The organism is Hahella sp. CR1 (assembly GCF_029813005.1).
Taxonomy (GTDB): Bacteria; Pseudomonadota; Gammaproteobacteria; order Pseudomonadales; family Oleiphilaceae; genus Hahella.
Genome location: NZ_JAPELK010000012.1, coordinates 173,015 through 226,672, shown reverse-complemented (window position 1 = coordinate 226,672; position 53,658 = coordinate 173,015). Strand labels below are relative to the sequence as shown.

General features: G+C 55.2%; 38 protein-coding genes (1 of these 38 running past the window's edge). 10 read left to right on the top strand and 28 right to left on the bottom strand.

Going from position 1 to position 53,658, the window contains the following annotated elements; translation table 11 throughout:
• Positions 1-124: 124 nt before the first annotated feature.
• The 13 genes from ONV78_RS25315 to ONV78_RS25255 form a co-directional block, all read right to left on the bottom strand.
• Complete coding sequence (locus ONV78_RS25315; RefSeq protein WP_279507209.1) at positions 125-991, bottom strand: RHS repeat-associated core domain-containing protein; 867 nt, start codon at positions 989-991, stop codon at positions 125-127.
• Positions 992-1,003: 12 nt separating this feature from the next.
• A complete protein-coding gene (locus tag ONV78_RS25310) occupies positions 1,004-3,610 on the bottom strand; it encodes a hypothetical protein (protein WP_279507208.1) in 2,607 nt (868 codons plus the stop codon).
• 1,800 nt (positions 3,611-5,410) lie between these two features.
• Entirely contained in the window at positions 5,411-8,647 is a 3,237-nt protein-coding gene (locus tag ONV78_RS25305) for an EAL domain-containing protein (RefSeq protein WP_279507207.1), read from the bottom strand.
• Positions 8,648-8,696: 49 nt separating this feature from the next.
• Positions 8,697-9,749: a chemotaxis-specific protein-glutamate methyltransferase CheB gene (gene cheB / locus ONV78_RS25300; RefSeq protein ID WP_279507206.1), complete on the bottom strand. Its 1,053-nt coding sequence runs from the start codon at positions 9,747-9,749 to the stop codon at positions 8,697-8,699.
• Positions 9,750-9,802: 53 nt separating this feature from the next.
• A complete protein-coding gene (locus ONV78_RS25295) occupies positions 9,803-12,229 on the bottom strand; it encodes a response regulator (RefSeq protein ID WP_279507205.1) in 2,427 nt (808 codons plus the stop codon).
• Positions 12,230-12,342: 113 nt separating this feature from the next.
• Positions 12,343-14,088 (bottom strand): methyl-accepting chemotaxis protein, encoded by a 1,746-nt coding sequence (locus ONV78_RS25290; RefSeq protein ID WP_279507204.1) that lies wholly within the window; start codon positions 14,086-14,088, stop codon positions 12,343-12,345.
• Between the two features lie 3 nt (positions 14,089-14,091).
• Positions 14,092-14,694, bottom strand: a complete 603-nt coding sequence (locus ONV78_RS25285; protein WP_216738387.1) for a chemotaxis protein CheW — start codon at positions 14,692-14,694, stop codon at positions 14,092-14,094.
• Positions 14,695-14,735: 41 nt separating this feature from the next.
• Positions 14,736-16,331: a CheR family methyltransferase gene (locus tag ONV78_RS25280; RefSeq protein WP_279507203.1), complete on the bottom strand. Its 1,596-nt coding sequence runs from the start codon at positions 16,329-16,331 to the stop codon at positions 14,736-14,738.
• Positions 16,306-16,776: a chemotaxis protein CheW gene (locus tag ONV78_RS25275; protein ID WP_216738385.1), complete on the bottom strand. Its 471-nt coding sequence runs from the start codon at positions 16,774-16,776 to the stop codon at positions 16,306-16,308. Before ONV78_RS25275 ends, ONV78_RS25280 begins: the two co-directional genes overlap by 26 nt.
• Positions 16,777-17,044: 268 nt before the next feature.
• Complete coding sequence (locus tag ONV78_RS25270; protein WP_279507202.1) at positions 17,045-17,626, bottom strand: HAD family hydrolase; 582 nt, start codon at positions 17,624-17,626, stop codon at positions 17,045-17,047.
• Positions 17,627-17,704: 78 nt separating this feature from the next.
• Entirely contained in the window at positions 17,705-18,025 is a 321-nt protein-coding gene (locus ONV78_RS25265; RefSeq protein ID WP_164887258.1) for a DUF4156 domain-containing protein, read from the bottom strand.
• A gap of 50 nt (positions 18,026-18,075) precedes the next feature.
• On the bottom strand, positions 18,076-19,491 hold the full coding sequence (locus tag ONV78_RS25260) for a GTPase/DUF3482 domain-containing protein (RefSeq protein ID WP_279507201.1): 1,416 nt from the start codon (positions 19,489-19,491) through the stop codon (positions 18,076-18,078).
• Entirely contained in the window at positions 19,484-20,926 is a 1,443-nt protein-coding gene (locus ONV78_RS25255; protein ID WP_279507200.1) for a DUF2868 domain-containing protein, read from the bottom strand. Before ONV78_RS25255 ends, ONV78_RS25260 begins: the two co-directional genes overlap by 8 nt.
• A gap of 401 nt (positions 20,927-21,327) precedes the next feature.
• Between ONV78_RS25255 and ONV78_RS25250 the strand changes: the two genes are divergently transcribed.
• On the top strand, positions 21,328-22,209 hold the full coding sequence (locus tag ONV78_RS25250; protein WP_279507199.1) for a transporter substrate-binding domain-containing protein: 882 nt from the start codon (positions 21,328-21,330) through the stop codon (positions 22,207-22,209).
• Here ONV78_RS25250 and gcvT read toward each other — a convergent pair.
• The 5 genes from gcvT to gcvH all read right to left on the bottom strand — a co-directional run bounded on the left by gcvT (position 22,197) and on the right by gcvH (position 29,485).
• The gene (gene gcvT, locus ONV78_RS25245; RefSeq protein ID WP_279507198.1) at positions 22,197-23,327 is read right to left on the bottom strand and encodes a glycine cleavage system aminomethyltransferase GcvT; all 1,131 of its coding nucleotides are present in this window, start codon (positions 23,325-23,327) and stop codon (positions 22,197-22,199) included. The two genes, ONV78_RS25250 and gcvT, sit on opposite strands and share 13 nt — an antisense overlap.
• An 89-nt stretch (positions 23,328-23,416) precedes the next feature.
• A complete protein-coding gene (locus ONV78_RS25240; RefSeq protein ID WP_279507197.1) occupies positions 23,417-24,796 on the bottom strand; it encodes an L-serine ammonia-lyase in 1,380 nt (459 codons plus the stop codon).
• 74 nt (positions 24,797-24,870) lie between these two features.
• On the bottom strand, positions 24,871-26,151 hold the full coding sequence (glyA, locus tag ONV78_RS25235) for a serine hydroxymethyltransferase (protein ID WP_279507196.1): 1,281 nt from the start codon (positions 26,149-26,151) through the stop codon (positions 24,871-24,873).
• 72 nt (positions 26,152-26,223) lie between these two features.
• A complete protein-coding gene (gcvP, locus tag ONV78_RS25230; protein WP_279507195.1) occupies positions 26,224-29,106 on the bottom strand; it encodes an aminomethyl-transferring glycine dehydrogenase in 2,883 nt (960 codons plus the stop codon).
• Positions 29,107-29,110: 4 nt separating this feature from the next.
• Complete coding sequence (gcvH, locus tag ONV78_RS25225) at positions 29,111-29,485, bottom strand: glycine cleavage system protein GcvH (RefSeq protein ID WP_347815430.1); 375 nt, start codon at positions 29,483-29,485, stop codon at positions 29,111-29,113.
• 200 nt (positions 29,486-29,685) lie between these two features.
• Between gcvH and ONV78_RS25220 the strand changes: the two genes are divergently transcribed.
• Both ONV78_RS25220 and ONV78_RS25215 read left to right on the top strand, forming a co-directional pair.
• Positions 29,686-30,576: a LysR substrate-binding domain-containing protein gene (locus tag ONV78_RS25220; RefSeq protein ID WP_279507194.1), complete on the top strand. Its 891-nt coding sequence runs from the start codon at positions 29,686-29,688 to the stop codon at positions 30,574-30,576.
• Between the two features lie 132 nt (positions 30,577-30,708).
• Complete coding sequence (locus ONV78_RS25215; RefSeq protein WP_279507193.1) at positions 30,709-31,278, top strand: hypothetical protein; 570 nt, start codon at positions 30,709-30,711, stop codon at positions 31,276-31,278.
• Positions 31,279-31,299: 21 nt separating this feature from the next.
• On the opposite strand, the gene ONV78_RS25210 is transcribed toward ONV78_RS25215, so the two are convergent.
• Entirely contained in the window at positions 31,300-33,924 is a 2,625-nt protein-coding gene (locus tag ONV78_RS25210; RefSeq protein WP_279507192.1) for an EAL domain-containing protein, read from the bottom strand.
• Between the two features lie 393 nt (positions 33,925-34,317).
• Here ONV78_RS25210 and ONV78_RS25205 point away from each other — a divergent pair, with 393 nt between their 5' ends.
• Positions 34,318-34,953 (top strand): Spy/CpxP family protein refolding chaperone, encoded by a 636-nt coding sequence (locus ONV78_RS25205; RefSeq protein WP_279507191.1) that lies wholly within the window; start codon positions 34,318-34,320, stop codon positions 34,951-34,953.
• A gap of 24 nt (positions 34,954-34,977) precedes the next feature.
• Here ONV78_RS25205 and ONV78_RS25200 read toward each other — a convergent pair whose 3' ends face one another.
• A complete protein-coding gene (locus ONV78_RS25200; protein WP_279507190.1) occupies positions 34,978-37,203 on the bottom strand; it encodes a tetratricopeptide repeat protein in 2,226 nt (741 codons plus the stop codon).
• Between the two features lie 412 nt (positions 37,204-37,615).
• Here ONV78_RS25200 and ONV78_RS25195 point away from each other — a divergent pair, with 412 nt between their 5' ends.
• Both ONV78_RS25195 and ONV78_RS25190 read left to right on the top strand, forming a co-directional pair.
• Entirely contained in the window at positions 37,616-39,088 is a 1,473-nt protein-coding gene (locus ONV78_RS25195; RefSeq protein ID WP_279507189.1) for a parallel beta-helix domain-containing protein, read from the top strand.
• Between the two features lie 40 nt (positions 39,089-39,128).
• Positions 39,129-40,328, top strand: coding sequence for an SO2930 family diheme c-type cytochrome (locus tag ONV78_RS25190; protein ID WP_279507188.1), 1,200 nt, complete (start codon positions 39,129-39,131; stop codon positions 40,326-40,328).
• A gap of 118 nt (positions 40,329-40,446) precedes the next feature.
• On the opposite strand, the gene ONV78_RS25185 is transcribed toward ONV78_RS25190, so the two are convergent.
• The 3 genes from ONV78_RS25185 to ONV78_RS25175 form a co-directional block, all read right to left on the bottom strand.
• On the bottom strand, positions 40,447-41,496 hold the full coding sequence (locus ONV78_RS25185; RefSeq protein WP_279507187.1) for an AraC family transcriptional regulator: 1,050 nt from the start codon (positions 41,494-41,496) through the stop codon (positions 40,447-40,449).
• A 310-nt stretch (positions 41,497-41,806) separates the two neighbouring features.
• Positions 41,807-43,264 carry a DUF6531 domain-containing protein gene (locus ONV78_RS25180; RefSeq protein WP_279507186.1) on the bottom strand — a complete coding sequence of 486 codons (1,458 nt, stop codon included), beginning with the start codon at positions 43,262-43,264 and terminating at the stop codon, positions 41,807-41,809.
• 66 nt (positions 43,265-43,330) lie between these two features.
• Complete coding sequence (locus ONV78_RS25175; RefSeq protein ID WP_279507185.1) at positions 43,331-44,845, bottom strand: hypothetical protein; 1,515 nt, start codon at positions 44,843-44,845, stop codon at positions 43,331-43,333.
• Between the two features lie 560 nt (positions 44,846-45,405).
• On the opposite strand from ONV78_RS25175, the gene ONV78_RS25170 reads away from it, so the two are divergent.
• Complete coding sequence (locus tag ONV78_RS25170; protein ID WP_279507184.1) at positions 45,406-47,001, top strand: ABC-F family ATPase; 1,596 nt, start codon at positions 45,406-45,408, stop codon at positions 46,999-47,001.
• A gap of 53 nt (positions 47,002-47,054) precedes the next feature.
• Here ONV78_RS25170 and ONV78_RS25165 read toward each other — a convergent pair whose 3' ends face one another.
• Positions 47,055-47,834 (bottom strand): class I SAM-dependent methyltransferase, encoded by a 780-nt coding sequence (locus tag ONV78_RS25165; protein ID WP_279507183.1) that lies wholly within the window; start codon positions 47,832-47,834, stop codon positions 47,055-47,057.
• A gap of 73 nt (positions 47,835-47,907) precedes the next feature.
• Between ONV78_RS25165 and ONV78_RS25160 the strand changes: the two genes are divergently transcribed.
• The 3 genes from ONV78_RS25160 (at position 47,908) to ONV78_RS25150 (ending at position 50,913) form a co-directional block, all read left to right on the top strand.
• Positions 47,908-48,288 (top strand): hypothetical protein, encoded by a 381-nt coding sequence (locus ONV78_RS25160; RefSeq protein WP_279507182.1) that lies wholly within the window; start codon positions 47,908-47,910, stop codon positions 48,286-48,288.
• A 206-nt stretch (positions 48,289-48,494) separates the two neighbouring features.
• A complete protein-coding gene (locus ONV78_RS25155; protein ID WP_279507180.1) occupies positions 48,495-49,958 on the top strand; it encodes a hypothetical protein in 1,464 nt (487 codons plus the stop codon).
• 370 nt (positions 49,959-50,328) lie between these two features.
• Positions 50,329-50,913, top strand: a complete 585-nt coding sequence (locus ONV78_RS25150) for a hypothetical protein (protein ID WP_216738364.1) — start codon at positions 50,329-50,331, stop codon at positions 50,911-50,913.
• 163 nt (positions 50,914-51,076) lie between these two features.
• On the opposite strand, the gene ONV78_RS25145 is transcribed toward ONV78_RS25150, so the two are convergent.
• The 4 genes from ONV78_RS25145 to ONV78_RS25130 form a co-directional block, all read right to left on the bottom strand.
• A complete protein-coding gene (locus ONV78_RS25145; RefSeq protein WP_279507179.1) occupies positions 51,077-51,577 on the bottom strand; it encodes a hypothetical protein in 501 nt (166 codons plus the stop codon).
• A 76-nt stretch (positions 51,578-51,653) separates the two neighbouring features.
• Positions 51,654-52,208 (bottom strand): sugar O-acetyltransferase, encoded by a 555-nt coding sequence (locus tag ONV78_RS25140; protein ID WP_279507178.1) that lies wholly within the window; start codon positions 52,206-52,208, stop codon positions 51,654-51,656.
• 183 nt (positions 52,209-52,391) lie between these two features.
• On the bottom strand, positions 52,392-52,874 hold the full coding sequence (locus ONV78_RS25135; protein ID WP_279507177.1) for a hypothetical protein: 483 nt from the start codon (positions 52,872-52,874) through the stop codon (positions 52,392-52,394).
• A gap of 33 nt (positions 52,875-52,907) precedes the next feature.
• Positions 52,908-53,658, bottom strand: partial view of a papain-like cysteine protease family protein gene (locus tag ONV78_RS25130; protein WP_216738360.1) — the 3' portion only. It continues 1,052 nt past the right edge of the window; 751 of the gene's 1,803 nt are visible here — the last part of the coding sequence; the start codon falls outside the window, past its right edge — the gene reads right to left on this strand; the stop codon is at positions 52,908-52,910.

The window sequence follows — 53,658 nt, the reverse complement described above, 5'->3', positions numbered from 1 at the left end:
TTCCTTCAAACCACCAAAACCATAGTTATTTTTTCCCAGATTGACGGTGTTGGCTGGATAAACAGCCAACACCTGCCTACGCCCATTCCGTTAAATAGAGTAAATTAACGTTCCTATGCAGGACTCACTGACTCTCCATTTCCTTCTTGTCACCACCTTCTGCAGCTTCAGTGTCAGCTTCATTATCTTTCTCTAGCTGTTTTTCCGTACTATCACCTGCTAGCTTGCCAGCCACCGCTTTTGCCCCTTCTATAAAACCGTCGACTTTCTTAAACTTAACCTCAAGCGCCTTTTCAACCACTTCCGAAGCCACCTCCCCGGCAGCCATACCACCAACCTGACTCTCAGCTGATTCTTCGTTCAAAATTTTATCAGCTACCTCAACTACGTCCTTCACTGTTCCAACAGCTGTATAAGAGGCCGCCTCATCAACAATTCCTAACTGAGTCTCCGCCACCGTCGTCATCGCCTTACCACCCTCTTCATTAGTTTTCCCACTAAGACGCATGCCCAAATAAGTCCCCAGACTATGAGAGCCAAAAGGCTGCATTCCTGTTGGATCTATATACCTATACGGGTTGTTATAGGCATACCCATATCTATTGATATGCTCCCTCCCCCCAGTCAAAGGCCCAACAGGATCCACCCCCATAAATCGTCCTACCAGCGGGTCGTAATACCGGGCGTTCATGTACGTCAGCCCGGTTTTCCCCTCGTCTGGCTTGCCGGTGTAGCCTATGTGCGTGTCATAGGCTTCTTTGGGATTGTCGATCTTCTGCCCGTAGGGCGCATAGTTCTCCCGCCACAACAGGTTTCCATCCTGGTCCGTCGCCGCCACCGGCGAGCCCAGCGCGTCGTTGTGGTAGTAGGTAATCAGGGTTTGCGCGCTGGCGCTCACCGCCAGCAGCGCCGTGACGAACAGCGTCGCCACTTGCAGTAGTACATGGCGCATCGTCGCGCTGGCTATCTTGAACATGGATTTACGTCTCATTACTTGCCTTCCTTAATCCATCAGCAGATAGAACACAGGGACCAGCTTCGCCGCCAAAGGCACATTCAAAGGGTCCTTGGGATCGGTGTCGTTCTGGTATTCCTGCAGGTTGTTGAACCCATCGCCATCAATATCGGCGGCGGCGTCGTTCGCCAACGGGTTCAAACCAAAGCGCAGCTCCCAACCGTCCGGGATGCCGTCATTATCCGTATCCGCGTTTCTCGGACTGGTTCCCGCCTTGACTTCCGCCAGGTTGCTAACGCCGTCGCCGTCGTCATCCGCATAGGCGTCCGCCGGGGTGAATACGTCAAACCCCAGCTGCTGCTCCTGGCAGTCAGTGATCCCGTCGTTGTCAGTGTCTTTCAAAAGACAGGTATCCATCTTGGCGATGGTCTGGCTGTTAAAGCGCACGTAGACTGATTCTTTGTTGCTGATGAAGTCCTGCTCGTACAACAGGTCTCCCGCCTTGTCATGCATCTGATAAATGGCTTTATCGTCATGCACTTCCAACACGCGAATGCCGTCGCCGTCATACAGGTAGTCAATGTTGACCTCGCCATTCTTGATGTTGGTCATCTCATTGGCGTGGTTGTAGGTCATGTTGAAACGGCCGTTGTTTCTGACGTTGCCGTACGCGTCGTAAGAGAAGCTGAAGGCGTTGGCGCCGGTGGTGTTCGCCAGACGATTGTTGCCGTCGTAGTGATACGTCATGGCCCCCAAATTACCCAGGTTTTTGCTCAGCAAGTTGCCTTTAGCGTCATAGCTGAAGCTTCCCGCTCCCCAACGTCCGTTCGCCGACGTCAGTCGATCCAGGCCGTCATAGCCCAGCGCCGTGATGCTGTTCAGGCTATTAACGTTATCAGTAATGGAGGTCACGTTAGCGTTTCCGTCAAAGGTATAGGACAGGTCCATCGCCGTGGTCCTGGCGCCGACGCTTTTAATCCGCTCCACAAACTTACGCGCGTTCAGGGCATAGCTCACCTGTTGGCCATTGCCATAGGTATAGCCTGACATTTGCCCAGTCGGGTAGTAACGAATATTGGAGATAAACTGGCCTACCTGGGTAGGGCGGCCCCAGTCATCCAGGCTGTAGGTCAATGTAGTGTTGTTCGGGTACGTCAACTGATACAGCTGTCCCTGCTGGTTATAGGCGTAATCCAGATTGAACGTAACGTCGTTGACTTTCAGCGTTTCTCTGTCCAGCGCGCCCCATGGCGTGTACGCATAGCTGCGCGTCGACGCGCCTTTAGCCATACTGGTGACACGGCCATTACGATCATAGTCGTAAGCGACGCTGGGCGTGGTCGCCATGCCGCCATTGCCTGCGGGATAACCAATATTAGTAAGGCGGTTCATGGCGTCGTAAGTGAAGGTGATCAGACCTTCTGCGCCCACTTGCTTGCTGCGCGTGTTGCCTGCCGCATCGTAGGAAAACACCACTTTGCCGCGCTCCGGCTCCATCACGCTGCTCATGCGACGAGTTCCCGGTTGGTAGACGTATGTGCGCGTTACGCCGTCCTGAGTGACGGAGGTAATATCGCCGATCTTGTTACGATTGATGCTGGTCACCTGCCGCACCGCGCCAGCGATATCCGCCACGATATACCGATTCTGCAGGTCATCCCACGAGCCGTAGCCCTGCTGCAGATACGCCGTTTTATGGCCGCGCGCATTGGTGATCGTATAAGCGTCGTCAAAACTGTAGCCGCTCAAATAGTTCACGCAGGGGACACCATAGCAGTAGGCCGCCGTGCTATTGTCCGCATTGTTTTTGACCGACGTCACCCGATTCAGCGCATCGTAGGTTTTCACCACGCCCAATGGCTCCGCACTGTTAGCGGACGCATAGGATACAAAGGTTTCGCGCCCGCCTGCGTCGTACTCAGTACGCACATACACTGGATCAATACCTGCGCCGCTTTCTTTCGACAATACCGCGCGGCCCAGTCCGTCCAGCGTGATTTCCTTACGATAGCCTGAACCATCCCGCGTAACAGTGATTCTGTTCGGCTCATACTGATAGTTGCTCGCCGCCAGGCCTGGCGGATCAACCCGCGTAACCCGATTCAGCGCATCGTAACTATAAGAGGTGCGCTGGCCTTCCGCGTCATCCTCCCAAGCAATGGTGCCGGTGGGATTAACAGAGCGAGATATGGATGAGCCGTCTGGATACAGCTCGCTTCCCGCCACACCGCGGAAGTAATTGTTGTAAGAGACCGTTTGTGGGCCGTTGTGGTTGGTGTAGGACTTCGTCGCCAGTTCGCCCGTATTATGGTGGGTAAACGACTCCGTGACGCCATTCGCTGTACGAGACGTGGGCTGACCGTTAGTGTCATAAACAATGGAAGTGACCCAGTTCTCGCCGTTATCGCCTTCCACCTTCTCTTCAGTCAACAAGCCGATCAGTTGCGGCTGGGAGCTGGACCATGTCTGGTGTTTGTACGTATAACGGGTCGTTCGGGTTTTGCCGTTGGTGGTTTCGCTTTTGGTGCGTGGAAAGTAATACTCGTCAAAATCGCTGTACGCAGTAATGAACTTGTTATCCACGGTAGTTTTTACAAGCCTGACAGGAATTGTCTGCGGGTATGCCGCCGCCTTATTACCGTTAGAATCCGCCAAGTAAAATTCGCCTCTTGAAGGCCACTCTTTATAGTCGTATCGGCTTGACTTAAGGAGGGCGCCACTCTTTGAGTCATAAACGTCTTCTTTACTCAGCTTGCCAATAAAAGGGTCCGCTTTTTCCTCTCGACCAAAGTAAGTCCTATCTTTAGATCTATATATATACTGAGACTCTACCCTATAGATATTATTGGAAGAAATTTTCGTAACCAAGCTTGGAGTACTATTAGGATCTAACTTAAAAGTAAAATCCGTTACGAATGGCTCATAACCAGGTATAGATACACTGCGCTCCTTAACCCCCCTGTGCTGCCCCCCCTCAGGGTCTTTCGCTGTGTATATCAGTGTGTAACCGTACCCTATTTCTGCACCAGCGGGCAGAACAATTTTACTTAACTTCCACTTATTATCGTATGTTTGATATTCATATTTCCAACCGAACCCATCAGGTCTAACAACTCTTTCAAGTTGCTCAGGAAGACTACCTCGCCTATAGTTGCTATATTCGTACAACCAAGACTTTTCCTCTCCCCCATAATTCGCTAATATCTTTGACAACCAAAGACTTTTTATACCAAGGGAATTAGAAACCTCTTTATAATCAAATGTAACAACCCTACCATCATTTGATGATATTTTCGTTGGAATTACGAGAGTCCCGTATGATACAGGGTTATTGGGGAAGTTCCCCCTATACTCATATTCAAGATAGTTCCCAAATGCGTCATCTACTCTAGTCGCATACACAGCAACTCGACCAAGTGAGCCTACGAAACCATCGCTATTTTTATTCCTCAGAGCGAAGTCAAACCGATATTTCAGACCATCAGGAGAGTGAGCAATTATTTCTATTTTCGATTTATTAACCGTTGACTCCAACTGCCATCCGCTGTCCCTGTTTATAGAGACCCACTTCCCACTACTTTTATCATTAATAATAGGCTGCTGCTTATAGCCTGGTATCTCAACTATAATCCCATGAACACCAACAAGCTCACTTTTACAACTTCTGTCACAATTATATTCTCTATATTTCAGTGAGACTAACGCTCTAGGAGACTGAATAGTCCATAGCCCCATATTTCCAGGCTGGGATAAAATCTCGTACCTCCGGTAGATATCAATATTGATACCAGCACCAGGCATATGGACATCCTTTACTTGCCAGGACAAGTCTCCAGATATGTTATTTATATTTTCACCTTCGAGGTAATCATACTCACTCTTCGCCAGCTTTAAGTAGTCATACGCTAACGTGTCTTCACCTAGAGCTACAGGTGAAAAAAAGAGAGCATAGAAAAATAAATACAGTCTCTTTTTGATGAGGATCTCTACAAATAAGTACAAATTCATCTTATCGGCCTCACAGTACACTCTCTTAAATCAATTTATTCAAAAACCTACCTGACACCCAATAAAACTCACTATTCTTAGGCAGTTCCACCAAAATAGAACATATCGAAAATTCAACAATCTATTCACTTTCAACTCGGCTACTTTAAAGAGTTATTATTGAATAAAATGCAAACATCGATATTGCGACAAAGTACTTGTCTTTTGATACACAGACCTTAAAAGAAAGGGAGGTAAGGGGCTCGAGACCTACATCCTTATAGCCATTTCCATTCTTATTCGGCAGATATTAGACGAAAAATAACGTTTTGCATAGCCGGAGATTACATAACGTTAACAATCGCGTTTATTTTTTAGACAAAACAGCATTCAAAAAAGAACAGCAACGCCAATACCTTCACACACGCAGTGCATTTCGTTGTTTATAGTTACATAGCTTGAAGCCCATCAACTCCCACTTCGCAATATATCCAACTGCTCTCTCAGCATCTGGTTTTCCCGCGCCAGGTCGCTTTCGCGGAAGGCTTGTTTTACGTTTTCGCGCAGGTGTTCCGAGTTCCAGGGTTTGGTGATGAAGCGGAAGACGGCGCCTTCGTTGATGGCTTCGAGGACTTCTTTAAAGCCACTGTAGCCGCTGAGCACCATGCGGACGGTTCCGGGGTGGATGGCTTTGACTTTGCGCAGCAGGTCTACGCCTTTAATTTCCTTCATGCATTGGTCGGTCACGATGACGTGCATTTCGTGGGCGGCGAGAAGGCGCAGGGCTTCCGCCGTGGTGCGGGCTTCAAAGATGTCGTAGCCTTCGTGGCCAAGTTCGCCACAAACCGCGCGTAATATGGTTTCGTCGTCGTTGACGATCAGTATTCTTCTGGCTTGCGGGCCGTCTTCAATTTCCTTGCGTTTTTTCCCCCATAGATGATCTTCCTGCAGGAAGTGCATGCAGGCGGCGACAGGCAATGGCGGCGAGTAGAAGTAGCCCTGGATGAGGTCACAGCCGGCGCGCACCAGGAAGCTGTATTGCTCGACGGTTTCCACGCCTTCCGCCACGATTTTGATGCCCAGGGTTTTGCCCAGGCCAATGATGGCGCGGATGATGGCGGCTTCCTGCGGATCATCGGTGACATTACGCACAAAACTCTTATCGATCTTGAGCTGATCGAAAGGAAACATCTTGAGGTAACTCAGGGACGAGTATCCGGTGCCGAAGTCGTCCATAGACAATTGCACGCCCATGGCCTTGAGTTGGGTCATGGTGCGCAGCGCCTCTTCCGTGTTGTGCATGACCATGCTTTCCGTCACCTCAATCTTGAGGCAACCGGGCTCAACACCGGATTCCTGTAACACTCTGCGGACCAGTTCAACACAATTAGCGTCCTGGAACTGCCGTGATGACAGGTTGACCGAAACGGGAACGAGCTGCTGTTTCTGATCCCGCCACAGCTTCAGTTGCAGACAGGCGGCGCGCAGCACCCAGGCGTCCACACTGGTGATCAGGCCGGTTTCTTCCGCGATGGGAATAAACTCCAGAGGCGGCACCATGCGGTCGCCCTTGCGCCAGCGCACCAGCGCTTCCAGTCCGACCGCGCCGCCGCCATGAGGGTCCAGTTGCGGCTGGTAGTACAGCTCCAACTCGCCATTTTCGATACCGCGCCGCAGATCCTGCTCCATCTGCACCCGTTTCTGGATCGACTCATTCATTTCCTGGGTGTAGCTGCAAATACGATTGCGCCCCCGCTCCTTGGCCTTGTACATGGCCGTGTCGGCGTTCTTGAGCAAAGTGGAGGCATCTTCGCCGTCTTCCGGATACTGGCAGACGCCAATGCTGGGTGTGACCAATATGTCTTTATCTTTCAGACGACGGGGTTGCGACACCAGTTGTTGTATGCGGTTCAACATCAGTCCTAGAGGATGATCGTGATCCTCCTTGTTCATCAGAATGACAAACTCATCGCCGCCCAGCCGCGCCAGCGTATCGCCCTCCCGCAGACAGCTGCGCAGGGATTCCGCCACCTCTTTCAGCAATTGATCGCCAGTCTCATGGCCCATGCTGTCGTTAATGTACTTAAAGTTATCCAGGTCGAACACCGCCAGAGCGAAGCCCTTGTCGCGCCTCGCCGCAAAAGCGATAGCCTGCTGAATACGGTCATCGAGCAGGTTGCGGTTGGGCAGCCCGGTGAGGTTGTCGTAGTTCGTCTTGTATTCCAGTTGCTCCTGGTACTGAATGGACTCCGTCACATCGTTCATAATGGCGACAAAGTGAGTGACCTCGCCTTTAACATCCGTGACCGGCGCGACTTTCAGCTCATTCCAAAACAACGTGCCGTCCTTGCGGAAGTTCTTCAACAAGGCATAGCCTTCGGTATTGGATTTGAGCGCGCGTTTGATATTCGCGACGCCCATTTGACTGGTTTCTTTGCCGAGCAGGAACAGAAAGTTCCGACCTGTGACGTCTTCCAGGCCGTAGCCTGTGATGCGCTCAAAAGCCGGGTTAGCGTATACGATGGGATGTGCGGGATCGCTTTTGTCAGCGATGATAATGGCGTTCACGCTCGCCTCTATCGCACGATTGCGCAGCTTAAGTTGCTCCTGCGCCCTCTCTTTTTCCAGCATTTCTTCTTTCAAGGCGGATGTGCGCTGCTCCACCAGACTTTCCAGGCTGTCAAACAACCTTGCCCGGCCCAGGGCGACCGAAAACTGATGCCCCAGAGACTGCAACGCCCGCAGAGGCTCCTCCGCCCAGCGCTCACCGCGGGTGCGGGCGACGTTGAGCAAACCAATCAGCTCTCCGCCCAACAACAGCGGAATCGTAGCATGATGATTACCGACGAAACTCCCCTTCATGGCCGGACAATCGGCGATGTCCACCGCGCTGGTCAGCCCATCGTTGAGGACCCCGTGCCGGCAGGGACATTCGCGACTGCATGTATCCAACTGGTCTGCGTTGATGGAGCTACTGCGAAAGCCCGCTAACTTCCAGCCACCCTCGCCTGAATCCGGGTCCACCAGCAATAGCCACGAGGCGACCACATTCGGGAACGACAGCACCTGCCCCAGCCCTTGCTCAATGGTGTCACTTTCCGTGCTGGCCGCGCTCAAACCCGCTGTGAAATGGAACAGGCTGTTGATCAGCGAGTGAGTATGACTCAGCTCTTCATGCTTGGCTTTCAGTTCCCGGTTGAGACGAATGCCCTCTTCGTAGGTGGAAATCAGCAGGTCGAGAATCTGCTGGCGGGCGGAGTTAATGAAGTGGCGCTCTCCATCCAAGATAATTTCGATGCCCATCTTCACCCGCTGGTGATCCCGGTGCTCCAGATTTGCCAGGAAGTAACGGATGCGCGACAGCAGATACTTCTCCTCATAGGGCTTGGTGATGAAGTTATCCGCGCCGGCGATCAGCCCCTGCACCACATCTTTCGGGTCGGTAAGCGTGGTGACCAGAATGACCGGAATGGACTCCGTCTTGGGGTCCGACTTCAGCGTCCGGCATAAAGTGTAACCGTCCATTTCCGGCATCATGATGTCGCTCACGATGATGGTCGGTCTGCGTTCAGCTATGCATTTCAGGGCCTGTACGCCGTTTTCCGCAACTGTGACAGAGCAACTATTCTGCTCCAGCAGCATTTGCAGTTGCAGGGCTTGAGTCAGGCTGTCCTCGACAATGAGAATTTCTGTTCCTGTTAACATCACTTCAACTCTCTTGTTGTATTCTCCGCGACCTTGTTGCATACACAAATCAGACGCAGCTTTGTACCGGTAGTTCGTTTAGTAGCGCCGCGATGCGCGGGGGACTCAATACGTGCCGGGCTGCGCCCAGCTTCACCGCCTCCCCCGGCATGCCGTTCACTACGACCGTGGCGGGGTCCTGCGCAATGGTCAGGGCTCCCAGCCGATGCAGTTCCGCCATTTCCGCAGCGCCGTCGCGCCCCATCCCCGACAGCAACACGACCACCGCGTTCCTGCCGAAGTTTTTGGCGACGCTGCTGAACAGATGCGACACGGACGGGCAAAGCGTCTCGTCGCGATTCCCGTTCACCAGACTGATGCGACAGGACCGATCCACCTCCATGTGGCAACCGTCCGGCGCCAGATAAACCCGTCCCCGCTCAGCGCGCTCGCCGAATTCGCCAATGCTGACCGGGAGCGCCGACACCTGGTTGAGCCACTCGCAAAAGCTGGTCAAAAAGCCTGGCGATATGTGCTGCACTACAAGCACCGGACAAGACGTATCCCGCGACATCCCATGCAGCAGCTCCTTTAACGCCACCGGACCGCCAGTAGAGGCGCCGATCGCGATCACGCCCGGCTGAATGCTCTCATGATCCTGATCCAGCCCCACCGAGGGCGGCGGTCGCGCCGCAACGCGCTTTTCGTCGCGGCGATACCGTCTGACCACTTTGACTTCGCTGATAAGACGAATGGTCCTCACCAAGCTTTCCGCGTCCCGTTCAAAGTCCGGATGGCCGGGGCCTTGCGGCTTTGGCGTGACGGTAATGGCGCCAGCCTCCAGCACCTGCATGGCGGTTACCGCGTCTCCCAGACTGTAACTGGCGGTCACCACCACAATCGGCGTCGGGTATTCCTCCATAATTCTTCGCGACGCTTCCAGCCCATCCATGACCGGCATGTGAATGTCCATGGTGATCACATCCGGTTTGCGTCTGGCGATACTGCGCAGCGCTTCCGCGCCATTCGACGCTTCACCGATCACCCGCATGCCGCCTTCTTCAATGATGTGGCGCAGCAGCTGTCTGATAACAGGCGAGTCATCCACTATCAACACATCCATCGTTGTCACCTCTTTCCCATTGTTAACGGGCCATCCTGCGCCCGCCCCTGCAATCAGAGCAGCTGGCGAATAATCTCCAGCAAATTGGCCTGATCAAAACCGCTTTTTACGATATAGGCGTTAGCGCCCGCCTCCATGCCCCGCTCTTTGTCCTCAGGGCTCTGCAAGGCGGTGACCAACACCACCGGCAACTCCGCGAAGCGGCGGTCAGCGCGCACCTTCGCCGTCAATCCAAACCCATCCAGGCGAGGCATTTCGATATCCGACACCATGAGGTCGAACGCGCCGTGCTTTAGCGCTTCCCATGCGTCAACGCCATCGTTGGCGGTTACGGCTTCATAGCCGGCGCTCTCCAGAATGGTTTTCAATAATCCCCGCGACGTGACGGAGTCTTCCGCAATTAAAATGCGCTTGCGCCGACGCAGCTCCTCCATGTCCCCCACCTGTAGCGGCGCGGAATCCGTATTGCAGGCGCTTTTATAGAGATCGAACGGATGCAGAATAGGCACGATGCGGCCATCGCCCATCTGCGTGGCGCCGAGAATATTGCGCACGCGCAATAGCTGCGAGCCCAATGGCTTGATAATCACTTCGTGATCGCCGATAACTTCATCCACCATCAGTCCAAAGCGATCGCCATTGACGTTCATCACCGCCACTTGCGCGCAGACGCCCTTGTCCGGCGCGGAAACGGAGGTCGTCAGTCCGAGAATATCCGACAGCCGCCACAGCGGATTAGCTTCGTTATGCAAGGTAAAGGACAGCCGGTTCTCCACGCTTTTAATTTCTTCCTGGGGCAGACGCAGCACCCGCTCCACCGCCTGCGCTGGAATCGCCATCAACTGGTCTTCCACCCGCACCAACAACGCCCGGTAGGTCGCCATGCTGGTCGGCGCCTGCAGCGTGATGGTGGACCCGCTTCCGGGCGTCGTTTCCAAGAGAATGCGGCCGCCCAGGCGCTCTACTTTCTCGCGAACGATGGCCAGCCCCAAACCGCGTCCGGACAGGTCCGTTATGATGCTGCTGGTGGACACACCGGAAGAGAACGCCAGTTGCGCCGCGTCTTTGTCGCTCATCGCGGCGGCTTTGTCTTCATCCAATACTTTCTGAGCGATGGCTTTGGCCTTCAGCCTGGCGGGGTCGAAACCCAGTCCGTCATCGCGAATTCGCACCTCAAACAGGCCGGCGTTTTCCTGCATGAAATCCAGTTCGATTTGCGCACATTCCGGCTTGCCCATCTCACGGCGACGCGCAGGCGTCTCCACGCCATGATCGACAGCGTTGCGCAACATGTGTTGTAGCGGACTCTTCAACTCATCCAGTACGCGTTTGTCCACTTGCAGACTTTCTCCCGAGTAGCGCATCTGCACTTTTTTGCCTAGGGAATCCGCAATCTCCTGCACCATGGCCGGCAGGCCTTCCACTAACACAGAACAGGGCAACAGCAGTACCGCCTGCATCTGCGCATGCATGCCGTCCGCCACTGTAGCAACGCCTCTGGCGACTTTTTCGGAGGTTTTCGCTAACTGACTGAGCCGGTATTCCCACTGCCCAAGGAAGTCTGACGCCCAGGCGCTGAAATCAATCAGGGTCTGCTGTTCTCGCTCTATCGATAACAGCAGCTGGTCGTGACTCGCCTGCCGTTCTGCTTCGTGCTCGATATGCGTCCGCAACTGACGGGCGGCAGTGGTGATTTCGTGGCGATGCTTACGCCATTCCGTGAATCCGGCTACCGCTTCTTTCAACATTAAACAGGCTTGCGTCGCCTCCAGCTTGGCTTGCTGCAAGTCCTCGACCTGATACATCAGCTCATCCAGATGCTCCGCCTTGATACGCAGCATGCCGTTGTTCCCCGCCAGCCCGGTCAGCTCTGTTGGCCGCTGTCGCAGCATTGGCTGGGTGGTCTCATCCGACGATACGGCCTCGTTTGTCTGCGCAGCCTCTTCCTCTGACAGATCAGAAGAAACTGTAGGGGTAATGGGAGTGGTTTCAATTTGAGGAGGGATGTCTTGGGGTTCTTCCTGTACGGGCGGAGGCTCAGCGTCGCTCGACGCCGAGTCCTGAGCCAAACTCTCAGTGGGAGCCGAACCCGCCAAATCCTCGCCCCGTTCAATGCGCCGGCAAAAGTCCGAAAGTTGATCATTAGGGATGGCTGCCGCGTCCGCCATTAACTGTCGCAACAGACCATGGCACTTTCGGTTGACGCTGAGCTGCATCTCGCTGACGCCAGCGCCGCTGCGTTTGATATCGGCGAGCAGGGTTTCCCAGGCCTGACAGAGTTTCTCCACGGCTCCCAGGGATACCGCCCTGGCGGCGCCTTTCAGGCTATGCACTTCCCGGAATACGCTTTCCACCAGCGCGGCGTCATAGGCGTCAGCAGGCATGGCGAAAGCATCCGCCAGAATCCGCATGCGATCGCCGGCTTCCATCCGGAAAGCCTCCAGCAACCGCTTCTTCAGCGCCTCATTTCTGTCCTGCATACTTCTTTCCACCCCGCATGGCCGACGGAAAACTCCGTTCCGCTATGTCGCCTAAACTTCCGCCACGAAAAAGTCTTTTCCAAAGCTTCAACTCAGCGCGCCTCCTGTATTGCTCAGGCATTGAACTGCGCAATCCGGTTCTGCATGCGCAACCCCAATTGATGCAGATTGCGCGCCGCCTGTTCCGCCTGCTTGGTGCCCTCCACATTGTCCTGACTGGCCTTTTTGATGCTCTCCATAGCGCTCGCCACCTGATCCATTCCCACCAGTTGCTGCTGGCTGGAGGCTGCAATCTGTAGCGCTGCGCCTGACGATTCTTCAATACTGTCCGTCAACATGCGGATGGCGTCTCCTGACAGCTGGGCCTGCTGGTAACCGCCATCCACCGCCTTGCTGCTTTGTTCCGCCACCATAACGGCCTTATTCATGGCCCGCTGGATATCATTGAGGATATTACGCACCTGGCCGGTGGCCTGTTTGGACTGATCCGCCAGGGTTTTCACTTCCTGCGCCACCACTGAAAAGCCACGCCCCTGTTCGCCTGACTTGACCGCTTCAATGGATGCGTTGACGCCCAACAGGTTGGACTGTTCCGCCAGATCGTTAACCGTGGCGACAATCTCCGCAATGGCCTGACTCTGCTCACTCAGGCGCACGATGCTTTCCGCCACGGCGTGCATCTGCTGCCGGATCTGGCTCATGCTGTCCTGGGTCGCCTCCACCGCTTTACGTCCATCCTGGGACACCTGCAGGGTGCGTTGCGCGGCTTCGGTGACATGTTTGGCTTTCTGGTTGGAGACGCTCGCCGTCTGTTTGACTTCTTCCACGGTGGTGGTGATCTCACTGATGGCGGTGGCGGTTTCCTGGGCGCTGGAGGCGACCTGCCCGGTTGACGCCATAATTTCCTGACTGGCGGTGGAAAGCACCGCCACCCCTTCTTTCAGGTCTGCGGTGAGGCTCTGCAAATTGCCGATCATGGCGGAAAACGCATTGCCTAAAATGTCACGCTCGGAACGCGGCGTGACCGTGACGGTCAAATCTCCTTTGGCGATGGCTTCGGAAGTTTTCGCCAGTTCGCGCAGATTTTCCCCCATACGACTGAAGGCCTGACTCAGCATGCCCACTTCGTCTTCCCGCCTTTCGAACTCCCTGCCGTACATCAGGTCTCCCTCCGCAATCTGTTCCGCCCATTGCGTCAAATCAGACAGAGGGCCTGCAATTGATCGAGAGGTTAACCACACGACGGCCGTCATTAGCGCGAGTATGGCGGCAATGACGATCATAATGGTCTGCCGCTGCCCTTCCACCGTGGCTTCAGACTGAGCCAGCGCCTGTTGAATGCTGTGCTCGCCCAGGTTGATAATCCGGTCGCCCAGTTCTCTTACCTGGGCGATGCGCTCCGCCTGCTCATTGGTCAATATGGTCGCAGCAGCGTCATAATCACCGGACGCTATCAGCGGAATAATCGTTTTCTCCCTGGCGCTGGCGAAGGCCATCCACTGATCCCGCAGTTTATGCAGCAAACCCTGAGTCTCACTGGCGCGCACCGCAGCGCCACTCAACTCGCCCAGCAGCTTTTCCCCCTCCAGGCTGTTGCGCTTAACCTCATCCAGCAACCCGCCGCCGGAGCCCCGTTGCACCACCATTTTCAACATCAACGCCCGGTTCTCGTTGATATTGATCATTAAGTCCTTGATGCGCATGTGCTGGGTGAACTGTTCATCGAAAATTTTCTGTTGCGACTGCTGAACCTGCTGCAGCCCCTGGAAAGCAATGATCAAGGCCCCCACGACTATTACTGCAATGAAGCTGAAAGCCAGAATCAGCTTGTTGGCGGTCTTCAGGTTGCGATAGAACATATCCTATATCCTGTCGTTGACGATCAGTCGGGCGTCGTGAAGTAACTTGTACGCATCCAGCACCGCCCAGTGGGAGGGAGTCACCCCCAGCAGATACTCTTTGCGCACGCCGCTCAGGTGTTCAAGCCGGGTGTTCAGGCGCTTTCGCGACAATACGCGAATGCCGGCGACCCGGTCGGTCAGCAGTCCGAATTCACGGCCTTCCTGGGACAAAACAACGACAGAGTTACGATCCGAAAGGCCTTTCAACGGCAGATCGAAAAACACGCGAAGGTCTAACACTGATACGATGCGCCCACGCACGCCGATCACTCCCAATACATAAGGAGGCGTACAGGGAATGGGCGTCGGCGGCTTCAGCGGCACGACTTCCGCAATAAACTCCGGCTCCAGGGCGTAGATTTCCTGAGCCAGCTCAAACACCAGCGCTTCCATGCGATCCGACTCGTCTTCTTCCTTCTCCGGCTCCGCCAACTCCCGCGCACGCTCCTGCAGCCGCGCTCTGGCGGAATCCGGCGAGGGATTGAATTCATTCGCCAGAAACTGCTCCACCTGCTGCAGATTACGTTTTAACGCTTCCCAGTCGGTGTATGTTGAACCTTTCAACTCTGCTCTCCTTCCTTACAATCCTTCGGGCGCAATGCGTTTCACTTGATATCGCCGGCGATGTCGTCAAACGCGCCTCGCACCAGTTCCAGCAGATCTCCCGCCGTCAGTCCTTCCCCTTCCTCCAGTGGCTGCTCCGGCGCCACAGACGCCAGCAGCTCCCTACAATTTCGTAAACAGCGCACAGCGCGCTCAGGTTGACCCAATCGCAGACACAAAATGCCGCTGAGATAGTGAGCCATAATGAAATCCGGTTGCAGATAGATCACCCGGGTCAACGCCTCCAACGCCTGGCGACGTTCGGAACGCCCAATATGCAGAGACGCCAGCAGCCAATAGGCGGCTGGCTGTAAACGATCCAGCCGAATCGCCTGATTGGCCCAGTCTTCCGCATCCTGCAAGCGATTACGGTTGGCGTGGCTGCGGGCGATGAGTATGGCGGCGTCCGCCTGCTGACGCAGCGACAGGCCTGGGCGAGCGGTAAAGCGTTGCAAGTGTTGCACGGCGGAATCATAGTCGCCTTCGCTATAGGCTTCTTGTCCCCGGAGCCAGTCATTGTCCGCATCGGAGGCCTGCTGCTCTCGCGAGACGACTTTCTTTTCCGGAGTATTTGATACAACAGACGCCGCCACCGAGATATCCACGGCGGTGGCGCGCCAGGCGTGCTGCTCAATCCGTCCCGAAAGCGCATTCGCCGCTTGCGGGCTTGGGCAGGCGGGTTCTGACGAGGCGTCACGCCAACGCGGCTCATCTCCCTGCCGCCGCAGACATACCGCTTCTGGCCAGTTGTGCACTTTCTTGCCCGCCCATTGGCAGATCACACTTTCCACTGGCGATAACAGCAACACCCCACCCGGACTCAGGGAGCGCTGCAAACGATCCAGCACCGCCGCCGCTTGCGAGGGGGAGAAATACATCAGCACGTTGCGACACAAGATCACGTCACAGTCGCACAATCCTCGTTTCTCATCGGGAAAAACCGACTGCGCCAGATTCAATTGAAAGAATTCGACACGCCGCCGGAAGCGATCATGAATCGTCCACTGATTGGCGCCGCTCTGACTGAAATAACGGGCGCGCCACTGCGGGTCGACCTGCCGGAAAGACCAGGCGCTGTAACTGCCGCTTCGCGCTTTCTCCACAAACTCCGCCACCAGATCCGTGGCCATCAGTTCAACATTCCAGTCACGCATGTCGGGCAGCAAGCCTTCCAACAGAATCGCAAGGCTATAGGCTTCCTCGCCGCTACAGCAGCCTGCGCTCCAGATGCGCAAACGTTTCTGACCAGCGCGGCGACGTTGATCCAGCAAAGGAATGAGAAAGTGATGAATCAGGTGCTGATAACAGGCGGGATCGCGTAAAAAATAGGTCTCGCCCACCGCCAGCTCCGAAGCCAGACGTACTTTTTGCGCTGCGTCGATCTGGTCATACAGTAGCGCGCGGGCGAAGGCGGCGGGTTCATCGTAGCCAAGGTCCAGGGCGGCCAGTTTGAGATGTCGCTCCAGATCGGACCAGCGTTCCTGAGGATAATGCAGCCCCCAAAGCTCATTAATCTTCCACTGGCAGGCCGACAACAGATCAGGGCTGAGCGCATTGGGCAGGGTCACAGCGTCACTCATCATGCTCAGCAAGCGCATACGCCAGTTCCTCTTTTTCCCTGAGGTTGAGCAAGGTGTCGGGATCATTAATATAAAGCACGCCATCTGGAAGACAGACGACGCCCTTCAGCACCGGAGGTCGTTCCGGAATCTCTGCGCCGTCCAACATGCTGGAGCGAGGAAATACACTGACGCCATCAACGCTATCGCAGGTTAGAATCAAGTCCATGGCGTCGGCGCTCACCCACAGGAAGCGATCCTCCAGCGCCGTGGCCCGCGATGGCAATCCCAGACGCAATCGCAAATCCGCAACCGGCACCGGGCGACCGCGCATATTCAATACGCCGCATATCACCCTCGGTCCTGATGGCAACGGATTGATCGCCGCCGCCCTGAACACCTTCCTGACTCGCGCCAATTCAACTGCGTAAGGCCTGTCGTCCAAACGAAAGACAAGCAGCTGAATGTCCTCCCCGCCCTGCATAGCAATTCTCCCTGCACTGTCTTATCAACAATAGACCTCTCCAGGCGTATTTACCAAACCCGGAACGCGCCTATTTAGCGCCATAACTCCATTGCAAAGGGGGCGGCGGACGGCGAAGCCCGGTATGAAGCGGACCGCTATGTATAGTGAGACGTAATGGCGTTACTGGCGACGCAAGCGGCGCGCCACGAGCGGGTTAAACAAAAATAATGCCTGACGTCAGAGAGTCTAAACCGTCATGACCTGAGGAGAGGATTATTGGGGCGTGTCAGCGACGGGGCGATAATTCATCAAAGGCGCGGATCACGCAGTCTGCGTGTTCCTGATAGATATGATTACGTTCATTCAGGTAAAGACAGGCGATCATGTTGGCGTTGCGGGCCGCCTGCAGGTCAAAGATATAGTCGCCGACATAGATCAGGTCGCCGCAGGCCAGACCCCAAGTCTCGGCGATGCGCAGCAGCCCTTCAGGGTGCGGCTTGGGTTTGCAATCTTCGCGGGTCAAGGCCAGCTCGACGGGAATGCCCAGCGCCTCAATAGCGATCCGGGTGGCTTCCCGCATATTGCGGGTCAGAATCGCCACCGGAATATCCAGCTCCCGCAGCGACATCAGCAGTTCTTTCGCTCCTGGCATCCAGGTCGCCGCACGCGCTCCGGCGATTTCATGGGCTTCCACCACCGCCCAGGCCTGGGCGACAGTGTCCGGATCATCCAGCGTCTCCAGGTGCTCAAGAATGGGCTTTCCTTCAGGAAAACCCAGCTCTCGCCGCATGGCGTCAAAGTCCAGACGGGAATCCACCAAGGTGCCGTCCAGATCGAAGATAAATCCTTTAACGCCGCTGAGGTTCATAAGACGCAATCCTGACGGAATTATCCGTTCAAAGCCCGCTGGACGCCGCTCGCTCAGCAACCGGCGTCAGAATACGGATCAGTAAGGGCACTGATAGATAGCGAAACGCTGACGTCCGTCGATGGAGATTTCACTGTCGGGAACGACGGTATTGCCGCCCAGAGACGCCGCTTCGTTACGCGCCAGCGTGGACAACTCTTCGAAAATGACTTTTTCGTCGCGGCTCAGGATACCCACGCGGCTGACGCCGTTGGAGGTGGTCGTGCCCAGTTTCTGGCAGTTCGCCACTTCATTTCTCTTGGCCACCTTGACGGTTTCGCCTTCCGGCGTCAGAGAAACCCACGAACACCCGGAGGCCATTAAGGTTGTCGCAATCAATACTAACGTTGCTTTTCTCATCTTCTCTTCCATATTTTTCAGAATGTTAGAGTGTTTTACTAAAAAGATTTTCAACTTTTTACCAGAACACCCGGTAAATTAGAACCTATTGTCTTGATAAACGCCACACGCTCTTGGTCATCCAGGTCGCAACCGGGGCGCAGACTGGACCATTCCGGATTGCCCCGCGCCTTGCGCAGCCAGCGCGACCAGTCCCCCGGCAGTTCCGGCGAGCCGCCGTCCGCCAGGGCCATCGGCTGTTGCGACGCATGTCCCCGCTTTTGCAGCGCTTCGAATAAATACTGTTGCCGCAGCCACAATACTTTGAGGGTGGATTCGTCCACGCACAACTTGCGTTGTTTACGTATCGCCGCGGTCAAATCTTCGCGATAACGGCGTCCCGTCTGCCACACCACTCCCGCCAGGGCGCCCAGCGCCGCCGCGGCGCCCAAGGTGACGCCGCCAGCCATCAGGTCCACGCCGACGCCCACCGCCGCGCCGGCGGCCGCGCCGCTGCCGGCCTCCACGCCCATCCGCTTCATATTGTCCGGATCAAACAAATCCAGCTCCCATTCGCCATCGCGAACCGGCAAGGCGGCGACAGTCACGTCCTCGTCAGCGAAGCGAAAAATCTGCAGCAAATCGGCGACGCAGTCCGACTCCGCCTTACGCACCTGCTCCTGCATCCGTTCCGCCGCCGTCTGAATTTCCGCTTCCTCGTTCGCCGTCATCAGACGAAAACTGGCCACGTCCGTCCACAAAGCGGCGATGCGCTGCGCGGCGCTGTCCATCTGGGACTCCCACTGTTTCTGACGCTCTTCGATTAGCTGTTGCAGATCGTCATAGCGGGCGGCCATCAACGCCTGCATCTTCTGATAGAGACGCTTCTCGTCCTCAAAATTGAAAGCGACCGTGTCGAACTCCACCTGGGCATGCAGGTTCAACGCCGCCAGTTGCTCACGCCACTGCGCCAGATTGGAGCGCGGCGCAGCGATAAAGTTCAGCACGGGAATCACCGGACGCGCCGCAAAGCTCAGCACTTTCAGTTCGTCCCGGTATTTACCCAGCACCGGCTCGCGGACATCCACGACATAAAAAATCAGTTCATCCTGCAATAGCTGCCGAATCACCTTGGCTTCTTGTGAAAACTGCGGATAGCGATCCAGATCCTGGATAAACGCGCGCAGTCGTCCCAGCCCGTTATCCTGCTCCGGACGCAATTTTTCCAGCGCCTCCAGCAGTTCGATGGAATCCTCCAGCCCCGGCGTATCGAACAGCGTAATGACTGGCGTTTCATTGACCAGAATCTGCCCCGCCTCCACATGTCGGGTGGCGCCCGGATGATTGGAGATAACGCCAAATTTCAGATCGCGCAACAGGGTGCGCATCAGGGAGGTTTTACCTGCGTTGGTGTGGCCGACCACCGCCACGGAAATTGGGTCGCCGCCGATACCGGCGCGGGCTTTAGACGGCGTGGCGTTATCCATGCTTCATCTCCCTTTCGGAATGCGTCCCGATCACCCGGTGCGCCACCCGCTGTGGCTCTATTCCGCATTCCGCGGCCAATTGGTGCCAGTCGCAGATGCGTATGTCACGCCCTTGCTGATCCTGATCGAAATACCCCGCCGTTTCGCACAACTCCAGCCAGGTCAATGATTTACGCCCTTCGGTCAGTTGCGCCAGAAACCGCTTCAAGCCTCGGTCTGGCGAACGTTGCAGCGACACCGCCAGCACCAACGGCGTCTGTTTCAACGCCTGGGCGCGCTGTAGCGCTGCATGCTGGCCTTCCCGATCCAACACATTGCCCAGATTAAACGCCTCAGAAACGCCATCTCCAGCAGCCATATGGGCGCTGTCCAATTCCACCCCGAGCCAGTAGCTCTGAGTCGGTGGGGTTTCCTCCTGCGCCTGTTGAGGCTCGGGGTCCGCCTGAGGACGATCGTCTTCGTCCGCATCCACGACTCCCAGCACCCTTGTGGCCGGAATCAGCTTCTGTTTCAAACGAACGTAATAAGGACGCGCCAGATTCAGGCGAAAAGCGGAGCGCGCACGCCCATACGCGATCCAGGACGCCGCCAGCAACAAAAGACGCGGGATGATTCCATAGGTCAACATGCCGCCCAGCAATAAGCCGGACCATGCCTGACGCGCCGCCTCAGCGTTAGCTGGCGAACCGCCAATACGACTGGCGGCGATTTGCTCCGGCGTCGGCGCAGAGAAGCCAAACCATTGCGGCAAGGCCGCCAGGGCTTGAGTCAGAGTTTGGAAAGAGGATTCGGACAGAATGGTGGTTTCCCAAATAAAGTCATACTGGCGGGCGGCCAGCATCAGCAGAATCATCGTCGATCCGCCCAGCAAATAGGACAGCCACAACGCATGGGACAGCCGGCTGAGATTCCAGCGGCCTACCGCACCGGCGTTCATGACCGCGAACCAGGCCTGCGCCGCAGCGGCGTCCGCACTGTTCTTACCGCCCAGCTTGCTCATCCAGTAGGCCACCGCCCATTCCAGCGTCTGGCCGAGCATGCCTGTTTTAGCCTTGCGCGACGCCAGCGCCATGCCGCCCGCCCACAGCGCCAGCATCAGCGTGTTGACGCCCAACAGCGCCAGCAACAGCCAGAAGAAATTCACACTGCCCTGCTGTGCGCCGTCAAAGGCCTGCCGGGCCGCCAGTGCGCCCAGGCAAAACAACAGCGCCGTTGCGGCAAAGGCGACTTTTTTCGCCGCCTCCGCCGTCTTTTGCAGACGCGCACCCAAAGCAACGCCTTCACCCATTTGCCGGGCCCGGTCCAACACATGTTGCTCCAGCCCCTGACCCGAGGTATGCGCAGGCTCATGCAACGCAAGCGCCGCATACGCCTCGTTTTCCTGAATATGCCGAATCGCTTCAGCCTGCAGCCGGTCGTTGAACTTATCCGGCATAATGCAACCTTACCCTGACGTTATTCGACGCCCCCTGCGACGAATAAGATTCAGCGACGTGTAATTTCAAAGCGGTTCCTCTGGCTCGTGTCAGTCATCAGGCGAGTCCGTCGTCCACGGCTCCCTGTTTGTCATTGTCTTGCGCTATAAAATACCCCGGAGCGGGCGGGCGACGCGCGCTCCGGGTCGGCCAATAATACCTATTCGCTCCTCGCAACGACAAGCTCGGTCGGTAACAGGCCTGTCGCGCCCTTTTATTTCAGGATTATCGCCCCTCCGCTTGCCTTTAAAGTGGGCTATGCTAATTCTAATAGAAAGCAACGCACTGATACGCCCAGGTTTTCAACCAGAGCCGATGCTTGCCATCCCGCATACTTGAAAGCGTGTAGCCGGTACCCAAGATGTTCGCACCCAAGCTCGTTTTGTTGGCGTCTCTGAGTTGTTCACTAGCCTCTTTCGCTTCGCACACCCATGCCGACAAGCTCGCCCCGCAAGAGATCACCTACTACATCGTTGAAGACCTGGCCAGCCCTTTTCAGATCGCCTCCGAAGGCGTCAACAAAGGCGGACTGATCACCGACCTGGTGGAAATCATCTTTCGAGACACACCTTTACAACTCGTTCCCAAACCGCTCCCGGTCAATCGTCTGCACCGCGTTATCAGAGAGGACACGGAGACGGTCTGGCTGGCCTACGACGCCAAGGTATGGAATTCCCTGACTGATGTAGGGGACTTTGTGGAAGAGCCTTTATTTACCGTTAATCATGCGTTGCTGACCTGCAATGATCACCCTAAAAGCATTGCCGGGGAGGCGGATTTACTGGGCATGACCCTGGTCATCCTCGACAATTTCAACTATCCCGAACTGCGCCGCATGGAAGCTCGCAGGGCGCTGACGCTAACAGGCGTGGAGAAATACGAGCAGGGCTTTCGTTTGACCGCCGCCGGGCGCGTTGATGGATTCGTGGAGATGGAAATTCGTCTGCGCTACAACCTGGCGCAAGAGAGCGAACCGCCTTCGGACTGCTATCGTTTCGTCAATATGGACGCGGTGATACCACCCTACGATATCTATCTCAGTTTGAGTAAGCAGGCCAGTCCAGAATTACGGGACATGGTGACGCAGCGGGTCAGGCAAATTAAAGGCAGTGAGGATTATAAGCAGGTTTTCGCCCGTTACACGGACAGGCGCAATAAAGCAGATCAAACAAAGCGGGCGGAAGCAGCTACCGCCGCTCCCTGCCCGCCTGCGTGCCCTACAGTGGCGAATCAGCCTCTGTAGTAGCGATGCTCAACGAAGGTCGCTGATACGACAGTCACCGGCACTTCTTTACCACGCACGATGGCTTTCAGCTCCGTCCCCATGGCGGAGCAGTCAGTGTTGACGTAGCCCATCGCCACCGGCTTCTCAACGCTGGGGCCGTAGCCTCCGCTGGTCACGACGCCAACCACTTGCCCTTCCCCGTTGACGATCTCAACGCCTTCACGCACTGGCGCCCGGCCTTGTGGAGCCAGACCAACGCGCTTGCGGGGAGAACCTTCAGCAAACTCGCTCAGGGTCACATCCGCGCCGGGGAAACCGCCTGCGCGTTCGCCATCGGCGCGACGCGGCTTGGACAGCACCCATTTCAGGTTCGCCGCCACCAGATTGGTGTCCGTGTCCAGGTCATGGCCATACAGACACAGGCCGGCTTCCAGACGCAGAGAATCTCTCGCGCCCAGGCCAATAGCCTCGACGTCCGGGTGCGCCAGTAATTTGCGCGCCAGCGCTTCCGCACGATCCGCAGGCACGGAGATTTCGTAGCCGTCTTCGCCGGTATAACCGGAACGAGTGACGAAACACTCAGCGCCGTCCAAAGTCGCCCAGGCGCCGGTCATGAAAACCAGCTTGGTCAATTCTGGAGCCAGTTCTTCCATCACGCCCGCCGCAGTGGGTCCTTGCAGCGCCAACAGCGCGCGATCTTCCAGCACTTCGATTTCCACCTTGTCGCCAAGGTGCTTGCGCAGATGCGCGATATCCTGTTCTTTACAGGCCGCGTTAACCACCAGGAACAGGTCTTCGCCAGTATTGGTGACCATCAGGTCGTCCAGGATGCCACCTTTGTCATTGGTGAACAGCGTGTAGCGCTGCGCGCCCTTCTCCAGGCCGACGATATCGCCGGGAACCAGGGCTTCCAGCGCTTCCGCCGCGCCAGCGCCTTTCAGACGCACCTGCCCCATGTGGGAGACGTCGAACAGTCCGGCCTTGGTGCGGGTGTGCAAATGCTCTTTGATAATGCCTGCGGGGAATGTCACCGGCATGGCGTAGCCTGCGAATTCAACCATCTTCGCCCCGCACTCCACGTGCAGGTCATACAACGGGGTTTTCGCCATTTCGGCGTTGTTATGACTTTCAGCCATTGCTTCGTCTCCCTAAAGGCGTCACCGGGGACGCCGTTGTTCGCATGAAATTCTGTAGTCGCCGAAGCCGGTCCCGAAGGACCGGCGCATCAGCATTCGATTACGTTCACCGCAAGACCGCCGCGAGCGGTCTCTTTGTATTTGGTCTTCATGTCGGCGCCGGTGGCTTTCATGGTTTTGATGACCTTGTCCAGGGAAACGAAGTGACTTCCATCTCCCCGCAGCGCGATACGCGCGGCGTTGATCGCTTTCACCGAGCCCATGGCGTTGCGCTCAATGCAGGGCACCTGCACCAGTCCGCCAATAGGATCGCAGGTCAGGCCAAGGTTATGCTCCATACCAACCTCTGCGGCGTTCTCCACCTGCTGAGGCGTTCCACCGAGCACTTCCGCCAACGCGCCCGCCGCCATGGAGCAGGCCACGCCCACTTCGCCCTGACATCCGACTTCGGCGCCGGAAATAGATGCGCCTTCTTTGTACAACACGCCAATAGCGGCCGCTGTCAGCAGGAAACGCACGACGCCATCGTCATTGGCGCCGCCCACAAAACGATCATAGTAGTGCAGTACCGCAGGAATGATGCCCGCCGCGCCGTTGGTCGGCGCCGTCACTACTCTGCCGCCCGCGGCGTTTTCTTCATTCACCGCCAGCGCATACAAATTCACCCAGTCGAGAACGTTGAGCGGGTCCTTCATGGCGGACTCCGGCCGTCTGGACAGCGCGCGATGCAGTTCCGCCGCGCGACGCTTCACTTTCAGACCGCCAGGCAAAATGCCCTCTTTACGACAGCCGTTCTCCACGCAATCCTGCATCACCTGCCAGATGCGCAGCAGACCCTTACGCACTTCTTCTTCGCTGCGCCAGGTCTTTTCGTTCTCCATCATAATGCGGCTGATGCTGTAACCGGTGGCGCGACAGTGCTCCAGCAACTGCGCCGCCGTGCGGAAAGCGTATGGCAGCGGCGTGGTGTCGGGGACGATCTTGTCTTCGCCCACCGCGTCCTCGTCCAGAACGAAGCCGCCGCCGACGGAGTAATATGTCCGCGTACGCAAAGCCACCGCGCCGTGATTAAACGCCGTAAAACGCATGCCGTTGGGGTGATAAGGCAAGGTCGCGCGCTTGTTCATCAGCAGATGTTCTTTCTCCACGAAGTCGACTTCGTGCAGACCCAACAGACGAATGCGGCGGCGGGCGCGAATACGTTCGATCTTCGCTTCCACGTCATCCGTATCGACGTCTTCAGGTGTTTCTCCCTCCAGGCCCAGCATCACCGCTTTATCGGAGCCGTGCCCCTTACCGGTGGCGGCCAGAGAGCCAAATAATTCCGCCTTGATAGTGATAACCTGCTCCAGCAGGCTGTCCCGCTGCAATCCCTGCAGGAATTGACGCACCGCCTTCATGGGTCCCACGGTATGGGAGCTGGAAGGACCAATGCCTATTTTGAGCAAATCAAAAACGCTTACAGCCATAAATCATCACTCGCAACGGAGCTGTGAAATTTTGGGAAACCCGCCCGCTAAGCGGACGGAGAGGCCGGAGCGCCTCATAGGGCGGCTCCGGATTTGGCGTTGGCGCGGTAGACAGGGAAATCGCGACAGATGCTCAGCACCTTCTCGCGGACTTTCTCTACAACGCTTTCATCGCCCATATTGTCCAGCACATCGCAAATCCAGTTCGCCAGCTCCACGACTTCTTTCTCTTTGAAGCCGCGAGTGGTGACGCCTGGCGTACCGATACGCAGACCGGAAGTCACGAATGGCGACTGCGGATCGTTCGGCACCGTATTTTTGTTGACGGTAATGTAAGCCCGCCCCAATGCGGCGTCGGCGTCTTTACCGGTTACGCCCTTATCGATCAGATCGATCAGGAACAGGTGGTTGTCCGTGCCGCCGCTGACGACTTTGTAGCCGCGCGCCTTCACAGCGTCCGCCATGGCTCTGGCGTTATTCACGACTTGCTGTTGATAGTCGCGGAACGCAGGTTCCAGGGCTTCCTTGAACGCCACCGCCTTGGCGGCGATCACGTGCATCAGAGGACCGCCCTGAATGCCTGGGAAAATCAAAGACTGCAGTTTTTTCTCAATCTCTGGATTGGACTTCGCCAGAATCAGGCCGCCGCGAGGACCACGCAAGGTTTTATGCGTGGTGGTCGTGGTGACGTCGGCGATTTGCACCGGGCTCGGATACAGACCTGCCGCGACAAGACCAGCGACGTGCGCCATATCAACGATCAGGTACGCGCCAACGCTGTCCGCGATGTCACGGAAACGCTGCCAATCCACGACTCGCGAGTAGGCGGAAAAGCCGGCGATAACCAGTTTAGGCTTGTGTTCTTTCGCCAGACGCTCAACTTGATCGTAGTCGATTTCGCCGGTATCCGGGTTCAGACCGTACTGCACTGCGTTGAAGATTTTACCGGAAAAGTTAGGCTTGGCGCCGTGGGTCAGGTGGCCACCGTGGTCCAGGCTCATGCCCAGAATGGTGTCGCCAGGCTTGGCCAGGGCCAGATACACGCCCGCATTGGCCTGTGATCCAGAATGGGGTTGCACGTTGGCGTAATCAGCGCCGAACAGTTGCTTGGCGCGGTCGATGGCCAGTTGCTCCGCGACATCGACGTGCTCGCAGCCGCCGTAGTAACGCTTGCCGGGATAGCCTTCCGCGTATTTGTTGGTCAAGACGCCGCCTTGCGCTTCCATCACCCGTGGGCTGACGTAGTTTTCGGAGGCGATCAATTCAATGTGTTCTTCCTGACGGCGCTTTTCCGCGTTGATGGCCGCCGACAGCTCGGGATCGTAATCAGCGATCCGCATATCTTCGGTAAACATGGCTCGTGTTCCTCTTTCAGATTCTTATTTTGCGCAGATGAAGCGGGACGCGCGTGCGCCCCGCAGTACTGCTTAGTCCTCGTACTCAGTCATCGGAGGACATGCGCACACCAGGTTACGGTCGCCGTACACGTTGTCGATGCGACCGACCGGGCTCCAGTATTTGTCCGCTTTCAGCGCCTTCAACGGATACACGCCACGCTCGCGGCTGTATGGACGATCCCAGTCGCCCACCAGGTCCGCCGCTGTGTGCGGAGCGTGGTGCAACGGGCTGTGATCCACGTCGTATTCGCCGTTCTCAATTGCGCGGATTTCCTCGCGGATAGCGATCATGGCGTCGCAGAAGCGATCCAGTTCCGCCAGAGACTCACTCTCGGTCGGCTCAATCATCAGCGTGCCTGGAACCGGGAATGACATGGTGGGCGCGTGGAAGCCGAAGTCGATCAAACGCTTGGCGATATCGTCAACGGTCACGCCGCAGCTGTCTTTGAACGGACGTACGTCGATGATGCACTCATGCGCCACGAAACCTTGCGAACCGGTATACAGCACGGGATAGTGCGGCTCCAGACGCTTGGCGATGTAGTTGGCGTTCAGAATCGCCGACTTGGTCGCTTCGGTCAGGCCTTCGCCGCCCATCATGCGGATATAAGTCCAGGAAATAGGCAGAATGCCCGCGCTGCCCCAAGGCGCTGCGGAGATAGGCGCAATCGCTTTGTCCGCTGTCTCGCCCATGGCGCTGTGGCCTGGCAGGAACGGAGCAAGATGCGCCGCGACGCCAATCGGGCCAACACCAGGGCCGCCGCCGCCGTGTGGGATACAGAATGTTTTGTGCAGGTTCAGGTGCGATACGTCGCCGCCGAACTGACCGGGCTTACACAGACCAACCATCGCGTTGAGGTTAGCGCCATCGATGTAAACCTGACCGCCGTGCTGATGCACGATGGAGCACACTTCGCGGATGCCTTCTTCAAATACGCCGTGAGTGGACGGATAGGTCGCCATCAACGCCGCCAGTTTGGCGCTGTGCTGCTCGGCTTTCAAACGCAGATCGTTCAGGTCCACGTTGCCGTTGTCGTCACACTTCACCGCCACGACTTTCATGCCCACCATCTGCGCGGACGCAGGGTTGGTGCCGTGTGCGGAATTGGGGATCAGACAGACGTCACGATCGCCTTCTCCGCGGCTTTGATGATAAGCGCGAATCGCCAGCAGGCCCGCGTATTCGCCCTGTGAACCCGCATTGGGCTGCAGAGAGAACGCAGCGTAGCCGGTTGCGGCGCTGAGCATACGCTCCAGATCAGCGATCAGGGCGCGATAGCCTTCCGTTTGATCCAGCGGCGCGAAGGGGTGAATCGCGCAGAAGCCATCCCAGCTCACCGGAGTCATTTCCGTGGTGGCGTTCAGCTTCATGGTGCAGGAGCCCAGCGGGATCATGGTGCGGTCAAGCGCCAGATCTTTATCCGACAGACGACGCAGATAACGCAGCATTTCCGTTTCGGAGTGATAACGGTTGAATACAGTATGCGTCATGAATGCGCTTTGACGGCGCAGCTCGGCGGGAATCGCATCCTTGGCGGAAGCGTCCAGCGTCGCGATATCCGCAACCGGCTTGCCGGAAGCGAATACGTGTAAAAGTGCGGCGACATCTTCGCGGGTAGTTGTTTCGTCCAGTGAAACGCCCAGGGTTTTATCATCGATGCGCCGCAGGTTGATCTTCTGCTGCAGAGCGGCTTGATAGACCGCGTCTGTATCGCCGCCAGTGGCGACGGACACAGTGTCAAAGAAATGCGCCGTGTTGACGGTGCGTCCCGCCTGCTTCAGGCCTTCCGCCAGAATAGTGGTCAGGCGATGCACGCGACGGGCGATGCGCTTGAGACCTTCTGGACCGTGGTAAGCGCCGTACATAGAAGCGGTAATCGCCAGCAGCGCCTGCGCGGTGCAGATGTTCGAGGTCGCGTTCTGACGACGAATGTGCTGCTCACGGGTTTGCAGCGCCAGGCGGTAGGCTTTGTCGCCATTGGCGTCTACGGAAACGCCCACCAGACGGCCAGGCAGAGAACGCTTGTACTCGTCTTTAGTGGCGATGTAAGCCGCGTGGGGACCGCCGAAGAACAAGGGCACGCCGAAACGCTGGCTGTTGCCGATAGCGATATCCGCGCCCAGTTCACCCGGAGGCGTCAACAGGGTCAGAGAAAGAATATCCGCCGCCATGATCGCCAACGCATTGGCTTCGTGAGCGGTTTTGATCAGTTCGCGGTAATCGCGGACATCGCCGTTAACGCCCGGATATTGCAACAGAACAGCGAAGTAATCATGGTTTTGCAGGTCTTTCTGCGGATCGCCGACAACCACTTCAATGCCCAGAGGCTCAGCGCGGCCTTTAACCACTTCGATCGTCTGCGGCAGACAGTCATCCGCAACAAAGAACACATTGCTCTTGTTCTTGGCGTTGACGCGACGACACATGGTCATGGCTTCCGCCGCCGCGGTGCCTTCATCCAACAGAGAGGCGTTGGCCATTTCCATACCGGTGAGGTCGCCGATCATGGTTTGGAAGTTCAACAGCGCTTCCAGACGGCCTTGGGAGATTTCCGGCTGGTACGGCGTATAAGCAGTGTACCAGGCGGGGTTTTCCAATACGTTACGGAGGATGACCGTCGGTGTCAGGGTATTGTAGTAACCCATGCCGATGTAGGTTTTGAAAACTTTGTTACGTTCAGCGAAGGCTTTCAGCTCCGCCAGCGCCTGTGCTTCGGTGCAAGGGCCGTCGAGGTCGAGACCTTCCTGGATGCGGATGGTTTCAGGAACGGTTTTGCTGATCAGCGTTTCCATGTCGGCCACGCCCAGCGCGTTCAACATGGCGGTCTTTTCCGCTTCATCCGGGCCGATGTGGCGACCGATGAAAGCGTCCCGCTGCTCCAGATCAGCCAGAGTTTCGCGTGTATCGCTCATGATCTTACTCTCCTGTCAGCGCCTTATAAGCCGCGTCATCCATCAGCGACTCAACTTCAGAAGCATTGGATAGAGAGATTTTGTAAATCCAACCTTCTCCTGTGGGGTCTTCGTTCACTTTCCCAGGTTCGTCGCTCAGCGCTTCGTTCACGGCGACTACGACGCCGCTGACGGGGCTCTTGATATCGCTGGCGGTTTTCACCGACTCCACTACGCCGATATCTTCGCCCTGGCTGACTTCACGGCCCACTTCGGGCAGCTCAACGAACACCAGATCGCCCAGTTGCGCCTGTGCGTAATCTGTAATGCCCACAACACCGACTTCATCGGACTCCATGGACAACCACTCGTGATCTTCGGTGAATTTCAGACCGCTCATACGTAACATACTCCTCAATTGGAACCGGTTGGAATAAATTATCCTTCTGAGCCCGCCTCAGGACGTATCGACAGAGAGAGACGCCGCCGAAACAGGACTACAGCGATATCGTTTTTATATAGCTGAACCATAACTCCGGGCTATTGATTTGTGAAATTAATAGTTAAAATGCATTTATTTAAAATATTTATGGTAACGCTGTGAATTATCTCCCTACCGATCTCCTGCAAACCTTTGTCGCCGTAGCGGATTATGGCGGTTTTACTCAGGCTGGCGACGCGTTGGGACGCTCCCAACCAGCAATCAGTCTGCAGATCCGGCGACTGGAGGAGTTAGTAGGCACCACCCTGCTGGTGCGCAACAACAAGGCGCTGGCTCCCACGCCGGAGGGGCTGATTCTGTTGCAGTACGCCCGCGACATCCTCGCTCTTAATAAAGAAGCCATGATCAAACTGTCGCAGCCGGAGCTGGCCGGCTGCCTGCGCCTGGGAATTCCCAACGAATTCGCCAGTTCGTTGCCGGAGGTGCTTGGCAAGTTTTCCCAGGCGCACCCTAACGTCACGCTGGAGGTCACCTGCGACCTCAGTTCCAATCTGGTGGAGCGTTATCGCTCTAAAGAGCTGGACCTGGTGTTCGCCCTGCATACCAGCCTGCGCACTATCTCTCCGGAAGAAGGCTGGATGGAGGATCTGGTGTGGGCCACCAGCATTCATCACACCTGCCATACCCGTCATCCTGTGCCGTTGATCGTCGCGCCGCGGGGCTGCGTTTACCGCCATCGCATTATTGAAGCCCTGGACTCCATGAGCATTCCCTGGCGCATTGTTTACACTTGCGCCAGTTTCAGCGGCATACGCGCAGGCGTACTGGCGGGACTGGGGGTAACGGTCCTGGGCAAAAGCATCGTGCCTGAAGGATTGCGCGTGGTGGAGAGCAGCGACTATCTGCCCGCCTTGCCGGGCGTGCAAATGCGTCTTCTATATAATCGGGAACAGACTTCACCCGCCGTGGCCGGCTTCGTACAGTTTATTTCCCGCACTGCGCCGGTGGCGGGCGACGGCTTGAGTCTGGATGGCCTGCGCGCAGGCTAATCCAAGAAACAAAAATTTATTGACGGAATCTGATCAAAAAACGCGCTACTTGTTTTTAACGCCTCTTCATAGGCGCTTTATCGGCGAAAGCCTTGCAATCAAGTCATTTGTAGCGATGGCGGGAGGACGACGATGTTTCGTTCATGCACGATTCTTCTGACACTACTGATTTCAGTCACGGCAATGGCGGAGGGGGTGATCGTGAATCGCGCGCCCCTCGACGCCCAAGTGGCCAACCACTTCGCGCAGCAAGGGATTCGTCTGCAACCGGGCCAATACTGGTACGACGCGCACACCGGCGCCTGGGGCTTTGAAGGCGGCCCAACTGTCGGCGTCACCTATCCTGGACTTCCCATCTCCGCTCCCCTGCCCGCGGATATCTCCGGCGGCGGCACCAGCATTTTTATCAACGGTCGGGAAATACACCCCAGCGAAGCCATGGCTCTGAGAAACTATTTCGGCCAGGCGATTCCCGGGCGTTACTGGCTCAACGCCGCAGGCGTCGGCGGTTATGAAGGCGGGCCGGCGCTATTTAATCTGGCGCCGATGTTCAGCAACCGGGGCGGCGGCAGTCGCGGCCTGGGTCACAGTGGCCGTGGCGGTTCGGTAATCAGCGACGGAACCACCTCGGGGTTTATTTCATCCGACCCCAGCCATGGAATCAGCGTCACCTGCGGCCCTGACGGGGGCTGTATCTACTGAGCATTAAAGCGGAGTCATCCGCTAATCCGACGCCGCCGGCTTCCTGACCACTGTCAGCGACGCCGGCGGAATGACAGGCAAACCCTCCCCTTTTAACAGCTTTGCAAACGCCGCTTTGGGCAGAGGTTTGCTGAGCAGAAAACCCTGCACCTCATCGCAGTCGCGCTCCTGCAAAAAACGCAACTGCTCCACATTCTCCACGCCTTCGGCCACCACTTTGAGGCCCAGCGCCCGGCCTAGCAGAATAATGCCGCTGGCTAAAGCTTGATTATTGGGGTCTTCCGGTAAGTCGCGAATAAACATGCGGTCGATTTTGAGCGTATCTATCGGCATCCGCTTGAGCCGGCTGAGAGAGGAATATCCCGTACCGAAGTCATCAATGGCCACGCTCAGGCCCAGCGACCGCACCTGTCTGAGCACCTCCACGCTGCGTTCCTCATACTGTAGAGCGCCTTCCGTCACTTCCAGCTCCAGATCCAGGTCGGACGGCTCCAGCCCCCAGCGTTGCAATGCATGTTCGATGCGCCCTTTGACATCGTAATGCTCTAACTGTTTGCCTGAAACATTAAAAGCGATACGTGGCAACTTCAGCCCCTCTTTCAACCAGCCCGCCACATCCCGACACAGCTGGTTGATCACCCACCTGCCAATGGGGTCGATCAGAGCGCTGTCTTCCGCAATATTGATGAAACAGTAGGGGGTTATCAGTCCCCGCGTTGGGTGCCGCCAGCGCAGTAGCGTCTCCGCTCCCACCAGCTTGCCGCTGGCCAGATTGAATTGCGGCTGGTAGTAGAGTTCAAACTCATTGCGCTCCAGAGCTTGCCGCATCTCACTGCTCAGGGTCAGGTGTTCAATTGCCCTTTCCGTCAGCTCGCTGGTGTAAAACTCAAACGTATTACGATGCAGCTCTTTGGCCCGATACATGGCCGCATCCGCCGCCCGCGCCAGATTCTGCGCGCTGTCCGCGTCATGGGGAAAAATGGCGATGCCGATACTGGCGGAGCAGACAATTTCATGGCCGCCGATGTGAATGGGCTGACGAATGGTTTCGATCAGCTTGCCAGCCATAGCGGCGGCGTCCTCGGTGTTGGACAGCTCTTCCAGACTGATGGTGAACTCATCTCCCCCCAGGCGCGCCACCATATCTTCCCCCCGCACGGCTTCAGACAAGCGTCGCGCCACGGTTTTCAGCAGGATATCGCCAGCTTCATGCCCCATGGTGTCGTTGATAATCTTGAAGCGATCCAGGTCGATAAACATCAACGCCACTTCCATACGCCGCCGCTTGGCCCGCTCCAAAGAAATTTCAAGACTATTGAAGAACAGCAGCCGATTGGGCAACCCGGTCAGCGAATCATGGTTGGCGAGATGGCGCAGTTGCTTTTCCTTCTCTTTGATCACGCTGATGTCGGAGAACACCGACACATAGTTGGCGATTTTACCGTTTCTATCGTAGACCACATTGATGTTCTGCCAGGCGGGATAGATCTCGCCATTACGTCGCTTGTTCTCGATCTCGCCCTGCCAGTGGCCGTGCTCGGTGATGGAACGCCACAGGGATTGGTAAAAGGTTTTGTCATGGCGGCCGGATTGTTGCAGGCGGGGGTTGCGTCCGTAGACATCTTCCAGGGTGTAGCCGGTAATCTCGGTGAAGGCGTTGTTCACCGCCACGATATTGCGCGCGTCGTCTGTGATAATGACCGCTTCGCGGATGGCGTCGAACACCACCGCCGCCTGCTGCAGCTCCTTCTCGTGGCGACGACGTTCCGTGTAATCCACCAATATGCAGCGGCTGCCGCGAAACTCGCCGTCCTCGCTTTGCAACGCCGTGCTGCTCAGCAATACGCAGAATAATCGGCCGTCTTTGCAGCGAACATTCAACTCCAGATTGCTCAGCGTGCCGCCTTTCTTCAGTTGCCCCAGCTTATCCCAGCATAACTGCACGCAGTCTTCCGACAGCAGATCGCAAAACATGACTTTGCCGACCAGCTCATTGCGTGAATAGCCCAGCCAGCGTAGCGCCGTCTCGTTGATGTCCACGATCAGCCCTTGAGGGTCCAGCGAGTGATAGCCACATGGCGCATTGTTATAGAGGTCGTAAATCAGGTGCGCATATTCATTCTTGCGATTTTCATCGCGCTTACGCTCAGTGATGTCCTGAATGGTTCCGTGCATTTGCACGGGGTGTCCCTGAGCGTCAAAAATCACCTCGCCCGCCCCGCACATGATGCGCTCCTCGCCTCCGGGCCAGATGACTCGATGTTCGATGGCATACACCTGCTTATTCTCCAACGCTTCGTCCACGAGCTTGACCACGCGCGCCCTGTCATCTGGATGCACGCACTCCAGGAACTTTTCATAGGAGGCCTTGTTGTTGTGGAGCGACAGGCCCAGATTGCGATAGACCTGATCCGACCAATACACCTCGTTGCATTTTAGATCCCAAAGCCAGTTGCCCAGCCGGGCGATTTGCTGCGCTTTATCCAGGTTGTTGCGGCTCTCGCGCAATGCCTCATTGCGGGCCTCATTGGAAGTGAGTATCCAGGCCACCACGGCGCCGATCAGAACGACACAGGCGATCAGGAGATACAACATGGCGCTTTGTAGTGACAGTTCCGCTTTCTGCGCAGCGGGCAAGGTCTCCATAAGCTGGTAGTCCGCCCATAAGAAAACAGTAGAGAGCAGGCCAGCGCCAAGCAAGGAGAAGACGAGTAAACGCCGGAGGTAAGAACGAATATGACTTTTGAGGTGTATCAAACGCACGCTATAACGTCTTCCCTGGTTTTCGCATGTCCGCCGGTGGCGGCTTTGTTGTTTTTTTATAAAGGAAACTAGCACAAGACCGCGATTTTGCCTTACTGGGACGCAATAAAAGCCAAATGAATTGATGACTGTCAAACCGATAGAAAATTTACCCCGTCGCCATGGAAATTGGCGACATTTCAACCAGACTATCTTCAGAAATACTCACGGAAACCATGATTCGCCAATAGCTCAGGGATATGGCTTACCCACGCCGACTCATAAGGAAACGCCGTCATGAATAAGTCTCTCTTCGCGCCAATTAAACCTCTTGTCGCCACCTTGCTGGTCAGTCTGACCGCTTCCGCCTCCGGCCACGGCTTCTTTGGCGCAAGCGCTTCCGATAGCGATTGTGAAGACTGCGCCGGCGGCGGTCAGGGCATGATGAGGAGCGGGCATATGATGGGAAGCGGCGGCATGTTCACAAGCGACGACTGGAGCGCATCCAACTGGAGCGGCTACGGTCGCCATTCCATGATGGGGTCTGATCACAGGTTCGGTCACGGGTACATGATGGGCGATGGCTTTATGATGGGCGGCATGATGGATTTAAGTTCGCCAAGAATGGCTGGTCTACTGGGGCTGGATGATAAGCAGCGCAACAAGATTGAAGAAATTCAAAAGCAGTTGGGCGAACAGCAGTGGACTCATTTTCAGGAGATGTACAAACAACACGCCGCCATGCAGAGCCTGTTCAACAAAGACGAAATGGATGACAAAGCCATTCTGGAAGCACATCGCGCCATGGCGGACGCCCATCTCAAGATGCTGGAAATTCAATTGCAGGCGCGCAGAAAAATGCAGGAAGCGCTCACCGAAGAACAACGGGAGCGTGTGCGTCAGATTCAGGATTATGACTGGGGGATGCAGTAACGTCTTCTAGTCTAAGGCGACGGGTCAGTTCAACGCCGCCGCCTCTTTGACGCTGCGCTTATCCAGAGACGCATTGAGCTTGTCCTCACGCCCGCTCTCCCTCAGCACCGATTGGCGGTTGCGACGCAACAGACCGGTCACCTCTTCCTGCTGATCCCGGGTAAAGGAACTCCACTCCGGCCACTGCTCCGGCGCCCACAGGAACTGGTTGTAATCCGGCAACCAGCCCGACATCAATTGCGCCCGTAAAATTTCAAATAACTTGGCGGGGTTTTCGTACACAAACCATTCCGGTATATCCATGGCTTCGACAATCTTATAGGACACGGATTGCTTGAGTTCATCATGCAGATACTGTGGCGATTTCTGCCCGATGATATGCCGCAAATAGCAGGCGATCAGGTAGGGAAAGCGGTTTTCAGAATCGATTGAGGTTTTATTATTGCCCAGCTTGGGATAATAGCGGTCCAGCTCCTCCAGCGCTTCCTCGTTCCGTCCCAGCTTGATGAGCGTGGCGGCCACCGGCAGCGCGTAGGAGCGATTCCCCGGTTGTTGGCTACGCCGTTGCTGAAATACAGACAACGCCGCCTCATAGTCCCGGTTGATAGAGTACTGCAGGCCGCGCGCGTAGAGATAGTTGGCGCCGCTGCGCATGCCCGGCGGCACCTGAATCAGTAATTCCTGCGCTTTCTTCATATCCCCGAGCGCCATCCACAGAATCGCCTCGGTTACCTTATTGTTGGGTTGCCGCCCGATCACATGGGGATACATGCGCGACCAGTTGAAGTAATCCGTCGCCGTGTCCACTGTAATTGGCAGGAATTCCAGTTGATCCAAGGGCCGGTACAGGTAATCCGGCTCCAGCGCCAGGGCGCGTTGATAAGTATCGCGTGCCTGCTCCAGACGCCCCATACGCAGCAGAGTATAGGCTTTCCCCCGATTGATGCCGCCGGAAAAGGGCTCCAGCTCTAACGCCTGCTCATACATGGCCAGAGACTGAATATAGCGCCCCTGGGAGCGCAGCAACTGCCCGTACCATAGGTAGCCAGGCGTGTAATTCGGCGCCATCTCCATGGCTTTTTTATAGAAGCCCTCCGCCTCACTCTCTCTGCCCTGCTCCGAAAACTGCAAAGCGCGGGATGCATAGGCCTGTGGCATGCCTGGGTCCAATGCGAAGGCCCGGTCCAGCAGAGGCGCGCACTTTTCCGACACCGTACTGGCGGGCAGATCCGAATAAACGCTCAGGAAATGGTAACTGTCGCACAGGGCGACGTAGGCTGGCGCGAACTGTCCGTCGAGGCTGATCGCCTGAGAGAAATTCTGTAGCGCGCGCTGCAGCGAGAGCACGTCGCGCTGGGACCAATAGTGACGTCCCTGCAAGTAATAATCGTAAGCTTCCGGGTCCGGCTCGCGGCGGTCACTGAACTCGTCACTGGGCGCGTTGAGTTGAGACAACAATGTCTCCGTCAGATCCTGGTGAAATGCATACAGCTTACTGACGTCGCCTTCAATGAGGCCGCTCCACTGGGAGTCTCTGCCCGCCAGATCGGTAATATTGAGAATCAGCCTCAAGCTGGAGCCGGTGACCTGCAAACTGCCGCTGACCGCACTGCCCCGATCAGGCCGCGACCAGGGCGCCGTCTCGCTGAACACCACCCGCGCGCCATGCAGGGTAACCAGTCGCGAACGAATAGCGTCCGTGACGCTGGTGGCCAGATACGCGCTATCGCGATGGTGGGAGGCGTCCACCAATTGAATCGGATAAACAATGATTTGGCTGGGAGCATGGGGTTTGGGATAAAAAACGCCGAACCCTAATGCGAACACCAAGGCGAGCGCGCCGACACTGATCCCCCACTTACACAAACCGCGCCGACGGCCCTGGGCTTCAGAGTGGGGACACAGACCGTCCACATCCGGCTGCGACATTTGCGCCACGATACGATAAGTAGAGCCGTCTCGTTCTATGTAACGACGCGGTCTGCCATTATCTCCGAACGCTTTGCGTAATTGAGAAATAATCTGATCGACGGAAGCATCCGGCTGCGCGGACGACGGCCAGATTTTTTCCTGCAGTTGCGCCTCCCCCAGCGCCCGGCCCTGCGCTTCCACCAACGCAAGTAGAGCCGCCATCGCTTTAGGAGTAAGAGAAATTTCACAATCCTGGTCAGCCAGTTTGTTGGCTTCCGGGTCGACCCACCAGTCTCCGATTTTAAAGGGTCTAAGGGGGTGAATCTGGCGTCTGATCATCCTTCTCTGCCCATCAAGTCCTTGTTAGGTGTTGTCCTGTGTCCTGAAAATCGGGGGCTACGGCATTATGGGGAATTCCAATAGCGCTAGAAAGCGTATTTCCTCCGGGGAGCCCAGCGCCTTAATCTCCGCCATCGCCAGCGGATATGCTATAAGACTTTTCTCCCAAAACTGGTATTTTTCTCACATTGTTAAGAAAAAATAACTTTTTACAGACGGTTACAGCCGATCGCCCGCCTTCGCCTTCCCAGACGTCGATTCTACGCCAGCATTAATCAGAATAAAATTACCGCTGGCCACTTTGCACATTGTGACCCTCCCCGCTTTTACGGCATAACAGAAAACACCCAAAAAGCGGACAGCCTGTCCTCTTATTTGGCCGCCCAATAATAAAAAGAACGCGAGGGACACTATGCAACCCAATTTCATCCCCGCCGGCCTTGCGCCGGCTCTTTGTCTTTCTATCGCAGCGTTGACCGGATGCAGTAGCGACACCACTGGCGGCGACAGCTCCAGCGGCGCCAACTTCCCCGACAACGCAAAATTCATCAGCGCCGACGGCGACATCACCATCGCAATCAAGACTGCGTTCATCACCGCGCAGTCCGGCGATTATCTGGTGTTGCCCGAAGGACGCTTGCAAATCACCGACACTCTGACCCTGGACGGCGATCCCGACGGCGATGGGACGTCACTGGAGAATATCACCATCGCCGGGTACGGCATGGATAAGACCATCCTGGACTTTTCCGGCTCTCTGGGCGGCGACGGCATATTCATTCAGAACATGAAGGACATCACTGTCCGCAACCTCGCCGTGGAGGAAGCCGCCAACAACGGCATCAAGCTGAAGGACTCCGACGGCATTCGTCTGCAATACACCCGCACCGAGTGGAAAGGCGAATTAAATTCGGACAACGGCGCCTACGGCCTGTATCCCGTGGAATGCTCCAACATCCTGATCGAAGACTCCTATGTGCGCGGTTCGGCGGACGCCGGCGTTTATGTCGGGCAGTCCCGCAATATCGTGGTGCGGCGCAATACCGCCAAAGAGAACGTCGCGGGCATTGAAATCGAAAACTCTCACAACGCGGATGTTTACAACAATGTGGCGGAAAGCAACACCGGCGGCATCCTCGTGTTCGACCTGCCCATCGGCAATCACAAATACGGCTCCACCGTACGGGTGTTCAACAACATCATTCGCGATAACAACACCGATAATTTCGCCAACGCCAGCAGCAATCCCGCCGGCGTGCATATCGTGCCTCCCGGCACCGGCGTGATCGTGCTGTCCACCGCGGATGTGGAGGTTTATAACAACGCCATCAGCAACCACGACACCACGTCCGTCACCGTCTCTTCTTTCTTCATCGCCGCCACGCAGACGGAGATGGCGCAATATGTCATGGACGGCATCATGGCTGACGGCTGGCGCTCCGTTCCTCGTAACATCTCCATTCACGACAACAGCATCAGCGACTCGGGCGCCAGTCCGCGAGGCGATTTAATACAGGGTGTGCTCCCCGCATTTCAGGCCATTGGGGAGACCACCCTGCCCAGCGTTCTGTACGACGGCTTCGGAGAGTTACTGGCCCGCGCAGGCTATGGCGCGCCATTTTCTGAGGAACCATTCGCTGCGGACGGATCGGAGAACATTTGCGTCTTCAACAATGGCGACGCCACCAAGGGTTTCCTCTATAACCCGGACCCAACCACATTTACTGACGCAGATCCCGCCGACGGCGAACCTGACGCCACCACTGGCGTCGGCGCCAGTCTGTTGGTCTGCGATCTGGACCGGCTTCCCGCCGCCACCGCCACGGTCGCCGGCAAAGTGCACGGATGCGGTCAGGATAACGCCCATGCGGCTTGCAGCCTGTAAACACCAAGGCTAGACACATCAGTAAAGAGTTGAGGCGCTTATGCAAAACAATAAAAAAGCCGCTATCTGTGGCGGCGTGCTGTGGATAATGGCCGGAGTGATCGCCGGCTGCAGCAGCGGTGGCGACGGAACCGCTGACAGTGGCGGCTCCACCGCCAAAGAAGCAGGCGTGTGCGGCGAAAGCGGCGATGGGGTGAACTGGAGCGCGCTGGCTTCCACCAATTGCCGCTATCTGTCCAGCTATCGTCTGTTCAGCGGTGCGGACCCAACGCAGACCACCGGAGGGGCCGGCATAGTATATGATCTCGCCACCCCACTGTTCACGGATTATGCGAGCAAATACCGGGTGGTGTACGTTCCTGAAGGCAAACAGGCCCAGTACAGCGAACAGGAAATCATCGACTTTCCCGAAGGAACCGTCATTACCAAAACCTTCGCGCTGCCGACGGACACGGCGAACCGCGGACTGGACAATGAGCGATTACTGGAAACCCGCCTGTTGATCCGGCGCGCCAGCGGCTGGGTGGCGCTGCCCTATATTTGGGGCGCCAATGAGGACGACGCAGAGCTGAGCGTGGCGGGAGGCAATTACGCCGCAACGGTGGTGCATAACGGGGTGCAGCAAAGCTTCACTTATCAGGTTCCCGACACTAATAAGTGCAAGCAGTGTCACCAGTTCAAGACGGAGTCCGGCTCCCGCTTTGTTCCCCTGGGACCCAAGGCGCGCCAGCTTAACTGGACTTACACTTACGCCGACGGCGCCGCCAACCAGCTTGCCTACTGGAAACAGAAAGGCATTCTTTCCGGTCTGCCGGATGATCTGTCCAGCATAGACAGCGTGCCCAACTATAGCGACGCGGACGCTTCCAATCTGGCGGGCTATTCCGACGATCAGATCCATCGTCTGGCGAAAGGCTACCTGGACATTAACTGCGCGCATTGCCACCGTCCTGAAGGCGGCGCCTCGAACACCGGCCTCAGCCTGGAGTTCTGGCGCAGCTTCGCGGACTACCAAAGTCAGCACGGCGTTTGCAAACAGCCCGTGGCTTACGGCGGCGGCGCACTGAGTTACGACATAGAGCCGGGATCGCCGGACGCCTCCATCATCAACTTCAGAATGGCGTCCGACCAGCCTGGCGATAAGATGCCGGAAATCGGCCGGCAGCTTGTGCACCAGGAAGGACAAGCCCTGATACATGAATGGATTGCGCGGATGGCGACCAACGACTGCGTAGATTAAGCCCTTGCGCGCATCGATAATTCAGGTTACAACCTGACAACAGGCTGCACATACGCGCCAGACGACAAAAAACTTTATAAAAACAGTCGCTAAACCAGCTTTTGCGACACCCTAGACGCTAAACCGAACGGACTGCCCCCGGGGGCAGTCCTAGCCATTTCTTGAACGCATGCCGAAAGTTGGCGACCTCCGTAAACCCCAGCCTGTCTGCGATATCGTCCACCGCCAGCGCCTCCTCCTGTAGTAACGCAATCGCCTGCTGACACCGAATTCGATTGAGCAGCCGCTGATAATTGATCCCCGCCGTCGCCAGCCGACGCCGCAATGTGCGTGGACTCATATTCAGCCGCCTGGCGATTTCCGGCAGCTCGGGGAAGCCGCGGCTGGCGTATAGCATGTCGCTGATGCGCTGCACCAGACTGGTTTCATCCCAGGCGGTGAACTGCAGATAGGTCGGCTGTTCCTGCATCGGCGTCGCGTCGGGTAAATGCACCCGCACCGGCTCTTCCAGCAAGCGCACGTCAAACGCCCATTCGATGAAAGGCTGGGAAAAACGTAATTGATCGCCGAACACCAGACGATATATTTTTTGGTCCGTCGGCGGCTCTCGCGTAAAAGACACATAGCGCAAGGGAAAGTCGAACCCCGCCACTTCTCTGGCGACGGTGAAAAAAGCGGCGATACAGATCTCCATCAGAAAATCGAGGGTCTCATGATCCAGACCGCTGACGTTGTAGTGCCGCACCACCACCTGATCGCCCTGCAAGGTCAGCGATTTATCCATGACAACGCCAAGCTGATCATAGTTGCGCTCCACCAACACCAGGGCTTCGCCCAGTGTCCGGCAGGTCGCCACCTGTACGCCGATTTCTCCCAGACTGGCCAGCGTGTAGGATTGCCCGATGGCGCACCCCAAACCGGGAGTGGCGTAACGCTCGCGCACCAGATCCAGCGTTTGCAGCAACCTATGAGTGGGCATGGAAGGCTCTTCCCACAAGCGCTCCCAATCCAGCCCCACCCGCTTCAAAACAGACTCCACAAACTCGACGTCGCCCCACTCCTCCAGGCACGCCAGGATATTGCGTAACTCATAACTGGGATAAGGCTGATCGCCGATCACCGACTGCGTGAAAAATCCCTGCTCCAACTCCTTAGATATTGCATTCACAGTACTCCCCGCCCCCTTCCATTGTTGTTATCGATAGCTTCTAAAAACCTATCGCGGCGGCTGAATACTGAATGTCCGCAATACTGCAGGTTATGACCGGCCAGACGCAGGCCGACAAAAACAGTTAACTGAACGTTATTCAGAAGAGATCATGCACCCTTGCCGTGAATCCAGGCAAAAGCTTTTTAGCGGAGGGTGGGAGAATTGCGACCTGGGTCAAATCAATCAAGGGCCCGACAGAAGCCGGAGAGCAAGCCGCCTCTTCGCGAGGCGGCGGTATTAAAGGCTTAAAACCCGATTAACAGACTAGCTACTCGCTGCCTACGGGACGTTCAGTTTTACTGATTAACTTGCCATCGTCATCGTAAACAAACTCTGTCACTTTCTCAGGCTCAGTGATTTTCGCAGGTAAGCGGAAAACAGGATGCCACTCGGTCAGAATAACGCGCTCATACGGCGTCCCTTTCGCCTCAACGCGTTTGACTTCAAGCCCACGATCGTTGTGGTCGTAGTCTGTCACAACACCTTCCCAATCCGTGACCGTGTCAAGATAACCTGAGTCGTCATAGGTGTAGGCGGCATTCGCAGCAAGGCAATTCTCGCTGGCGTCGCCTTCAACTTTCACAAGTTTGCGTACACCATGTATTCTTTCGAAGTAGTAAGTCGTCTGTGCGCCGGAGGACACAACAACAGTGGTGGAACCATCCTCGTTGAAGGTCAGCGCTGACTTCTCAGAGTTTCCGAACTCTTCAGATGACTCCGCCTTCCCTTCTTCGTTGTAAGTCCAAGTCGCCAAACGAACGCCTTTCTCATCGGATATACCGGTCAGGGCGTTTTTAAATCTTGGATCTTCATAGTGATAGTTCTTCTGTGTTCCGTCTGGATAGGCGGCGTTGGTGATATTATTTTTTTGCGCATTATCAAAAGCGTAAGTCACTTTGAGGTCGCCATTTAACTCGGCGCTGGCAAGATGAGTCGCATAGTTGAGCTGAACAGCGATCTGATTTCCCTGTTCATCGGAAGCAACAAAGTTTTGCGTCGCATCACGAGTGATAACGATCTTCTTACGATTTGGATAGACCTCCTCTTTCAACGCTCCTAGCTCATCAAACAGGTACTCTTTTCCATTCTCCGCGACAAAACGCCATACCCCGCTGGATAGGTCTTTTGTCAGCTGCGTCGCCAAGTGGTTAACGGGCGAATAAACACTGTCAGCGTTGTTATAAACGAACTCGCTCTTACGGCCTGAGTCTTCATAAACGTAAATTTTGTTCTGGAACTCGACCAAGTTCGCTGAATAGCTATACCGCCATTGCTGATCAAGGCTATTGTAGAATCTGGCGAACCGAAGCTCTGGACTGAACTCTATGTCCAGCTCTTCCTGGTATTTGTTGCCAGTGCTAATGTCTATCGGATTCTTATTTGCGCAACTAGGCGGCCCATTAGACTCGATACTGGGAGACAGGCATCTTCCCTTATTTGCTCTCCATTGCGTGTAGCTGCATGGCTTACACTGGCCGCCCTGCCAATAATACTTATTAATCGCAAAGACTAATGAGTTATTCCAGATTGAGGTATTGAGAACCATAAAACTTCCATCACGCCAGTCCCTGTCCATTTCCGCAACGCATTTTTTATATATATCATTGCCGAAATAGCTATTACAGTAGCGTCCTGCATGCACCCACTTACCACATTCCTCCGCACTGGCTTGCACTGTCAAGCCTAGGGAATAAATCAAGGGGATTAACATATAGCGTCGTTTCATCAACATACTTCCTTTAACTCTTTCCAATTTCACAGACTTCCATTTTTCAGCAGGTAAAGACACGGGTTAAAGTCCATCTTTATTTGCTTCAAACACTCTTTCCGCTGGCGAGTTTTTGGCGTCTACACGCCTTACTAACTCGCCTCGGTCGTTATAATCGTAGTCAGTGATAAGACCGTTCTTGTCCGTCACGGTATCCAGATACCCATTGACATCATAGGTGTATAGCGCTTCAGAAGATGCGCAACTGCTGGACGCGTCGCCATCCACTCGCACGACTTTGCGAACGCCATAGATAGTTTCAAAAAAGTAAGTGGTTTGCTTGTCCTGATCACGGGTGACAGTGACGGAATCGTCTTCGTTATACACAATGGAATAGCTACCCGCGTTATCTCCAGATACAGCGGATTTCGTCCTTCCTTGCTCGTCATAAGTCCAGGTCGCCAGCGACGCATCAGAGCCGTCAGTTACGCTAGTAATGTGATGAGAGTATTTGGCGTTTTCATAATGATAGCGTTTCAGGAGAACTGGAGACGCTTCAGCATTCTCCTTGCGAGAAACCGCCACAAAGTTAATTTTCGCGTCAAACTCGTATACAAACTCTTGTCCATCAGGAGCAACCACAGAGCTCAACAAAGCGCCTTGATAGAAGAGTTGCAGTTTCTTCCCGTTTGTAGCGGCGATTTCCTGCACAAGATCGGTTTTGGGATAGTAAGACAGGGATACCTCTTCCCCTGAAGCATTGCTCACTGACAACAGTCTTCCGGTATTGTCATAAATCTCGACCAGACCGTCGCGCTTCACCTCCCACATGTTCAACCCGGACTCGCCCTTAAAAAGGCGCAAGCTGACATTGACGTCAGGATCGCTCACCCATTTATCGCCATCCAGAGTGAATGAATACGCCTGCCCTTCGTCTGAAACGACTTCGGCGATTTTTACCTTGTTAACGTTTCGATAATTGACCCGTCTGGAGTAAGCATTACGCCAGCCTGACACAGTGTTGATATCCGCATAGGCCTGGCTTGAGTACATACGGGAGAAAAACAGTAATGAGTTATCGGCATCCAGATAGTCCACTTCTCGCAAGAATGTTTCGCCGACGCCCAGACTGACTGAGTCCGCCACTGTCGGACAGCTGTCGGGTCGATTCTTATCAGGTATCACGCCATCCGCTTTACACATTGAGCCCAGCTCGGCATAGCCTTTAGGGCAGGCGGGCGTACCATAAATATTGACGCCGCCGTTGCAATCCAAGGCCAATTTGGCGTTGGCGACAATATTGCCGCTCATTTTAGATCTTAATAAGTAGACACAGTCCAGCTTGCCATAGGGTTTAACTTTATAATGGCGCTTATAAAGCTCCCACCAGATATTCAATGCTTCCTGAATCGAATCGCCTTTGGTAATTCCAAGTCCTGTGGACGTATAGTACGGAGGATAAACTTTCGGCGTCACATCAATATCGTGGATAGCGGGATCGGCCAGCGCGCTGAATGAAAACGCCGTCATGGCGGCCAATGCGGACTTTTGCAGTAGAGACACGTTCTTCAGTGACTTATTATCTACTTTAGTAATCATATATTTTCCTTAAACTACACCTTATCAAAGGCTCAGGGACGGAGAAGACCCACAAGACTGATAGCGAGCAAGTTGCACCCGCAGGGAGTTCGACTTGTCGTCAATCCAATAGATCTGGGTTACAACGGGGAGGAGTTCATTGACCGGCTAGCACGCCGGTAATAGATAAATTAAAACGGAGTGGCTTGATGCATTTCCATGCTATTCCTTGGCCTCCTGATGAGTGGCCTTTCAGTTAAGAAGGGTCAATAAGAAACAATTTATTTCGTTTTATGGACTGTGTGCAAAGCTATACTTTTAGATTAATTTTTTTCAACGCTGCAATCAACTTACATTCCCCAAACCTTTGCAACTAAATTGCAATTACAACCAGCCCAATAAAATTTACCAATTAATCAATACATCCTTACACAAATTAACAAAATATTTTCTGGAAAATGCTTTCAAAATTAGCGCAGAACAATAAGGCCTTTCACACAATATCACACCGCCACACTTGGCCCTAAGCGGCGATTGCTCTATCATGCGCGACCGTTTCTGTTTATTTCCTGGACAATGCTGTGATTAGTACCGCGAACATTACCATGCAATTCGGCTCCCGGCCGCTGTTTGAAAACGTCTCCGTCAAGTTCTCTCCCGGCGGCCGCTACGGCCTGATCGGCGCTAATGGTTGCGGGAAGTCGACGTTTATGAAAATCCTCGGCGGCGATTTGAGCCCCACCGCCGGCGTGGTGTCCATTGAGCCCAACGCCCGCGTAGGTAAGCTGCGTCAGGATCAGTTCGCCTATGAAAGCTACTCTGTCATCGACACCGTCATCATGGGCTATCCCGAGCTGTGGGAAGTGAAGCGTGAGCGGGACCGCATCTATAGCCTGCCGGAAATGAGCGACGAGGACGGCATGAAAGTCGCCGACCTGGAAGGCGCCTTTGCAGAGATGGACGGCTACACCGCCGAATCCCGCGCAGGTGAATTGTTGATCGGCGTCGGCATTCCCGTCGAACAGCATTATGGTCTGATGAGCGCTGTCGCTCCCGGCTGGAAGTTACGGGTTCTGCTGGCGCAAGCGCTGTTCTCTGATCCAGATGTTCTGCTGCTCGATGAGCCGACCAACAACCTGGACATCAACACCATCCGCTGGCTGGAAGATGTGTTGAACGCCAGAAACAGCACCATGATCATTATTTCCCACGACCGTCACTTCCTGAACAGCGTCTGCACGCACATGGCGGATGTGGATTACGGCGAGATTCGCCTCTACCCCGGCAACTACGACCAATACATGGCCGCCTCGACTCTGGCCCGATCGCAGCTGCTGGCGGAGAATGAGAAGAAGCAGGCGCAGTTGGACGATCTGGCGCAGTTCGTCGCCCGCTTCTCCGCCAACGCGTCCAAAGCCAAACAGGCGACGTCCCGCGCTCGTCAGATGGAGAAAATTCAACTGGCGGAAGTCAAAGCCTCCAGCCGGGTTAACCCCTACATCCGCTTCAACCAGGAAAAGAAACTGTTCCGTCTGGCGCTGGAAGTGGAAGGCCTCAGCAAAGGCTATGAAGACCTCAGCTTGTTTAAAAAGCTGGATATGATGGTTGAAGTTGGCGAAAAAGTGGCGGTTCTGGGCGCTAACGGCGCGGGTAAAACCACACTGATGCGCTGCCTGATGAATGAAGTCGAACCGGACGCCGGCGTCGTAAAGTGGTCGGAAGGCGCGTCGATTGGTTACTACGCCCAGGATCACGCGGCTGATTTCGCTGAAGACATGAGCTTATTCGAGTGGATGAGCCAATGGCGCCAGCCTAAAGATGACGACCAGGTGATTCGCGGCATCCTGGGACAGTTGCTGTTTTCCGGCGATGAGATCAAAAAGTCCGTCACCAAAATTTCCGGGGGTGAACAGGGCCGCATGCTATTCGGAAAGATCATGCTGCAACGTCCCAACATTATTGTTATGGACGAACCCACCAACCACTTGGACATGGAATCCATCGAATCCCTCAACTTCTCTCTGGAGAAGTTCGAAGGCACCGTCGTTTTCGTCAGCCACGACCGCGAATTCGTCTCCTCACTCGCCACGCGAATCATCGACATCACACCTAACGGCGTGATCAATTTCGCAGGCACTTATGATGAATACCTGCGCTCTCAGGGCATGGACGTTTAAGTAAAAAAGAAAGGGGCCGAAATTTGTTTCGGCTCCTTTTCAATTTACCCCACCTAAGCCTTTCTCGATTCCCCCGCCCCAACAAGAAACAACTGACTCTCATAGCTCAACTCAATATTTCCGTCTTGCATATACTGGTTCAGCAACGCATCCAGCCTCTGTAGAAAGCGTGTTTCGTCCTCCGCCAATGCGCGTTGCGCCTGTGTCGATGAGCGGCTCATGCCGACGAAGGCTGAGGCGGGGATGGACATTGTCCAATGATGTGAATGGAACGCCACCGCCTCGCGCGGACGGGTAAACGCGTCGGCGATTTCGCCCTGGAAATCGAAGCTACGGTAGTGGCGGCTGTAGCCTGGGCTGCATGTCTCCAGCAGACCTTCGTAGCCGTCCAGGAATGGGCTGTTTTGATAGTGGCGATTGTTTTGAATGACGGCGAATACGCCATCGGAAGACAGCGCCTGTCGAGTCGCCGCAAGCATTTGGGGACGGTCCATCCACTGAAAGGATTGCGCCGCCAGAATCAGATCAAGCTCTGGTAATGTCGGGATGACCTCCTCCGCCTTTCCTAAGCGCCAATCGACATTAGGAAATTTGCGCCGCCCTTGCGCAATCATGTCAGCGGAAATATCCACCGCATAATAACGATGCTGATTACCCAGTATCGGCATCAGCCCTTCCAGTGCGATGCCCGTTCCCGCCCCGACATCAGCGATGTTCAAGGAGTCACGCTCAGGCAAGGCGTCCCTGATAATCGCCATTAACGCCTGAGGATAACGGGGACGATACAGATCATAGTCTTCTACAAGACCATCGAATTTTTCCTTGGTCATCATGGCATTCCTTTATGAGTGAAAAAGCGAAGCGATTATAATCGCTTTTGCCATGATCTCGACCTTAGGCGATAGAATGCAACCCATCCCTGGCGTGCATTGCATGCAGTCACTCTCGTGCAAACTGGAGCCCCTTTTGTCCATGTCCAAAGCAAGCGTTTACCTATCCATCCTGTCCAGGTTACGAGTAGTCATCGCGGTTGGGTTTACCTGCCTCGCGTTGGTCACCGCCGCCCACAGCATAAACGCGTTATTGTTTGACGAGAGCGTGGGCGCCGCCAAGAGCATAGGGAGCAATTTACTGCTGACAGAAGGGTTGCTGATCCTGTCCGCTTTATTCGCCTCCAACGCCAGATCAGTCGTAGCAAGGCCTGTTTTTTACGCGCTGACTTTACCGGCCCTGCTGGTTGGCGTTCCGTTACTACTTACACTGATTGTATCAGCGGCCGGTGCTTGACTTATTAACCTGACAGACAAACAGCTACCTTCTATTTTTCTGAAACGACAGCTCTTGCGCACATAGTGACCACAGGTCATTTATTTGACATTCTTCTTGTTATTCAATCCACTAGACGGTAGATTAATCCGCCTTCCCATCGCGGTTGGCGCCCACAGAACCATTCACTTCCTGTATCGCCGCCGCTTAATACAAGGAGTACTTCTGTGACAAAAGGCATCGTTACTTTCGCCTCCCTACTCTCTCTGCTTTCGCTCACCGCGTGCGGCGGAGGCTCTGGAAGCTCAGGCGGAGCTTCAGGCCAGACAAATACACCAGACCCCGCTGAATTGGTCGACCCCGGTCCGGCGACAGGCCAGTTTCCTGACAGCGCCATGTGGTCCGGCCGTGCGAACTACCGCACTATTTCTTCTGATTTCAAAAATCAGATAACGAAGGTCGCGCACGGACCTGACGGCTCCGTCTGCTACACCTATGCCCAAAACACCGCTGACAATACATGGAAAAGTAAGCTGGAGTGCCTGGCCCCGCAAGGAGACTTGCTGTTCAGCAAAGAGCAAGATGGGCTGACCGCCTTCAAAGACATCGCTTTTACCCCTCTTGGGAACTTGATAACGGTGGGACTGCAACCTGTCGGTCCCGAGCTGCCGGCCAATCCCGAACGCAACTATGTAGTGCTCAGCAAGTTCTCCATGCGGGGCGACATCTTGGCGCAGACCCGACTGGTCGACGCGCCGGATGCAGCGGATCTGATTGAGTACGACGTTAATGAAGACGGTACGATCACCTCGATTCCCATCACGGATTTGTACTACGGAAACAACCCCACACTTCCCAATAACGCATTACTTTCCCTCAACGTGGAGGCTAACTCCGTTTATCTTCTGGCCTATACATACGGGATCAAGGTGTACGCCATGAACCTGAACTTATCCCAATCCTGGGATCATCAGGTTATGCCCACCCATTTCGCGATGTGGAGAAGAGTCAGACCGCTGCACGCCAGAATTGCGGTCTCAGAAGGAGATGATCGCATCGCCGTCGCCTTTGAGACCAAAGACGCCTTCATACCCGTCTATGAGCAGCACTTTGGCCGTATGCTGCAACAAAACAACCACAATGAAGGCGATGATGATGAAGACATCGCCGTCACCTTATTGACCACTCAAGGCCAATATCTGGACACACTGCTGCTGGATAAACAGTTTGACGAATCCCTGGGCGGAGTTGTCGTGCAAAATGGCGAAATTTGGGTTGGCGGCGACGCCGCCGTGCAAAAACCGGGCGGCGGCGTTGAGAGAGACTTCTTTTTGGCGGAGTTCTCATCAGATGGAAGTCTGCGTAATTACAACCTGATCGACCATAAGCAGAACGAGGTAGCTATCGACTTCCAGGCGCTGGACATCGGCAAGTTCCTGTTTGCAGGCGCGACAGGCGCCGCTGACGGCGTCACCGCCGGCCTGTTGCTGCAGGTTACAAACGAGGCGAAAAAACTGAGATTCACCGAGTTCCGCGCCGACCAGTCCGCCCATATCCCCGCGGCCTCTCCCCTTGGTAATAATCAGATTCTGTTCGGAATGGTTTATGAACAGGGCAACACGAACTTGATCTGCGGCGCCGACGGCGCCCAGTGCAATGGCAAATACGTTATTGGCGTAGCAGGACAATAACGACTCCTTTTCGGCGCTCGCACAGAGCGCCGCGTCTTCTTTGGCGCACTTACGCCAATCAATATTCAAACATCCATATACAATACGTTAAAACCGATATATTTACATAATTACCACATATCACTTTTCATAATTGATTCACATCAATTCGACTTTTATATAGCCTCATATTTTTAGTTTTTCGTCATTTATTTTCGGCGACTCGTAGAAAATACGATAGGCGGAGTTACTTTCCCTTCCTACAATGCGCGCCGTTGCAGTCAATGGGTTTTATATATTCTAAGTCCTGTTCTGATCAGACTATATTCTGCTCATTTATTGCCAAATTATTTCAATATATGGAAATTAAAATTACAGGTTAGAGGTAACAATGAGATTAATTAAACTGGCTCTGCTTTCATGTCTTTGTATTTTCACTCTGCCCGCTTTTGCGGAAGGTAAAACCGATGCGTTGATCTGCACCATGGATATCAACGTCTGGGGCAACGCCAGTATCTGCCAGTGCCCTGAAGACGAAGTGTACAGCGAAGTCACCGGCACCTGTCTGACTCAAACGGCTTACAACGACCTTGGCAGACAAGGCCGTTATCCTCAGGTCTGCACCCGTGACCTGGGCGCCTGGGGCGCTCCCAGCCACTGTTCTTGCGAGGAAGGCAGCGTTTACTCTGAAGAAAGCGGCGCTTGCGTGACTGACGTAACGCCAAACATAGTTACGCTGAGCGGCAAGCTGGTAGTCACCAAGCCTGCTAAAGACATTCGTTTCGCCGATATCAGCCTGCGTACGCCAGAGGGCGGCAACTACCTGCTGAACTTCAGCATCAACCAACAGGACGCGATGAAGCTGGACGGTTTGTGGGTGGAAATCGTGGGTGAGAAAGTGTATCTGCGCGAAGGCTCTATGAACTCTCAAGCAGGCACTTTAATCACAGTACAAGACGTTTACTGGTTGGATTAATGATTAGATCCAGACTGGATCTATAAAATGAAAAAAGCAGAGTCGATAATATTCGTCTCTGCTTTTTCGGTATTCAAGCCTAAGCGCCGATTTATCTCAACAATGTCTTAATTGTGGCAAGCAGAAATATATATTTAAAAAACTCACCACCAATAAGAGTCCGTTATATCTCTTCCATAAAGTCTTCAATCACTTCCGGACTTAATTCCATAATCGCTTCCGCCATAGCCGCCTCACCATGTACCACAGCCATGACAGCGGCCAACACTCTCACGCCGACCTCATCTTTCGGTTTCGCCTTGGCGGCGAGACCCGGCAACATGGCGATGGCTTTGTGATAGCCCTCCTCCAATTCCGCCGACAAATCTGGTCCATGGCCATGAAGCCGGGTGATTTCTATTGATACGGGCAACAGAAAGAAGTCTATCGGCGCCTCCTGGGGATTCCGGCTCAGGATATCCACGATATGAGGAACCGCCGCATAGGACGCAGTATAAACGTCCCCTTGGTGACACAGCGCATTCCAGAGCGAGAAATAGGGTTCCGACTCAAAGGTATCCGACGGCGGCATTTTCGCCAGCTCCCGCAGCATTTCCGGGATATCCCCCGCTTCACCGAATGCATGCGATAACTGCGCCCATCGTTCCCGGTTTAATTCCAGCATGATATTCCCCCTCCGGCGCCAGCGCCTGCGCGCGCATGTTGTTCTTACCGTATTGGGACGAAGTTGCGCCTCGAACCTACGGTATTTCTCTTATCACTCTAGCCGGATTTCCCGCGATCACCACATTATTCCCGAAGCTTTTAGTCACCACCGCGCCGGAGGCGATGACCACGTTGTCGCCCAAAGTGACGCCCGGGTTAATCGTAGCGTGTCCGCCAATCCAGCAGTTGTGGCCTATGGTGACGGGCAAGGCGTATTCCTTGCCGCTGTTGCGCTCTACGGGATCAATAGGATGGGTGGCGGTGTAGATGCCGACCTGTGGCGCAATCAGACAGTTATCGCCAATGCGCACCTCCGCCACATCCAGAATCACGCAACCGAAATTGGCGTAAAAGTTTTCGCCCACATGAATATGACGGCCATAGTCACAGTTGAAAGAAGACTCGATGAAAATGTTCTCCCCAGTGCACCCAAACAGCTCTTTGACCAGACGCCTGCGCGCATCCGGCTCTACTGCGCTGGTGGCATTCAGCTGTTCCGTCAACAAGCGCGCGCTCAGGCGCATTTCCACCAGTTCAGGATCAGTCGGGTCATAGAGCTGACCCGCCAGCATTTTCATCTTTTCCGACATAGCGTTTCCTTGAATGAGTTTTGCAGACGCGACCTAGCCCGCGCGGATTGGAAATCACTATATCGGACAATTTCGTTGGAAAGGAGTCCCGCAGCGACGGGAACCAGGATCAGTCAGGTATCTCGGGCTCCACCAGCCTCGCCAGATGCTCCAGAGACTCCTGCCAGCCCAAATAATCTGAAGCTAAATAAAGAATGAAAAAATAAATTCGACAATAGAGCTAACTATTTCCTGGAATGACTTACCTGCTTTAACACCTAGTAATGCTATGACAAGATTGGATAAAGTACCCACTAAGAAAGTTGCCATAAGTTCATTTCCCCAAATTCTTTTGGCAACTTTCAGATCAATATCACTAAGCCCATCTATGCTTTCCGGAAGCGATATCACGTTAGCCCAGACCTGCCATTTTGAGGCAACTTTGAAAGCAAGCCAGCCCCCAACGACTATTGGCTTATCATCCCATAGCACACAATAAAATAAGATTCGCTCCAGGCATCCTAAAATATAGCCTCCTTCATTTCCTCCTATAAACCTCCGCCAGTCCTCGTTTACACTCAATTCTTGGTTGCTATGTCTTATTTCCTTTCCAACCCTACTCACCAGATACGCAGTAACTCTGCCAAGCAAGATCGTAATTAACGCCCCCAAAAGAAATGCAAGCATACGTATTCAGGTTTCCCCTTAATACTTACAGAATCACCCATTCGGCGGCATGCCCGGAACCCAGGTGCTCCATAGTTCCCAGGTGACGATGAAGGCGTCGCTGTTGGTGGAGATGTCGAAGCGCCAGCCCATGGGTTCTGAGCCGAAGATGGCGAAGACGAATTCGACGCTGGAGGCTGGCAGGATGATGGACTGTTTGGTCTGTCCCGCCTGATCCGTGATGGTGATGGTGGTTCCCAATACGTTGGCGTTGCGGATTTTGAACCACATGCCCTGCCCGCCCTGCACGCGCAGCGAGGTATTGCTGTTCCAGGTGCCCGAGGTGAGCAGCCGATAATTGGCGGGATTGCTGGGCGCTTCCATGGCGATGGAGTGGCCCACATAGGCGGAGAAACTCTGCGCCGCCGGGTTGCGCATCCAGTCTGGCAGACTGGGCAAGTGGGCGATGTAGATGGGCGCTTTGTAGCTCATCTCCTGGCCCGCCAAAGTCGCCTGCTTCTGCTCAAACTGGCGATAGGTTTCCGTGTATTGAGAACCGCGATTGGACGGACGGAAGCTGCTCATGCCCTGCTCCCAGGGATCGTTGATATGCAGAATGGTGCCATCCGGCGTGCCATCGCCATGGATGCCGGTGATCACCCGAATATGCGGGCCGGGCTCCGCTGTGGCGATCCATAGCGGTCCGTAGTTGCGCAGTAAGTCGACGAAAGCTTCGATCATGTAAGACTGCGGCGCTTCCGGGGTGAAGCCCCACACATTCATCACCCGCAGATCTTCGGGATGC

Coding starts and splice junctions, on each gene's coding strand:
- ONV78_RS25315 (WP_279507209.1), bottom strand. CDS start 991: ATGAGACGTAAATCCATGTTCAAGATAGCCAGCGCGACGATGCGCCAT.
- ONV78_RS25305 (WP_279507207.1), bottom strand. CDS start 8,647: ATGTTAACAGGAACAGAAATTCTCATTGTCGAGGACAGCCTGACTCAA.
- cheB (WP_279507206.1), bottom strand. CDS start 9,749: ATGGATGTGTTGATAGTGGATGACTCGCCTGTTATCAGACAGCTGCTG.
- ONV78_RS25295 (WP_279507205.1), bottom strand. CDS start 12,229: ATGCAGGACAGAAATGAGGCGCTGAAGAAGCGGTTGCTGGAGGCTTTC.
- ONV78_RS25290 (WP_279507204.1), bottom strand. CDS start 14,088: ATGTTCTATCGCAACCTGAAGACCGCCAACAAGCTGATTCTGGCTTTC.
- ONV78_RS25280 (WP_279507203.1), bottom strand. CDS start 16,331: ATGCGCTTGCTGAGCATGATGAGTGACGCTGTGACCCTGCCCAATGCG.
- ONV78_RS25275 (WP_216738385.1), bottom strand. CDS start 16,776: ATGCAGGGCGGGGAGGACATTCAGCTGCTTGTCTTTCGTTTGGACGAC.
- ONV78_RS25270 (WP_279507202.1), bottom strand. CDS start 17,626: ATGAACCTCAGCGGCGTTAAAGGATTTATCTTCGATCTGGACGGCACC.
- ONV78_RS25265 (WP_164887258.1), bottom strand. CDS start 18,025: ATGAGAAAAGCAACGTTAGTATTGATTGCGACAACCTTAATGGCCTCC.
- ONV78_RS25260 (WP_279507201.1), bottom strand. CDS start 19,491: ATGGATAACGCCACGCCGTCTAAAGCCCGCGCCGGTATCGGCGGCGAC.
- ONV78_RS25255 (WP_279507200.1), bottom strand. CDS start 20,926: ATGCCGGATAAGTTCAACGACCGGCTGCAGGCTGAAGCGATTCGGCAT.
- ONV78_RS25250 (WP_279507199.1), top strand. CDS start 21,328: ATGTTCGCACCCAAGCTCGTTTTGTTGGCGTCTCTGAGTTGTTCACTA.
- gcvT (WP_279507198.1), bottom strand. CDS start 23,327: ATGGCTGAAAGTCATAACAACGCCGAAATGGCGAAAACCCCGTTGTAT.
- ONV78_RS25240 (WP_279507197.1), bottom strand. CDS start 24,796: ATGGCTGTAAGCGTTTTTGATTTGCTCAAAATAGGCATTGGTCCTTCC.
- glyA (WP_279507196.1), bottom strand. CDS start 26,151: ATGTTTACCGAAGATATGCGGATCGCTGATTACGATCCCGAGCTGTCG.
- gcvP (WP_279507195.1), bottom strand. CDS start 29,106: ATGAGCGATACACGCGAAACTCTGGCTGATCTGGAGCAGCGGGACGCT.
- gcvH (WP_347815430.1), bottom strand. CDS start 29,485: ATGAGCGGTCTGAAATTCACCGAAGATCACGAGTGGTTGTCCATGGAG.
- ONV78_RS25215 (WP_279507193.1), top strand. CDS start 30,709: ATGTTTCGTTCATGCACGATTCTTCTGACACTACTGATTTCAGTCACG.
- ONV78_RS25210 (WP_279507192.1), bottom strand. CDS start 33,924: ATGGAGACCTTGCCCGCTGCGCAGAAAGCGGAACTGTCACTACAAAGC.
- ONV78_RS25205 (WP_279507191.1), top strand. CDS start 34,318: ATGAATAAGTCTCTCTTCGCGCCAATTAAACCTCTTGTCGCCACCTTG.
- ONV78_RS25200 (WP_279507190.1), bottom strand. CDS start 37,203: ATGATCAGACGCCAGATTCACCCCCTTAGACCCTTTAAAATCGGAGAC.
- ONV78_RS25195 (WP_279507189.1), top strand. CDS start 37,616: ATGCAACCCAATTTCATCCCCGCCGGCCTTGCGCCGGCTCTTTGTCTT.
- ONV78_RS25190 (WP_279507188.1), top strand. CDS start 39,129: ATGCAAAACAATAAAAAAGCCGCTATCTGTGGCGGCGTGCTGTGGATA.
- ONV78_RS25180 (WP_279507186.1), bottom strand. CDS start 43,264: ATGAAACGACGCTATATGTTAATCCCCTTGATTTATTCCCTAGGCTTG.
- ONV78_RS25175 (WP_279507185.1), bottom strand. CDS start 44,845: ATGATTACTAAAGTAGATAATAAGTCACTGAAGAACGTGTCTCTACTG.
- ONV78_RS25165 (WP_279507183.1), bottom strand. CDS start 47,834: ATGATGACCAAGGAAAAATTCGATGGTCTTGTAGAAGACTATGATCTG.
- ONV78_RS25160 (WP_279507182.1), top strand. CDS start 47,908: ATGCAACCCATCCCTGGCGTGCATTGCATGCAGTCACTCTCGTGCAAA.
- ONV78_RS25150 (WP_216738364.1), top strand. CDS start 50,329: ATGAGATTAATTAAACTGGCTCTGCTTTCATGTCTTTGTATTTTCACT.
- ONV78_RS25145 (WP_279507179.1), bottom strand. CDS start 51,577: ATGCTGGAATTAAACCGGGAACGATGGGCGCAGTTATCGCATGCATTC.
- ONV78_RS25140 (WP_279507178.1), bottom strand. CDS start 52,208: ATGTCGGAAAAGATGAAAATGCTGGCGGGTCAGCTCTATGACCCGACT.
- ONV78_RS25135 (WP_279507177.1), bottom strand. CDS start 52,874: ATGCTTGCATTTCTTTTGGGGGCGTTAATTACGATCTTGCTTGGCAGA.